44 protein-coding genes and 4 pseudogenes are annotated in these 55,250 nt (G+C 59.7%); 25 read left to right on the top strand and 23 right to left on the bottom strand.

What is annotated here, in order from left to right; genetic code table 11:
• Nucleotides 1-725: 725 nt before the first annotated feature.
• From BQ8482_RS31510 to BQ8482_RS31500, 3 genes are all read right to left on the bottom strand, one after another.
• On the bottom strand, nucleotides 726-1,001 hold the full coding sequence (locus BQ8482_RS31510; protein ID WP_123151130.1) for a DUF5334 family protein: 276 nt from the start codon (nucleotides 999-1,001) through the stop codon (nucleotides 726-728).
• Between the two features lie 11 nt (nucleotides 1,002-1,012).
• Nucleotides 1,013-1,144, bottom strand: coding sequence for a YHYH domain-containing protein (locus BQ8482_RS40430; RefSeq protein ID WP_123151129.1), 132 nt, complete (start codon nucleotides 1,142-1,144; stop codon nucleotides 1,013-1,015).
• Between the two features lie 629 nt (nucleotides 1,145-1,773).
• Entirely contained in the window at nucleotides 1,774-4,020 is a 2,247-nt protein-coding gene (locus tag BQ8482_RS31500; RefSeq protein WP_123151128.1) for a heavy metal translocating P-type ATPase, read from the bottom strand.
• A 70-nt stretch (nucleotides 4,021-4,090) separates the two neighbouring features.
• On the opposite strand from BQ8482_RS31500, the gene BQ8482_RS31495 reads away from it, so the two are divergent.
• A complete protein-coding gene (locus tag BQ8482_RS31495) occupies nucleotides 4,091-4,513 on the top strand; it encodes a MerR family transcriptional regulator (RefSeq protein ID WP_123151127.1) in 423 nt (140 codons plus the stop codon).
• 527 nt (nucleotides 4,514-5,040) lie between these two features.
• Here BQ8482_RS31495 and BQ8482_RS31485 read toward each other — a convergent pair.
• The 4 genes from BQ8482_RS31485 to nifA form a co-directional block, all read right to left on the bottom strand.
• On the bottom strand, nucleotides 5,041-6,156 hold the full coding sequence (locus tag BQ8482_RS31485) for a Fic family protein (RefSeq protein WP_123151126.1): 1,116 nt from the start codon (nucleotides 6,154-6,156) through the stop codon (nucleotides 5,041-5,043).
• A 293-nt stretch (nucleotides 6,157-6,449) separates the two neighbouring features.
• Complete coding sequence (locus BQ8482_RS31480; protein ID WP_123151125.1) at nucleotides 6,450-7,478, bottom strand: LLM class flavin-dependent oxidoreductase; 1,029 nt, start codon at nucleotides 7,476-7,478, stop codon at nucleotides 6,450-6,452.
• A gap of 84 nt (nucleotides 7,479-7,562) precedes the next feature.
• Nucleotides 7,563-8,711: a histidinol-phosphate transaminase gene (gene hisC, locus BQ8482_RS31475; RefSeq protein WP_123151124.1), complete on the bottom strand. Its 1,149-nt coding sequence runs from the start codon at nucleotides 8,709-8,711 to the stop codon at nucleotides 7,563-7,565.
• Between the two features lie 233 nt (nucleotides 8,712-8,944).
• Nucleotides 8,945-10,726, bottom strand: a complete 1,782-nt coding sequence (gene nifA, locus BQ8482_RS31470) for a nif-specific transcriptional activator NifA (RefSeq protein ID WP_123151135.1) — start codon at nucleotides 10,724-10,726, stop codon at nucleotides 8,945-8,947.
• A gap of 1,311 nt (nucleotides 10,727-12,037) precedes the next feature.
• Here nifA and BQ8482_RS31465 point away from each other — a divergent pair.
• The 3 genes and pseudogenes from BQ8482_RS31465 to BQ8482_RS31455 form a co-directional block, all read left to right on the top strand.
• Nucleotides 12,038-13,336, top strand: coding sequence for a dicarboxylate/amino acid:cation symporter (locus BQ8482_RS31465; protein WP_208867902.1), 1,299 nt, complete (start codon nucleotides 12,038-12,040; stop codon nucleotides 13,334-13,336).
• Between the two features lie 287 nt (nucleotides 13,337-13,623).
• Nucleotides 13,624-14,688, top strand: coding sequence for a LacI family DNA-binding transcriptional regulator (locus BQ8482_RS31460; RefSeq protein ID WP_008878216.1), 1,065 nt, complete (start codon nucleotides 13,624-13,626; stop codon nucleotides 14,686-14,688).
• Between the two features lie 161 nt (nucleotides 14,689-14,849).
• Nucleotides 14,850-15,626: pseudogene (locus BQ8482_RS31455) on the top strand (TIM barrel protein); the annotation flags it as partial.
• 76 nt (nucleotides 15,627-15,702) lie between these two features.
• Here BQ8482_RS31455 and BQ8482_RS31450 read toward each other — a convergent pair.
• Entirely contained in the window at nucleotides 15,703-16,620 is a 918-nt protein-coding gene (locus tag BQ8482_RS31450; RefSeq protein ID WP_040594270.1) for a LysR family transcriptional regulator, read from the bottom strand.
• A gap of 158 nt (nucleotides 16,621-16,778) precedes the next feature.
• Between BQ8482_RS31450 and BQ8482_RS31445 the strand changes: the two genes are divergently transcribed.
• From BQ8482_RS31445 to fabG, 4 genes are all read left to right on the top strand, one after another.
• Nucleotides 16,779-17,369 (top strand): NodA family N-acyltransferase, encoded by a 591-nt coding sequence (locus tag BQ8482_RS31445; protein WP_008878221.1) that lies wholly within the window; start codon nucleotides 16,779-16,781, stop codon nucleotides 17,367-17,369.
• A gap of 224 nt (nucleotides 17,370-17,593) precedes the next feature.
• Nucleotides 17,594-17,875, top strand: coding sequence for an acyl carrier protein (locus BQ8482_RS31440; protein ID WP_008878222.1), 282 nt, complete (start codon nucleotides 17,594-17,596; stop codon nucleotides 17,873-17,875).
• A complete protein-coding gene (locus BQ8482_RS31435) occupies nucleotides 17,876-19,084 on the top strand; it encodes a beta-ketoacyl-[acyl-carrier-protein] synthase family protein (RefSeq protein WP_077378864.1) in 1,209 nt (402 codons plus the stop codon).
• Between the two features lie 322 nt (nucleotides 19,085-19,406).
• Nucleotides 19,407-20,144 carry a 3-oxoacyl-[acyl-carrier-protein] reductase gene (fabG, locus tag BQ8482_RS31430; RefSeq protein WP_008878224.1) on the top strand — a complete coding sequence of 246 codons (738 nt, stop codon included), beginning with the start codon at nucleotides 19,407-19,409 and terminating at the stop codon, nucleotides 20,142-20,144.
• Between the two features lie 89 nt (nucleotides 20,145-20,233).
• On the opposite strand, the gene BQ8482_RS39785 is transcribed toward fabG, so the two are convergent.
• Both BQ8482_RS39785 and BQ8482_RS31420 read right to left on the bottom strand, forming a co-directional pair.
• On the bottom strand, nucleotides 20,234-20,578 hold the full coding sequence (locus BQ8482_RS39785) for a hypothetical protein (RefSeq protein ID WP_008878225.1): 345 nt from the start codon (nucleotides 20,576-20,578) through the stop codon (nucleotides 20,234-20,236).
• Nucleotides 20,579-20,876: 298 nt separating this feature from the next.
• Nucleotides 20,877-21,860 (bottom strand): LysR family transcriptional regulator, encoded by a 984-nt coding sequence (locus tag BQ8482_RS31420; RefSeq protein WP_008878226.1) that lies wholly within the window; start codon nucleotides 21,858-21,860, stop codon nucleotides 20,877-20,879.
• 297 nt (nucleotides 21,861-22,157) lie between these two features.
• On the opposite strand from BQ8482_RS31420, the gene BQ8482_RS31415 reads away from it, so the two are divergent.
• From BQ8482_RS31415 to BQ8482_RS31375, 9 genes are all read left to right on the top strand, one after another.
• Nucleotides 22,158-22,748, top strand: a complete 591-nt coding sequence (locus BQ8482_RS31415) for a NodA family N-acyltransferase (RefSeq protein WP_123151122.1) — start codon at nucleotides 22,158-22,160, stop codon at nucleotides 22,746-22,748.
• Nucleotides 22,745-23,386, top strand: coding sequence for a chitooligosaccharide deacetylase NodB (gene nodB, locus BQ8482_RS31410; RefSeq protein ID WP_008878228.1), 642 nt, complete (start codon nucleotides 22,745-22,747; stop codon nucleotides 23,384-23,386). Before BQ8482_RS31415 ends, nodB begins: the two co-directional genes overlap by 4 nt.
• Before the next feature lie 14 nt (nucleotides 23,387-23,400).
• Nucleotides 23,401-24,756, top strand: a complete 1,356-nt coding sequence (gene nodC / locus BQ8482_RS31405) for a chitooligosaccharide synthase NodC (protein WP_123151121.1) — start codon at nucleotides 23,401-23,403, stop codon at nucleotides 24,754-24,756.
• A gap of 231 nt (nucleotides 24,757-24,987) precedes the next feature.
• Nucleotides 24,988-25,902, top strand: coding sequence for a nodulation factor ABC transporter ATP-binding protein NodI (gene nodI / locus BQ8482_RS31400; RefSeq protein ID WP_008878232.1), 915 nt, complete (start codon nucleotides 24,988-24,990; stop codon nucleotides 25,900-25,902).
• Between the two features lie 3 nt (nucleotides 25,903-25,905).
• Nucleotides 25,906-26,694 carry an ABC transporter permease gene (locus tag BQ8482_RS31395; RefSeq protein WP_008878233.1) on the top strand — a complete coding sequence of 263 codons (789 nt, stop codon included), beginning with the start codon at nucleotides 25,906-25,908 and terminating at the stop codon, nucleotides 26,692-26,694.
• Between the two features lie 274 nt (nucleotides 26,695-26,968).
• A complete protein-coding gene (locus BQ8482_RS31390; protein ID WP_123151120.1) occupies nucleotides 26,969-27,706 on the top strand; it encodes a sulfotransferase in 738 nt (245 codons plus the stop codon).
• Between the two features lie 155 nt (nucleotides 27,707-27,861).
• Nucleotides 27,862-29,037, top strand: coding sequence for an efflux RND transporter periplasmic adaptor subunit (locus BQ8482_RS31385; protein ID WP_008878236.1), 1,176 nt, complete (start codon nucleotides 27,862-27,864; stop codon nucleotides 29,035-29,037).
• An 86-nt stretch (nucleotides 29,038-29,123) separates the two neighbouring features.
• Nucleotides 29,124-32,300, top strand: coding sequence for an efflux RND transporter permease subunit (locus BQ8482_RS31380; RefSeq protein ID WP_123151134.1), 3,177 nt, complete (start codon nucleotides 29,124-29,126; stop codon nucleotides 32,298-32,300).
• 113 nt (nucleotides 32,301-32,413) lie between these two features.
• Entirely contained in the window at nucleotides 32,414-32,572 is a 159-nt protein-coding gene (locus BQ8482_RS31375; RefSeq protein WP_077378844.1) for a DUF3309 family protein, read from the top strand.
• A gap of 253 nt (nucleotides 32,573-32,825) precedes the next feature.
• On the opposite strand, the gene BQ8482_RS31365 is transcribed toward BQ8482_RS31375, so the two are convergent.
• A complete protein-coding gene (locus BQ8482_RS31365; RefSeq protein WP_244603066.1) occupies nucleotides 32,826-33,509 on the bottom strand; it encodes a transposase in 684 nt (227 codons plus the stop codon).
• 475 nt (nucleotides 33,510-33,984) lie between these two features.
• Here BQ8482_RS31365 and BQ8482_RS40200 point away from each other — a divergent pair, with 475 nt between their 5' ends.
• Nucleotides 33,985-34,116, top strand: a complete 132-nt coding sequence (locus tag BQ8482_RS40200; protein WP_280113299.1) for a hypothetical protein — start codon at nucleotides 33,985-33,987, stop codon at nucleotides 34,114-34,116.
• Nucleotides 34,117-34,177: 61 nt separating this feature from the next.
• On the opposite strand, the gene BQ8482_RS40800 is transcribed toward BQ8482_RS40200, so the two are convergent.
• The 5 genes from BQ8482_RS40800 to pdxR form a co-directional block, all read right to left on the bottom strand.
• Nucleotides 34,178-34,408: a hypothetical protein gene (locus tag BQ8482_RS40800; RefSeq protein ID WP_425293537.1), complete on the bottom strand. Its 231-nt coding sequence runs from the start codon at nucleotides 34,406-34,408 to the stop codon at nucleotides 34,178-34,180.
• 343 nt (nucleotides 34,409-34,751) lie between these two features.
• Nucleotides 34,752-35,594 (bottom strand): TIM barrel protein, encoded by an 843-nt coding sequence (locus BQ8482_RS31345; RefSeq protein ID WP_051068991.1) that lies wholly within the window; start codon nucleotides 35,592-35,594, stop codon nucleotides 34,752-34,754.
• Nucleotides 35,595-36,146: 552 nt separating this feature from the next.
• Nucleotides 36,147-36,776: an FMN-binding negative transcriptional regulator gene (locus tag BQ8482_RS31335; protein ID WP_008871987.1), complete on the bottom strand. Its 630-nt coding sequence runs from the start codon at nucleotides 36,774-36,776 to the stop codon at nucleotides 36,147-36,149.
• A 721-nt stretch (nucleotides 36,777-37,497) separates the two neighbouring features.
• A complete protein-coding gene (locus tag BQ8482_RS31330) occupies nucleotides 37,498-38,220 on the bottom strand; it encodes a B3/B4 domain-containing protein (RefSeq protein ID WP_008871990.1) in 723 nt (240 codons plus the stop codon).
• Between the two features lie 184 nt (nucleotides 38,221-38,404).
• Nucleotides 38,405-39,943: a MocR-like pyridoxine biosynthesis transcription factor PdxR gene (gene pdxR / locus BQ8482_RS31325; RefSeq protein ID WP_077378828.1), complete on the bottom strand. Its 1,539-nt coding sequence runs from the start codon at nucleotides 39,941-39,943 to the stop codon at nucleotides 38,405-38,407.
• Nucleotides 39,944-40,011: 68 nt separating this feature from the next.
• Here pdxR and BQ8482_RS31320 point away from each other — a divergent pair.
• The 3 genes and pseudogenes from BQ8482_RS31320 to BQ8482_RS31310 form a co-directional block, all read left to right on the top strand.
• A pseudogene (locus BQ8482_RS31320) lies at nucleotides 40,012-40,308 on the top strand (PLP-dependent transferase); the annotation flags it as partial.
• Nucleotides 40,236-40,460: a PLP-dependent transferase gene (locus BQ8482_RS40425; RefSeq protein WP_123151117.1), complete on the top strand. Its 225-nt coding sequence runs from the start codon at nucleotides 40,236-40,238 to the stop codon at nucleotides 40,458-40,460. The pseudogene BQ8482_RS31320 and the gene BQ8482_RS40425, both read left to right, overlap by 73 nt.
• Before the next feature lie 40 nt (nucleotides 40,461-40,500).
• Nucleotides 40,501-41,404, top strand: a pseudogene (locus BQ8482_RS31310) (dihydrodipicolinate synthase family protein).
• A 287-nt stretch (nucleotides 41,405-41,691) separates the two neighbouring features.
• On the opposite strand, the gene BQ8482_RS31305 reads toward BQ8482_RS31310, so the two are convergent.
• Nucleotides 41,692-41,940, bottom strand: a complete 249-nt coding sequence (locus BQ8482_RS31305) for a DUF982 domain-containing protein (protein ID WP_077379103.1) — start codon at nucleotides 41,938-41,940, stop codon at nucleotides 41,692-41,694.
• Nucleotides 41,941-42,563: 623 nt separating this feature from the next.
• On the opposite strand from BQ8482_RS31305, the gene nodU reads away from it, so the two are divergent.
• On the top strand, nucleotides 42,564-44,249 hold the full coding sequence (gene nodU, locus BQ8482_RS31300; RefSeq protein ID WP_123151116.1) for a nodulation protein NodU: 1,686 nt from the start codon (nucleotides 42,564-42,566) through the stop codon (nucleotides 44,247-44,249).
• A gap of 154 nt (nucleotides 44,250-44,403) precedes the next feature.
• Here the strand turns inward: nodU and BQ8482_RS39780 are convergent, their stop codons facing one another.
• The 3 genes from BQ8482_RS39780 to BQ8482_RS38795 all read right to left on the bottom strand — a co-directional run bounded on the left by BQ8482_RS39780 (nucleotide 44,404) and on the right by BQ8482_RS38795 (nucleotide 47,819).
• A complete protein-coding gene (locus BQ8482_RS39780; protein ID WP_244603065.1) occupies nucleotides 44,404-44,835 on the bottom strand; it encodes a hypothetical protein in 432 nt (143 codons plus the stop codon).
• 211 nt (nucleotides 44,836-45,046) lie between these two features.
• Complete coding sequence (locus BQ8482_RS31290; protein WP_174654455.1) at nucleotides 45,047-47,341, bottom strand: ATP-binding protein; 2,295 nt, start codon at nucleotides 47,339-47,341, stop codon at nucleotides 45,047-45,049.
• Nucleotides 47,304-47,819 (bottom strand): hypothetical protein, encoded by a 516-nt coding sequence (locus tag BQ8482_RS38795; protein WP_208867901.1) that lies wholly within the window; start codon nucleotides 47,817-47,819, stop codon nucleotides 47,304-47,306. Before BQ8482_RS38795 ends, BQ8482_RS31290 begins: the two co-directional genes overlap by 38 nt.
• Here BQ8482_RS38795 and BQ8482_RS31285 point away from each other — a divergent pair.
• Together BQ8482_RS31285 and BQ8482_RS39775 are read left to right on the top strand one after the other, a co-directional pair.
• Entirely contained in the window at nucleotides 47,805-48,134 is a 330-nt protein-coding gene (locus BQ8482_RS31285) for an isocitrate lyase/phosphoenolpyruvate mutase family protein (RefSeq protein WP_083918308.1), read from the top strand. The genes BQ8482_RS38795 and BQ8482_RS31285 overlap by 15 nt on opposite strands.
• Before the next feature lie 579 nt (nucleotides 48,135-48,713).
• Nucleotides 48,714-48,962, top strand: a complete 249-nt coding sequence (locus BQ8482_RS39775; RefSeq protein WP_008872004.1) for a DUF6074 family protein — start codon at nucleotides 48,714-48,716, stop codon at nucleotides 48,960-48,962.
• Nucleotides 48,963-49,621: 659 nt separating this feature from the next.
• Here BQ8482_RS39775 and BQ8482_RS31275 read toward each other — a convergent pair.
• The 3 genes and pseudogenes from BQ8482_RS31275 to BQ8482_RS31265 form a co-directional block, all read right to left on the bottom strand.
• Nucleotides 49,622-50,374: an acetoacetate decarboxylase gene (locus BQ8482_RS31275; RefSeq protein ID WP_077378813.1), complete on the bottom strand. Its 753-nt coding sequence runs from the start codon at nucleotides 50,372-50,374 to the stop codon at nucleotides 49,622-49,624.
• Between the two features lie 541 nt (nucleotides 50,375-50,915).
• Nucleotides 50,916-51,179: pseudogene (locus tag BQ8482_RS39770) on the bottom strand (ribbon-helix-helix domain-containing protein); the annotation flags it as partial.
• Between the two features lie 396 nt (nucleotides 51,180-51,575).
• A complete protein-coding gene (locus BQ8482_RS31265) occupies nucleotides 51,576-53,717 on the bottom strand; it encodes a S46 family peptidase (protein WP_244603064.1) in 2,142 nt (713 codons plus the stop codon).
• A gap of 983 nt (nucleotides 53,718-54,700) precedes the next feature.
• Here BQ8482_RS31265 and BQ8482_RS31260 point away from each other — a divergent pair.
• Nucleotides 54,701-55,250: SOS response-associated peptidase (locus tag BQ8482_RS31260; RefSeq protein WP_133254872.1), on the top strand; the 550-nt coding region annotated here is incomplete at its 3' end.

Below are 55,250 nucleotides of genomic sequence, written 5' to 3'. Positions count from 1 at the left end.
CCTTAAATCGCGACACGCTTTAGGCGATATGAGTGGGCGGGTGATTGTTTTGTGAAGCTTCTCGGCATCCGCCAGAAAACGCTCGATGTCGGCTTCTGAAAGCTGCTTGGGGTGTTTGTGCCTGACCATGTTGGCTCTCCCTTTGAGTGGATCGCCGCAACCATCCTAGGGGAACATATTCCTACGCGCACAGCAAGGTGCGACGTGAGAATTTTCCCAAGGCTAGTTCTCTGCCTCAAGCGATTTCCGCGCCAACTGCCATTCATCCCGCACATTCTCAGGATCAATGTCGTCGTAGCCCCGAGCTTCTATGACTGCCCGATAGGCATGCGCGGGCATCGCGATGGACGGAGCCTGATCTCTGATTTGTAGGACTTCTCTTTCCGTTAGGGGCACACCCTTTTCCCGTTCCGCAGGTAAAAGAGTCGCTACCAATGCCGGGACCGGGACAATGAATTATTCTTCGGCCAAATCAGTCATCTGCTGTCGCTCCCGTCGCGCCACGGCCGGAGCTTTAAGTCTTCCCTGCGGCCGATCATCACGAACCTAGACGGGCCGGCCGCTTCTCATCATGGCATGGGCCTTCTTCCATGATTCCAGGCGTCATGACGACTAGCTCGCCGGTGATTGCCGGCGGTGCTTCTATACATCGTTGAACCGATGGCCGGCAACAACTGGCAAGAAGATGTCGCGGCCCGCTGCGCCAGCGCAGTTGATGAGCGAGATCAGTCGTCTTCCATTTCAAGAGTCCGATACTCGCCGCTTTCGTTGTCGTAGACCTCGACTTCAACTGTCGATCCGTGTCGCCGGATACTTTCGACGGTTACGTCTCGATATTCGCCAGCACCACTATCAAATATTTCGATGTCCCTGCCCGTCCTGACAAGATTACCCGTGCCAATCTCAACAGACTCGCCAGTCGTCGTATCCGTCCCATCCCAAGCATATGCATCGGACGCGCCCAAAACGAGTCCGATTGCGAGCGCAAAACATTTGATCATAGTAAGCCGCCCTAATGGCAGTGATATTGGCCAGTTTTATGATTCGTGTGGCAGCCGTTTGAGTCTGTTCCGCCGCCATGGCTGAACGCCGGGGCAACGCTATAGGCGCCAAAAAGAACACTAAGAAAAATCAGACATTTCATTCCGCCCTCCCAAGTAGATGGCTATTCGGCGCTCAATCATTGCGAGAGTCAAGAGAACACGGAAAGGCGGTCTGAGTGGCGGGCTCGTCGGGCGCTTTGCCGGCGGAGCACGTCTTGGCTCTTCTAGATGCTTGGCTCCATTTGCCGCGCGACCCTATAAGTCCTACGTTTGCCGCAGGAACCGGTCCGCCGTTAGAGGCTGATCGACAAGCCGCAAGGTGCTGCAGAGATGACCACGTTACCTAAGCGGCTCGGATATATGGCGGCCGACGACGCAAACAACTTCGTCGGTTCCATGGTGACATTGATAGAGGATCTTCCCTTCCTGGACGAACTGGAAGGAATGTTCGACGACTTCCAAAATCGCAACCGGGTGATGGCGGAGGGAGAGATGAAATATTACGCTTTGTGTCACTTGGCGCGGGTTGCGACGCTGAAAGCCTGCACCGCGATCATGCGCCAACATACTAGCGACGGGTTTTCCTCGAGCCGTCAAGCGACGGATGCAGCATTCTACGCCGTTATGATGTCAATAGGCAGGATGACGGAAGACCAATATTTGAACGACTTCAACATGCGAATGGTTGTTGCTCATCGAGCCGTCCCAAATGACACAGGAAGGCGGCAATCTACACCCCACCTTTCCAGCGCAACAGCCGCATGGCGTTGGCTGTCACCAGCACCGTCGCGCCTGTGTCGGCGAGAATGGCGGGCCACAAGCCGGTGATGCCGACTACGGTCGTCACCAGGAACACCGCCTTCAGCCCCAACGCCATGGTGATGTTCTGCTTGATGTTGGCCATGGTCGCCTGAGACAGTTTTATCATCGCCGCGACATCGCCGACGCGGCCATGCAGCACCGCCGCATCTGCCGTCTCCAGGGCGACATCGGTGCCGCCGCCCATGGCAATGCCGATGTCGGCCGCGGCGAGCGCCGGCGCATCGTTGATGCCGTCGCCGACCTTAGCGACCGTCAGCCCCTGCCCTTTCAACTCGCCGACAATGCGCTGCTTGTCTTCGGGCAGCAGTTCCGAGCGCACCTCGATATCGAGGTGCTTGCCAATTGCTGCCGCCGTGCGCTGGTTGTCGCCAGTCAGCATGACAGTCCTGATGCCAACATCGGTCAGCGCCTTGAGGCCGGCCTGCGCGTCCGGCCGAGGCTCGTCGCGCATGGCGATGAAACCGGCAAGCACATCGTTGATCAGCAGCACCGACACCGACTTGCCCTGGTCATTGAGTTCGGCGATGCGGGCCGCCTGCTCGGCCGGCAGCGCGACCTTCTCGCCTCCAGCGATCGGCGAGCCCAGGAAGACGTTCTTACCGCCAATGCGACCGACGACGCCCTTGCCGCCGAGCGCCTTGGCCTCCGCCGCCGGCGGCACCGGCACGCGATCGGCCTTGGTCTTTCGCAGGATAGCCAGGGCCAGCGGATGGCTCGATCCGGTTTCGAGTGCAGCGGCCAGCGACAGCACCTCTTTTTCGCTGATCCCGATGGCCACGACATCCGTCACCACGGGCTTGCCTTGAGTCAGCGTTCCGGTCTTGTCCAAAGCCACGGCGGTGATCTTGCCCAAGCCTTCCAGCACCGCGCCGCCTTTCATTAAAAGACCACGCCTGGCGCCGGCCGAGAGCGAGGCGGCGATTGCCGCCGGCACCGATATGACGAGGGCGCAGGGGCAGCCGATGAGCAGCAGCGCCAGGCCTTTGTAGATCCATTCGTTCCAGTCGTCGCCGAAGGCCAGCGGCGGGACGACGGCCACCAGAGCCCCCACGGCGACGACGGCGGGCGTATACCAGCGTGAGAAACGGTCGATGAAGCGTTCCGTCGGCGCCTTGCTTTCCTGGGCATCCTCGACCAGCTTGACGATGCGGGCGATGGTGTTGTCGGACGCCGCAGCCGTGACGGTGATGCGCAACACGCCGTCGCCATTGATGGTGCCGGCGAATACGTCCGCGTCGACGCCCTTGCGCACCGGCACGCTTTCCCCCGACACCGGCGATTCATCGATGGCGCTTTCGCCCTCGATGATCTTGCCGTCGGCTGGAATGCGATCGCCCGGCCGCACCAGAATGACGGCGCCAACCCCAAGGGCTTCGGCCGGAACTTCGCGCGTGGCGCCATTCTCCTCCAGGAATGCCGTCTTGGGCACCAGCGTGGTCAGCGCCTGGATGCTGGAGCGCGCCTTGCCGGCGGCCACGCCTTCCAGCAACTCGCCGACAAGGAACAGGAAGACCACGGTGGCGGCTTCCTCGCCGGCACCGATGATGACGGCGCCGATCGCCGCGATGGTCATCAGCATTTCGATGGTGAAGGGAATGCCGGCGAGCACGGCCATCACAGCTCGCCGTGCAATCGGGACCAGTCCGATCAGCATGGCCGCTATGAAAAGCCAGACGCCGGTGGCCGGCCAGAAATAGTGAATCGCAAAAGCTGCGGCCAATGCGGCCCCGCTGGCGATGCTCAGCCGGCCTTTGGCGCTGTTCCACCACGGCCCCTTGGCCGGCGTGTGGTCGTGGCCATGCAAGCTCTCCACGTCGTCGTGGCCATCTTTGGCTGTGCCGGCATGGTCGCGGCCAGCATGATCGTGGCCAGCGTGATCATGGCCGCCTTTGGTGCCGTGCCCGGCCGGCTTGGCATTCTGTCCGGCTTCGCTCGTGAGCTGAGCCACAGAATAGCCGAGGCCCGTTACCTTCTTTTCGATCGCGGCGAGGTCGCTTTCGGCAGCGTGCCTGACGGTCATGGTGCCGGCAGTGACCGAGACGTTCACATCCTGGACGCCATGCATGCGCCGCACCGCGCTATCGATTTTCGTCGCGCAGCCGGCACAATCCATGCCTTCGACGCGATAACGGGTTTGTGCGGCGGTTGCAGCCATCGTCTCACTCCTTGAACCATTCCAGCGGCACGCTACATTCTCTAGCGACTAGAGGAGCAAGCGAAAAATCATGCGCAGTGTCCCGATTGGCGAAGCGGCACGACAGAGCGGCGTGAAAGTGCCGACCATCCGCTACTATGAGTATATCGGCCTGCTGCCCGCGCCGAACCGCACCGAGGGCAATCGACGGCACTATGAGACGAGCGATTTGCGCCGGCTGGCGTTTATTCGCCATTCACGCGAGTTGGGGTTCGACATCGAAGCCATCCGCACCCTGCTGACGTTGCAGGATAATCCCAGCCAGCCCTGCGCCACGGCCGACACCATAGCCCAGGCGCGGCTGGCCGACGTCGTTCAGCGGATACGCAGCCTCACGGCATTGAAGGCCGAACTGGAACTCATGGTCGAAGGCTGCCGGCACGGGAAGGTCGGCGAATGCCGGGTGATTGAGGTGCTGGCCGATCACAGCCAATGCGAACACGCCCGGCACTGACTGGACCCGATCTCGAACGATCTAATCATTCGTGAGCCGGCCTTTCCGCCACCATTCAGGTCATGAGGCGCGACTGCACGGCGAGGTGATGATTTTGACCACGGCTAAGCCACCGAGCTGAAGTGCGGCTTGCACCTCGGCAATTGTCCGGAACGGTAGCGGCGGCCGTCTATTCCTTTGCATCGGCGCGTCACAAGGACGTGATTTGCTTTGCCCATGTAACAAACTAGATGGGCCAGACGAAGGTGATTTTGAGAAAGGCGAAGCCGACGGCACCGCCGATGCGTTGGCCGTTATTGCTTCGGTCGCCCGAAGTGCCATGAATATTGCCGAAACTTGAAGATGAAAACGCGCTGGCACCGCAACCGTCGCCCTGACATTCTCATGGAAATGCAGACGGGCCCGTTTAAGTCGGACTTGGTGCGCTCAGGCTTTGCTCAGCGCGATCCTGAATTCATAGACCTTTTTGCTCAAAACTTCGCACGTGTCGCTGCGCGAGTAAGGTGGCAATAAATCTGTGCTGCGGTTTACCTGCGGTCATCCAGAATGTTCAGGGCGTAACGCGTGTGTCGCCGTTCGCCAGTTCTTATCATCGCGCCCTTGGAAACGAGGTCTTGCAGATCTCTTGTCGCCGTCGCGCGCGATGCTTGAGTGATGGCGATATAATTCTCGGCGCTGAGCCCTCCTTTGAACCCGTCGATGCCTTCGCGGAACATTCGGGCGATGACCTTTTCCTGCCGCTCGTTGAACTGGTTTCGGTAGCGTTCGTAAAACTTGGCTTTAGCTACGGAGAATTCGACGCGGACCAGCGTTACGCGTTGCGCTTCAAGGATCGTGTTGGCAAAGTAGAGCAGCCAATTTGTTACCGCGTTGCTCTTATTGCTGGCCTGCAGGTTGTCGTAGTAGGCCTTGCGGTGGCGTTCGATCGTGTATGCCAAAGCGATGAGACTTGGCTCACCCAGGCTTTGAGCAAGCGCCTTTTCGCAGAGGGCACGTCCTATGCGGCCGTTGCCATCCTCAAATGGGTGGATGCTCTCGAAATAAAGGTGCGCGATACCGGCTCGCGTCAACGCCGGGAGCGGCGTCTTACCTTTAGGCGCGGTATCGTTGAACCAAGCGGTGAAAGCATCCATTTCGGCTTTTACCCGCGCTGAGGGAGGTGCCTCGAAATGCACTTTGGGCTTATCCAGCCGATTGGAAACGATCTGCATGACGTCGGCATGCTGGCGGTAATTGCCAATGGTCTCAATACGCCGTTCCCCCGACATCACCATCTTGTGCCAAGCGTAGAGAGTGCGATGCGAGAGGACATGGCCAAAATGTAAATACACGTCGGCCATCATTTCCGCGATGCCGCGCTCGGCAGGCGGAATGCGCCTGTTCTCGCTGCCCAGCCCAAGTTGCTGGCGCAGGGATGATTGCAGACTCTCGCGGTTGAGGTATTCCCCTTCAATCGCGGACGTCTTCAAGGCCTCTTCACTGATAAGATCGATGCGTATCTGGTCGCGATCGTCAGAACCGACGTGCCGAAAGACACCCAGGAACTCACCCGATCGCAGCAGGAATTCGCTTTCCAGCGGTTCCAATTCTTCCTTATCGTAGGTAAAATGCGGCCAGTCAGCCTGCTCCCAATTCCATACCATGAGTTATAGCGCACCTTTCTATAACTCATAGTGCCTTAAATAATGAGCTATAGCAATCTTCTCTATGCCTCAGAAACCGGAGCTTTGGCCTGATACGCACAAGTTCGCCCTCTCTTGCGAAACGACATCGGGGCGATTTCTTAATCGGCAGGCCGTTCAAATATCTAGGGCCTCCACAAGCGTGCGCGCCCTCCACCCACACACCAAGCACTATATCGGCATCATGCGCGGGACCGGGAAGGTGATGGTGCGCCGGAGAAATTCAACTCCGAACGCGGAACGCGCATTGCACGTCAGGTAACTCGAGCCATGATTTCAGATTGGATCGTCCTTGCGGTGTATAGCGAAGCGTCTAAGGACAGATTCCCAAATGCAAGTTGGCAAAGTAGATAATTAGCACCGGCCTCTTCGAGTTGATCAAGAAGAGCTTGTCGCGCAGAAGATGCCGTTCCCACCACGCACAATTCGCTCTCGATTGCTGCATCCAAGCTCAGCGGCAGATTTGGCGGCGTCTGGAGCGCATTGAGGTCGTAGAGGAACCTGAAGCTCTTGAGCCATCGTTCGTAAGCGGGTGCCGCGAGCGCATATGCTTCTGTTTCCGATCGCGCGATCACGACCATGCGGAGCATTCCAAGAAATGGCCCTCGCTCGTCCGCGTCGGCACTGCGCTCCCGGCAGGCTCGGAACGCATCAGTAATTCTGCGAACAGAAGAGGCAGGTCCCAGGCACGCGATGTTGGCGCCACTTGCAGCGGCCCAGCTGGCCGACTCGGGTCTATTGGTGGCGATCCATGTCGGTGGATGGGGGCGCTGATGAGATCTCAGCGTCAAAGGGACGTCATTCAGCTCAAAATGGCGGCCGCGATAGGACAGCGTGTCGCCCTTCATCGCCTTAATAAGGATTTCGCTGGCTTCCGCATAGTGACCTGGCGCCGCCTCCGCAGCAATCCCGAAGTAACCCAATTCGACTGGGAGAGAGCCGCGCCCTATACCCAGTTCGACCCTGCCACCACTCAACTGGTCCAGCATGCAGATCTCCTCGAACGCACGCAGCGGATGATAAAGGGCAAGGAGCATTACCATCGGGCCGACGCGAAGGTGCCGGGTGCGCTGGACGACACTGGCTAAGAACAGATTCGGCGATGGGCCTCTCCCGTGCGGAGTGCAGTGGTGCTCTGCCAGATGATATGCGTAGAAACCAAGGTGATCGCACGCCTCTGCTAAACTCAGGCGATCGGCGTATTGTCGGGCAATCTCGCAGCCATCCTCGTCCAGGTGGTCGAATATGCCGAAGGTCAGGCCCCGGGGGAAGGCATTCTTCACGAATTTTCTCCAACTCTTTGCAATGGTTCGTGGCTCGCAATGGTGCAAGCAAATTCAAATTATCGGCGCTTAATGGCCGGGGAACTATCGATTGGTTAAGGCAGAAGCAGCGGCCGCTGACGGCCGGCACAGCGGGATAGTTTCCTTCGCCGTTCCAGCTATGTCGCTGGCGGCCTCAAGAAATTCATCCATCTCATCTTTTGTGCCGATGCTAATGCGGATGTAATTTTCCAAACCTGCATCAGGAAAGAAGGCAACGAGTATCTTTTGCCTTTCCAAGGCTGCTTGCCACCATGAGCCTTCCTGCCCCGCTGGCACACGTGCTAGCAGGAAATTTGCGTGGGAAGGTATTACGGAAAATCCGAGTTTTGACAGCGCCATCGTCACTCGCTGTCTTTCATGCTTGATGTGCTTGTGGTTCTCGGCATAGGCGGCGCGGTGCCCAAGGACGCTGATACCAACCGCATGGCCGATCACATTCATGTTGAAGACGTTCTGAAGATTTCGCAGCCTGCCAATGACTTCAGGGTGACCAAGTCCGAAACCGACGCGAATGCCGGCGGTGGCATAGCTTTTCGAGAATGTTCTCAAGACCAGGAGATTCGGATAACAATTGATGAGATGCAGACCATTATCCGGTGCAAAATCGACGTAGGCCTCATCCAAGACAATCATGCGGTCTGATTGTGATACTAGACGTTCGATATCGGCCACCGGAACAAACGTTCCGGTCGGATTGTTCGGATTAGCCAGCAGAATGAATTTGGCATCTTTTGCAGGTGCCAAAAGCAATTGTTCTACGGGCAAGGAATGATCTTGGCCCCATCCGACTTCGACAAATTGAGCACCCTGCAAACTGGCAAGTTTGCGGTTGAACGAAAACCCGGGCGACATCATCGCCACGCTGTCTCCTGGAACCAGGAAAGCTCTGTAAATAAGCCCAAGCAGTTCAGACGATCCGTTTCCGGCGATCACCTGATCCTTGGAGACGCCGTAGGCTTCAGCAGCTGCTTGCCTCAAGCTGACGTTGTCGTCTTCTGGATATAGATACTGCCGTTCGAGAGCCGCCATTGCACTCTGCATTATGACTGTCGGCAGCGGAAACGGGTTCTCGTTCGTATTTAGCTTGACGCAACTCGCATCCGGCGCCGGTTTGTCGGATAGCAGAACATCTAACTGTCTCGCCACTTGCGAGAGAGAGGAAAGCACAGTTCCGAGTTTTGCATCCGACATGATTTTTTCTCCGTTTCAGTCCCAGTGCATCCGGCACGGGCTGGTGATATCGAGACATGGCTTGGACCATCGATGATAGCGCTGCCTTCAAACCCAGGTGCGTCGTGAAGCCGACAGCCGCGGGGTCAGCCGGACTGTGCGATTGGATCGAAAGTTGGCACTGACGTGAGGTCCCCATCACCCGTTTCCAGGGGCACAAGCACGGTCCCCGCTACTCGCTTCGGTCGTTAGCTTCAAAGACGCTTGATCTCGATGCCATATTTCCTCAACATGTAGCCAATCTGGCGGGGCGTCAGTCCAAGCAGGCGTGCCGCCTTTGCCTGCACCCAGCCACATCTTTCCATGGCCTCGATGACACGTTCAGCATCGGTCATTCTTGCACCATTTAACTGGACTGCCCCGGCAGGGCCAAGCGGCGGCTGACTTGTGATCTCAGGCGGGACTGCGACGGCGGCAGCAGCGGGCGGTATGGCCGCAACCGCTGGCAGCGGCACGATCGGCGGGGATTGCAGCGCGATTTTGCCAAATCTGCTCTTGTGCAGCGCCTCGGCGAAGCATTTGCCCTGGCAGCATGCAAAGTCGCCTCTCCCGATTGATGGTCCCGCCGCCAGAACTGCTGTCCGATACACGCAATTTTCGAGCTCGCGAATGTTGCCGGGAAAATCACAGTTTATCAGGACTTCCATCGCACTGGGATCGAAGGTCAGCATCCGGCCGTTCTCACCGTTGAAATTCTTGAGAAACTCAGCGGCGAGTAGCGGAATATCACTGCGCCTTTCGCGTAGCGCTGGCACCAGCAAGGGAACCACATTGATGCGGTAATAGAGGTCGGCACGGAACTCGTTTCTGGCAACCGCCTCTTCCAAGTTCTTGTTCGTGGCGGCAATGATGCGAACATCGACTTTAATGGTCTGGTTGCCGCCGACGCGCTCAAACTCCTGCTCCTGCAGCACGCGCAAGAGCTTTGCCTGGAAAGAGGCCGAAATCTCGCCGATCTCGTCCAGGAACAGCGTCCCCTTGTCGGCGAGCTCAAAGCGCCCCTTGCGTGAGTTGAACGCGCTGGTGAATGCACCCTTCTCATGACCGAACAATTCGGATTCCAGGACTGTCTCGGGCAGCGCCGCGCAATTGAGCTTGATGAAGGGCCGCTTGGCGCGCGGCGACAACTCGTGGATAGCCTTGGCGACCAGCTCCTTGCCGGTACCGGATTCGCCTCGCAACAGAACAGCAATCTTAGCCTTAGCTACGACCGCGACTTTCTCAAGCAGACCGCGCAACGCCAAACTGTCGCCAATCATCCCCTCAACGTGAATCTTGTTACGCTGCCGGGCCGGATGCTTCTGCTTTGGCAGCAAATCCTGCTGTGCCATCGGTTGCTCGGGGTCGCCGTCGAAAGAGCGATGCGACTTGACTGTCTGTCCTACCAGGTTGGCGATTAGGGGAAGCAGACAGAGGTTGTAATCGAGCCAAACTCTTGAGCCATTGTCCAGTACGTGGTCGATGGTCAGCGTGCCCACGACATTCGCATCGACGCGGATGGGAACGCCGACGAAGGACACTGGTATGTTTTCGGAGACCCCGAGCACCTCCATGTCGGCGGCGGTGAAAGCCGAATGAACCGCGATGTTCTCGGTGGCCAGGGGCGTGTCCGTGGCCACAATATGGTCGATTGCCTTCCGCGGCAGATACGTCCGGCAGCGCTCACCGCAGCTCTCGGTCCAGCCGGCGCCTACGGTGATTTCCAGTTCGCCATCACTATCGAAGAGAGAGATGATGCCGTGCCGCATCTGCAGAAACGATCGCAGGAGGTCTACGACCTTGGCCAGCGTGACTTCGAGCCCGGAGGGGGCGGTGAGTGCTTTCACTATTTCCCATATGCCAGCAAGCACGCTCGCGCGCGACGGCAGAATAGCGGATTCTGAGTCATCCCTTTTCCCGTCATGAAGCGACGAGCAGCATGGCGGCGTCTGCCCAGCATTTTCTTCAGGTTGGCCATTATTGTCCCGGTCTAGCATGTCATCCTCGATCTCGGGCCGCGAAAGCAACGCCGCGCCATCTGAACCTGCGACGCCCCCCCGGGCGTAGAGGCCTCGTCAAGTGGCATCGAGGCCCGAGCCACCGATGGCCGGCACCAGCAAGAGTTTCTTCGCCCCGCGGGCCACCGCATGATTGGCGCGCTTGCTCGCTCGTAGGAGCCGCTCATCGAAACGCTTGAGACGTCGATACGGATAGTCTGTGACCCGGCGTCACGGCAGCACGCCGACTTCCGCAGCCGGCATACTGGCTGCCATTGGATCAAAAGTGGGTCACGGTTTTGGGCGTCGGTCAGGCCGTGATGATCGGCAAGAACGAAAAACGCCGGAGGCAATGCTTGAGGCATGGCTTGGCTATCCTTACTGAAGTGGGGCGCGGTTCAGGCTCCTCCCGAGCGCAACCACACGTTGCTCTACAGAGCGGGAACGACGGGGGCTAGTCAATCGAGCTTTCCTTGCATTTGTGAAAGGAAAGTAGGACGACATGACAGAATCCCATCAATTCAGATAGTTGCTCGCAGATCGATGCGAACGGCAGAGATGTTTACCCCGGCGTCTCGGCGGGTGCGCGGCGCGCTGAGCATACCGAGCGCCTGTGCGTGCTTCCAGCGCCCCATCAGGTGGTGCGGAAGCGGTAGCGGCTCACTGAGTGGATCGCAGCAACCATTCATACCCTCGCTATTGATGCCGTTGACAATAGAACACGCTGCGGCGCATGCCATGGCGCAAAGTTGTCTTCGAGCGCGGCTTATGTTCGTGCTACGAAGCATCTCCTGAATCACACCGTTGCGCCCCAGGACTGGCGGAATCACCGGTCTTCTCCACTGCCCCTTCGAGACGCACTCGGCTGCAACGGGAGCGCGGCGAAGCACGGTTGTGTAGGGAATCCTCCACACCGGTGCGCGGTCAGTCGCAAACAAGACAAAGAAAGGAGGGGCACATCGGGACCCCAGAGATACCGACCGGCGGCCGCTCTGCCGGGCAAAAGCAATGGTTGCAACGCGCCCTTGTTGTATCATCCGTGCTCTACCGACCTATTGCTTCAGACACGGACCATTGCCGGAGCCTTAGGTGCGGAATTTCGCCAAGAATGGAGGCAACCAGTGCGGAAACCCGCACAAGCCTCACTGAAGCTGCGTGACCGAGCGGCGGAATACGCATAATTGGGCGCGGGTTTCCACTTGGCACAACGCTTGCGGCTGAGATGGCAGCAGCGTTTGACCGGAGCGCCGCGATGGGAGAAGCGCGGGAAGGGAGGAGCCCCACCCCGTCCGGTCAGGGAGAGAAAAGCTGTTGGTTCCACCAATCCGAAGCGCGGGTCCCACGCCCCGCAAGGCCTTCTACGCCCAGCTCTACGTGCAGGTGCTTACCGCCATCGCCCTCGGTGTCGCAGTGGGCTATTTCTGTCCGGGGACCGGAGAGGCTCTGAAGCCCCTCGGCGATGCTTTCATCAAGCTCGTGAAAATGGTCATCGCACCAGTGATCTTTCTAACCGTCACGACCGGCATTGCCGGCATGAACGACCTCAAAAAGGTTGGCCGGGTCGCCGGCAAGGCGATGATCTATTTCGTCACCTTCTCGAGCCTCGCACTGGTTGTCGGTCTCATAGTCGCAAATGTCGTTCAGCCAGGTGCTGGCCTCAACATTGATCCGGCGTCGCTCGATGTTCAGGCCGTGAAGGGCTATGCCGCCAAGGTCCACGAGCAGTCCGTGACCGGCTTTCTGATGAACATCATCCCGATAACGATCGTTGGTGCCTTCGCCGAAGGCGACATCCTGCAGGTCCTGTTCTTCTCGGTCCTGTTCGGCATCGCTCTGGCGATGGTCGGCGACACGGGCAAGCCCGTGCTTTCTTTGCTTCAGGCGCTCCTTGCGCCGGTGTTCAAGCTGGTCGGCATTCTGATGAGGGCCGCGCCCGTCGGCGCTTTCGGCGCCATGGCCTTCACCATCGGCAAATATGGCATCGGTTCGGTGGCCAACCTCGCGATGCTGGTCGCGACGTTCTATTTCACTGCCTTCTTCTTCGTATTCGGGATTCTCGGCGCGGTCTGCCGATACAACGGCTTCTCGATCTTTTCTCTCGTGCGCTACATCAAGGAAGAGCTGCTGCTGGTCCTGGCAACGTCCTCCTCGGAGGCCGCGCTGCCCTCGCTCATGGAAAAGATGGAGAAGGCCGGCGCCAAGCGTTCTGTCGTGGGTCTCGTTATCCCGACTGGATATTCCTTCAATCTGGACGGCACCAATATCTACATGACGCTTGCCGCCCTCTTCCTCGCCCAGGCGACGAACACGCACTTGTCGATTTCCGACCAGGTCCTCCTATTGCTTGTCGCGATGCTTTCCTCGAAGGGTGCCGCAGGTATAACAGGCGCCGGCTTTATCACCTTGGCCGCTACGCTCTCCGTAATCCCGAGCGTTCCCGTTGCTGGGATGGCTCTGATCCTTGGCGTGGACCGCTTCATGTCCGAATGCCGAGCGCTGACGAATGTAGTCGGCAACGCGGTGGCCTCGCTCGTTGTCGCCCGCTGGGAAGGCGAATTGGACGAAGCGCGCATGAAAGCTGCCTTCTGCGGGAGCTTGCCGAGAGATTAAACCGGCCATCCGCCCCAGCAAGATTGCTGCAGCGCGACTAATCCAGTCGCCGGGCTAACATCCGAACGAAACAATCGGCTCGCTGGCTCTAAACAGTGCTTCGCGGGCCACAGATCAGAAGCGCCAAATGCGGTGAGTACAAGAAATATGGACGCCTTATCGAAACGAACCGTAGATCGACACCCGCGCGGTTGCGCCTGGAGCGCCGTTCATTGGATAGGCTGTCGATCGTGCAGGATGCCGAAATTTTCACTTTGCCGCCCCGAACCGTCGCTGGGATGCGCCGTATGACAGAGAGACAGCCGATCAGAATTGGAGCGACGGCAAAGCGCCCCACAATTGTCGATCTCGCCCGCGAAGCCGGGGTGAGCGTGGCGACTGTCGATCGGGTCCTGAACGCTCGCCTGCCGGTGCGGGAGAAGACCGCGCGGCGGGTTCACGAGGCCGCCCACGCGATCGGCTATCATGCTGCGGGTCTCATCAAACAGCGCTTGCAACGGGATCTGCCGCGCTACCGGCTGGGCTTCATCTTGAGAAAACCGGCCCAGCATTTCTACCAGGAGTTCGCGCGCGAGGTCGAAGCGTCGGTGAGTTCGGCCCAGTCCTTCCACGGCATTCCGCTCATCGAATTCGCGCCATCACATTTGCCCGGGGACCTGACCACCCTCCTTAAGGATCTTGGTAGCCGATGCCACGCGATCGCCATGGTGGCGCCGGACCACCCGAAGATCACGGCAGCAGTCGAGGAGCTCAAGGCGAAAGGCATCCCGGTTTTCTCGCTCCTTTCTGACTTCGCCGCTGGCGTGCGCGAGGGTTACATCGGTCTCAACAACCGCAGGGTCGGGCGGACGGCAGCTTGGATGTTCTCCAAGGCCGCTAAACGGCCTGGCAAGGTGGCGGTGTTTGTCGGCAGCCACCGTTTCCAGGGTCACGAGCTACGGGAAAGCGGCTTTCGTTCTTTTTTCCGTGAGAACGAGCCAGCATTCGAGGTGCTCGATACGCTCGTGAACCTTGAGAAACGACAGATCACTTACGAGGCGCTGCTGGACCTTATGCAGCGGGAACCTGAGCTCGTCGGCTTCTACGTGGCCGGCGGTGGCATGGAGGGCGCTATCTCAGCGCTCCGGGAAGAGGGCAAAGGTCAGGATCTCGTGGCGATCGTGAATGAAATCACGCCGGAGTCACGGGAGGCCCTCGCTGATGACATCATCACGATGGCGGTCGCCACGCCACTGCGCCGACTTTGCCAGGAGCTGATGTTGCTGATGGATCGCGCCATCAAGACCGGCACGGCGGAGACGCCGGGGCAGACATTTCTGCCGTTTGACATCTATCTGCCGGAAAACATCTGAAATGATGTGATCTATCGCCATGGCCGACATTCCTTTCATAAATGCAAGAATCGCTCGATTGACTAGCCTGCTCCAATCAGGTTTGTGCATCGGCCTGCAGTGGGGCGCGCGGAGAAGCCAGACAAGACTGGCGCCGCATTTCTGGAAGGAAAGCTCCGCCCATGCGCCAGGTATCTCCCCGCTTTGCGCTCGAAGACATGGCGGCCCCATCGGTCGACGTCAGTGCAATTTTCGCAGTTGCGCGTGATCAGGGCCTGACCGATGTTCAAATCCGTGACCATCATTTCAGCAATCCTGTTACACACGCCATTTCGGCTGCGCAGGTCCGCTCTGCCGCTACCGAAGCCGGCGTCACGATAACCTCGATGAACGCCTTGCAGCGCTTCGACGACTGGACTCCCACCCGTCGGGCGGAGGCGAACAAGCTGGCCGACTACGCGGCGGCGTGCGGGGCTAAGACGGTCGTGCTGGTGCCGGTCAACCACGGCTCGCGGGCCAGCACTGGCGAGCGCCATGACAGTCTCCGCTTCGCTCTAAACGCGCTCAAGCCGATCCTCCAGTCGCGCGGTCTTGTCGGCCTGATCGAGCCGCTGGGCTTTCGAACCTGCTCGCTTCGATCAAAGAAGGAAGCGGCCGATGCCATTGCGGCGGTTGATGGCCAGTCCGTGTTCCGCCTGATGCACGATACTTTTCACCATACCCTGGCTGGGGAGACGTCCTTGTTTGGCGAGCTTACCGGACTGGTGCACATTTCAGGCGTGAACGACCCGACCTTCTGGATTTACCCGGATTGCTTTCTTGGAGGTTCCGACAATGGCAGTCAGATCCAGGCGCTGCTTGACGATGGCTACGCGGGACCCTTCTCGTTCGAGCTGGTCGAGGAAGTGCGCACGTTGGACGAGCTCGCGGGCGCGCTTGCCGCCAGCATTGATTTCGTCCAGCGCGTGCTGTCGACGCGAAAGCAGTTGGTCGCGGAGGTAGTAAATGGGATGGCGCCTAAAGCCTCCCGTGTTGTCACAGCGGAGCAGCCATGCGAGATGCCTCCTGCATCATTATCTCGCGCATCCAGATGCTTGCCGGATCGGTATTGTGGAGTGCCGGCCACTGGGCGGCTTCGGTGAAAGCGGGAAGCGGCAGCGGAAGTTCCACAATCTGAAGGGGGAAGGTTTTTTCGAAGTGCTTAACCAGCCGGAAGGGCATGGTCGCAATACGAGCTGTGCCGGACACCATGGGTGGGATCATGCTGAAGCCCTGCACGGCCACCTCGACACGTCTTTTAAGACCATGCTCAAGTAAGAACCATTCCTCGACGGACGGCATCAGCGAACGTCCGAACCTGACCGAGACGTGCCTCATCGACAGATATCTCTCGAATGTAAGCTGCCGTGGCAGCTGCCTGTTCGTGGGACAGCCGACGCATACGAGCCTCTCGCCGAACAAGGCCACGCTTGAATGCGCGCTCGACGTGAACAAATCCGGGAGAATTACAAAATCGACGTCGCCGCGCCGGAGAAGCTCATCGGGGCTATCGTTGATAGGCAGCAATTCGAAGCTGACGGCGGGGGCTTCCCGGGCAACACGCTCCACGACTTTCTCAAAAAAAACGAGCGTGGCGAAATCGGAAATAATGATCCTGAAGCGGCGATCGGATCGAGCCGGGTCAAACGGATCCGAAGAAATAATCGTACGTTGGATGTGCAGGAGAGCGTCGCGGACTGCGGGACCAAGTGCAGCCGCACGTGACGTCAGAATACGTTCGCGGCCGCTCATGCTGAACAGTTCATCGCCGAAAAAATCGCGCAGCCGGGCGACGGCCGCACTCATCGCCGGCTGACTGAGATTTATCCGGCGTGCCGCCGCCGAGAGATTGCGCTCGGCCAGCAATGCGTCCAGCACGACGAGAAGGTTGAGATCAAGCCCCTTGAAACGCATTTCTGCGGCTATCCATAGAGTGGATACCTTCCATCGAAACAAACGATTTTATCATTGTGCTGAAATCTCGCATGGACAAACACCTGACGCACCGATCACCCGCTGCCTCTATGCCGCGATGAGCGTCTTAAGGACAACCCGAAAGGAGAAAATCTTCCATGCGCTCTGCCGTGCAGTGGAGGTTATGCTGGGAAAATAACTTGCAAGTGGCCGACCATGTCGAGCTCTCCGATTTTTTCCGAAACATCTATGGACGAAACGGAGCCTTCGGCGCAAAGCCATTCGAAGGTGGCCGCAGTTGGGCCGGCGCAAGACCGGAACTCCGCTTTATTGCCAGCGACCCTCAGGGCGTAGCGGCACACATCGGTATTCTGCGCCGCTTCATCAGGGTTGGCGAGGTCGATGTCCTAGTGGCTGAGTTGGGCCTGTATGGCGTTCGTCAGGATCTTGAGAAGCTCGGAATCAGCTTTGCAATGCGCACGGTGTATCCAGTCCTGCAGCAGATGGGGGTTCCATTCGCTTTCGGCACGGTTCGGCACGCAATGCGCAACCATGTTGAGAGGTACTGCAGAGAGGGCCTAGCCACCATTGTGCCAAGCGTCCGCGTCCGTTCGAGCCGCGCAAATGTGCATCACGACCTGCCGTCCACGCGCCTGGAGGACGTGCTCGTCTTGGTTTCGCCGATTGGACGCTCGATGGACGAGTGGCCTTCCGGCACGCTGATCGACCGTAACGGTCCGGAGCTATGAAACTCCGGGACTACATATCTGTCCCGAGTGGCTAGCAAAATCGGCTCCCGGCGACGTTCTTCGCCATCGCAGCCTGCGCCGCAGACCAGCCGGACTCATCCGGCTGGTATGAGCATTAAGCTTTGTCAGTTGCACAAGTTTAATGGCTAGTTTCCCGGACGCGCGCTGCCCAGGAGTCAAGTCACCCCAACGTAAAAACAAGCTGAAATGGAAAGAAACAAATAATGTCTGATCAACTTACAACGGAAATCGTAGAGATAATCAGGAAGCGCGTCGAATCGGAGAACGCCGAGGGAACGACTGCAGCATCCGTCGGCGAAATAACCACTGCGACGGAAGTGACTGGGCTCGGCATCGATTCACTGGGATTGGCGGACGTGCTCTGGGATCTCGAACAGGCCTACGGCATCAAGATCGAGATGAACTCGGCCGAGGCGTGGTCTGATCTCCAAACTGTCGGCGACATGGTGGAAGCCATCCGCGGCTTGCTCAACAAGGCGGCTTGAATGGATCGGCGGGTCGTTATCACCGGACTGGGCGGGCTGTGCGGACTGGGCACCGATGTCGGCTCCATCTGGAGAGGCATGCGCGAGGGCCGATCGGCCATCGGTCCCATTGTCAATGCACAGCTTCACGGGCTGGAGGGCACGATCGGCGCCGAGATCAAGACGCTGCCTGAGCACGACGTTGACCCCAGGCAGCTGCTCGCCATGGGCCGTTTCAGCCTGCTTGCCGTGCTTGCAGCACGCGAAGCCATGCGACAGGCCGGACTTTCCTGCAATGAAGGCAATGCCCATCGCTTTGGCGCAACAGTGGGCGTCGCCTTCGGCGGCTACGATGCGACCGAAAAAGGCTACCGCGACGTCCTTTTGGGGGGAGCGTCCCGCGTTGATCTGTTCTCCGGAGTAAAGGCGATGCCGAGCGCGGCTGCGTGCCAAGTCAGCATGAGCCTCGGCCTTCGCGGGCCGGTCTTCGGCGTCACCACCGCCTGTGCATCGGGCAATCATGCGATCGCCTCGGCCGTAGACCAGATCAAGTACGGCCGGGCCGACGTGATGCTTGCGGGAGGCAGCGACGCGCCGTTCGTGTTTATGATGGTGAAGGCATGGGAAGCGATGCGCGTGCTCGCTCCGGATACTTGCCGGCCCTTCTCCGCCGACCGGAAGGGACTGGTGCTGGGCGAAGGTGCGGGCATGGCCGTACTGGAAAGCTATGAGCATGCTACCGCCCGGGGTGCAACGATTCTTGCCGAGGTCGCCGGCATCGGCCTGTCTGCCGATGCCTCCCACATCGCCGCGCCGGCAGTTCACGGGCCGGAGCGCGCGATGCGCGCCTGCCTTGCCGATGCGAAACTGAATCCCGAGGACGTCGAGTACCTGAACGCGCACGGCACCGGCACCAAGGCCAACGATCAAATCGAAACGGCGGCGATCAAGCGCGTCTTCGGTGAGCATGCTTATTCGATGTCCGTCTCTTCCACCAAATCCACCCACGCGCACTGTCAAGGTGCAGCGAGTGCGCTTGAGATGATCGCCTGTGTGATGGCGATTCAGGAGGGCGTCGTACCGCCGACCGCCAACTATCGCGAGCCAGACCCCGATTGCGATCTCGACGTCACGCCCAACGTGCCGCGCGAGCGTAAGGTGCGTGTGGCCATGAGCAACGCGTTTGCCATGGGCGGCGTGAATTCAGTTCTAGCCTTCAAACACGTATAGTAAGCCTCCGACATGTTTGCCGCAAAGCCCTTCCGGGCGCCGTCGCTTTGCTGGCAGTCTGAAGGCTCTCCCAGTGCACCACCAGTCAGCTCCAGGTGGTCAGGTCGGTCGAGCCGCGCCTGGTCTCGCAGCCGAGGCCGGCCGCGGCCAATTGCGCGAACTCGCCCAACGCGGTTTGGGCTGCATAGACGATTCTACCTCGCAGCAGGGGTCCTGGCGCGGATCAGGAGCGGCGAGGAAGCCACTCATTGGAGCCGAGACTTCTGGCTCGGCGACACTCAGAGGTGACCGAATTCACCGGCCTGAAGAATGAGGAGAAAAGATGTTTGAATTGACCGGCCGCAAGGCGCTCGTCACCGGCGCATCGGGGGGCATTGGCGAGGCGATCGCCCGTGTGCTGCATGCGCAGGGCGCCATTGTCGGCCTGCACGGCACCCGCGTCGAGAAACTGGAGACCTTGGCTGACGAACTCGGCGATCGGGTAAAACTTTTCCCGGCCAATCTGTCGAACCGCGACGAGGTCAAGGCGCTCGGCCAGAAGGCGGAGGTCGAGCTCGAAGGCGTTGATATCCTAGTCAACAATGCCGGCATTACCAAGGACGGTCTGTTCGTGCGCATGGCGGACGCCGATTGGGATAGCGTGCTTGAGGTCAATCTGACCGCCGTGTTCAGGCTGACCCGCGAACTCACCCATCCGATGATGCGGCGCCGGCATGGCCGCATCATCAACATCACCTCTGTGGTTGGCTTCACCGGCAATCCCGGTCAGACCAATTACTGCGCCTCCAAGGCTGGCATGACCGGCTTTTCCAAGTCGCTGGCGCAGGAGATCGCCACCCGCAACATCACCGTCAACTGCGTCGCCCCGGGTTTCATCGAATCGGCGATGACCGAAAAGCTCAATGACAAGCAGAAAGAGGCGATCATGGCAGCGATCCCGACGCGGCGCATGGGCACCAGCGCTGAAGTCGCGTCCGCCGTCGCCTACCTCGCCTCCGATGAAGCAGCCTACGTCACCGGCCAGACCATCCACGTCAATGGCGGCATGGCCATGATCTGAGCACGGGTGACCGGAGCCTACCTTGTCGTAGGCATCACGCGACAGGTCTCACCGCCGCGTTTGCAGGGCAAGTGGTGCTGCAATGCGGATCAAACCTCCGCGGCGCTTGTCGTAAACGGTTCATCCCGCAGCCGGGCCACGGCTGCACTCATGGCCGGGCGAATGAGTTGATGCACGTGCCGCGGCAGCGCAAAGGGGGAATCAAAGCCAGGCCACAGGCCCTCCCAAGGTCGACATGAAAGATCCTTGCCCTCACCGATGCGCTCGGCACTCGCGTGCTTCGTCCTCCTGTCAGGAGGCCGCTTCGATACGGTGGGTTTCGCCCGCCCATCAAGGGCGTCGCCTTCGGCGATCCGAACGCCGACACGGGGTTCAATAGCAACACCATCATTGCCGATCTGAACGAGCGCGGCGCCAAGATCGTGATCCAGCACGATCCGAGGCGCGCCTTGCCGCCGCCTCTCGATCTGGAAGCGTCATCTGATCGAGAACTTCTTCTGCACCCAAGCGTATGCCAGCTGACAACTCCAACCAGAGCTTCGAAGCGACCATCGACCGCACCCGCGGCATAAACCCACGATGGCCCCAGCAAGCCTAGACCAAGGCCAGCCAAGCTGCGAATCCGGACGCGGTACCCGACCCAGAGACATGCACTTCGAGTTCCGCTCCTCGCCCCGGGAGTCTCACAGTCTGCAAGCGCAACACCTGCCAATCAGCTGACGATCTGTCGCCTCAGGCAACATGAGAGTGGGCGGTAACGGCCGACACAAGTCCAGGAGCGCTGGGGGCCTCTCGTGGATTCGCAGGAGTAGCCAGCCGGGATGCTTCCTGCACCATTATCTCCCGCATCCAGATGCTGGCCGGATCGCTGTTGTGGTTGGCCAGCCATTGGACGGCTTCGGTGAAAACGGGAAGCGGCAGCGGAAGTTCGACGACCTTAAGGGGGAATGTTTTTTCGAAGTGCTTAACCAGCCGGAGGGGCACGGACGAAATACGAGCTGTGCCGGACACCATTGGCGGCACCATGCTGAAGCCCTGCACCTCGACTTCGACACGTCTTTTCAGGCCGTGCTCAAGCAAGAACAGTTCCTCCATGGAGGGCTTGCGCCAACGTCCGAACCTGACGCAGACGTGCCTCATCGACAGGTATCTCTCAAATGTAAGCTGCCGTGGCAGCTGCTTGTTGGCGGCACAGCCCACGCATACCAGCTTCTCATCGAAAAGCGCCACGCTTGGATGCGCGCCCGACATGAACATATCCGGAAGAATTACAAAGTCGATGTCGCCTCGCCGGAGGAGCTCATTTGGGTTGTCATCGAGAGGCAGCAATTCGAACGTGACGGCGGGGGCTTCCCGAGCGACACGCTCCACGACTTTTTCAAAAAACACCAGCGTGGCGAAATCGGAAATAATGATCCTGAAGCGGCGATCGGATCGATTTGGGTCAAACGGATCGGACGAAATAATCGAGGACTGGATGCGCAGGAGAGCGTCGCGGACTGCGGGGCCAAGTGCTACCGCACGTGACGTCAGAATACGTTCGCGACCGTTCATGCTGAACAGTTCATCGCCGAAAAAATCGCGCAGCCGGGCGACGGCCGCACTCATGGCCGGCTGACTCAGGTTTATGCGGTGTGCCGCCGCCGAGAGATTGCGCTCGGCCAGCAATGCGTCCAGCACAACGAGAAGATTGAGATCAAGTCCCTTGAAACGCATGGGCGCGGCTATCCATCGAGTGGATACCTTTCATCGAAACAAACGATTTTACCAGTTTTGCTGAACGTCGCATAGGGACCTTACAAGGATGTAAGCAAGCCCTAAAGGAACTTAATGCTTGCGTGGGTGCCGGACAGCATTTCTGGCGTACGCCTTCCGGTGTCGGCCGGATCGCATGTCCAGTGCGGCTAAAGTTCCTCGGTGATCTGCGAAAGCCATATCGCGTCTGCTCGACGCGACAAGCTCCCCGTCATTAGGCGCTTACCTCAGGAAAACACGAACGAATGAGGTCTTTCCATGCGCTCTGAAGTGCAGTGGAGGTTGTGTTGGGAAAACGAGTTGCAACTGCATGAGCATGTCGAGCTCTCAGACTTCTTGCACAAAACCTATGGAGGGACTGGCACCTTCTCCGCAAGGCGATTCGAAGGCGGCCGCAGTTGGGCCGGCGCGAGGCCAGAGTTCCGCGCAATTGGTAGGGACGCGCACGGTGTAGCGGCACATCTCGGTCTACTGCGCCGGTTCATCAAAGTTGGCGAGATCGACGTGCTGGTGGCCGAACTCGGATTGTACGGGGTGCGTCGGGATCTTGAGGGCCTCGGCATCAGCTTGTCGATGCGCAGTCTGTATCCAGCGCTGGAGCAGATGGGCGTTCCATTCGCTTTCGGCACGGTTCGGCACGAAATGCGAAATCATATTCAGAGGCTCTGCAATGCGGGGCTTGGGAAGATTGTGCCGGACGTTCGCATCCGCTCGACCCTGGCAGACATACATCCCGACCTGCCGGCCACACGCTTGGAGGACGATCTCGTCCTGGTCTCGCCGATCGGGCGCTCGATGGACGAGTGGCCGTCCGGCACCTTCATCGAGCGGAACGGTCCGGAGCTATGAAACATCTGGACTGTATATGTGAAGTGCCCAGTGACTGCGCTGACGGCACCGAAGAGCGCAGCGTCTATCTCACGTTTGACGACGGCCCCGATCCCGTTTGGACACCGGAGGTCCTCGACCTGCTGGCGCAACACCGGACACCGGCGACGTTCTTCGTGATCGGTGACGCGGCTGTAGACCGGCCGGAGCTTATCCGGCGAATGATTGCAGATGGGCATGAAGTGGCCAATCACACGATGACTCATCCGGACCTGTCCAAATGCGCACCCGGCGAAGTTGAACGTGAAATCGTTGAGGCGAACAGCGCCATCATGATGGCGTGCCCCCACGCTGCGGTGCGGTACTTTCGTGCGCCGTATGGGAGCTGGACCGAAGAAGTTCTCACAGCCTCGGCGAGCACTGGATTGGCACCCCTGCATTGGTCAGTAGACCCGCGAGACTGGTCTCGCCCCGGCGCCGACTCGATTGTCGATTCAGTTCTTGCCGGTCTCCGCCCGGGCGCGATTGTGCTCCTGCACGACGGGTGCGAGCGCTCTCAAAGCGATCCACGCGAGCAGACGGTTATGGCGCTGTCCCGCCTGATTCCAGCGCTGCACGACCGCGGATTCACAGTCCGACCCCTTCCTCAACATCATTGAACAAACGAGATCTTATGGACCCGCTTACCACAGCCAGTACCGTCGCCGTTTCGTCTTATGCGCTGCTCTCGACCGTTTATAAAGGTATGCAAGCGGTTTACGCGCAGTCGGGACACGTTGCATCAATCTCGGACGACTTGCTCGCCTCCGACCTTTGGCCGAGCGTGGATGTCGTTATCCCCTGTTACAATGAGGAGCCGCGTACACTTTCGGCCTGTCTGGCTTCGGTTGCCAACCAGGAATACGCCGGAAAGCTGCACGTCTATGTGGTGGATGACGGTTCTGGAAATCGCAAGGCCCTCACGCCGGTGCATCACGCCTACGTAGACGACCCCAGATTCACGTTTATTCAGCTCCCCCACAATGTCGGCAAACGCAAGGCGCAGATCGCAGCGATCCGTGGCTCGTCTGGAGATTTCGTGCTCAGCGTCGACTCTGACACGACTCTCGAGCCCGACGTGATTGCGAAACTTACCGCAAGGATGCGGGATCCAGCGATCGGCGCCGCCATGGGCCAGCTGACGGCATCCAACCGGAGCGACACTTGGTTGACCCGGCTGATTGACATGGAGTACTGGCTCGCCTGCAACGAGGAGCGCGCTGCGCAGGCTCGCTTTGGTGCGGTCATGTGCTGTTGCGGCCCATGTGCAATGTACCGCCGCTCTTCTCTGATGTCGCTGCTAGATCAATACGAGACTCAGCTGTTTAGGGGCAAGCCTAGCGACTTCGGCGAGGACCGCCATCTTACCATCCTGATGCTGAAAGCAGGCTTTCGGACCGAGTACGTTCCGGACGCGATCGCGGCGACAGTCGTTCCGGATAAGCTGGGGCCCTATCTGCGCCAACAACTACGATGGGCACGAAGCACTTTCCGCGACACGCTGCTGGCACTGCGCCTGTTGCCGAGCCTCGATCGCTATCTCACGTTGGACGTAATTGGACAGAATCTCGGCCCATTGTTGCTCGCCGTCGCTGTACTAGCCGGGCTCGCAGAGCTCGCATTGACAGATACGGTGCCTTGGCCAACGGCAGTGATCATTGCCGGCATGACGACCATTCGATGCACCGTGATAGCTTTTCGTGCACGCCAATCTCGGTTTTTCGGCTTTTCTCTGCACACGTTCATCAACATCTTTCTCCTCCTTCCCTTGAAAGCTTATGCGTTGTGTACATTGAGCAACAGTGACTGGCTGTCGCGCAAAAATGCTACCCAGCCCCACGGGAGCAAGAAGCCGATCATCATCGCAAACCCGATCACCAGAGCAAATGGTACAGGCAGCCCGGGAATTGCCGGCTCGAATCGTACGGCGGATCGTTCGCGCGATTCTGCACAGCTGGTTAAGCCTGGGGTTCTTCACAGCTCCGACTGACCGAATAACTTTCGTTGCCAATACGTCGAGAGCTTAGGCATGCATCAACGATCGGAACGGGAACCAGCCGAATGCGATCGTAGGCTTTCGACCCTTTTTTGCACGGGAGCGACACGCGTTTCTCCGCTGTCATTTCCCAAAGGACCAGCACAGATACGGCTGCTCTGGACCAGAACCTCGAACGTAGGCAGCCGGCCGGCCGATTGGCCTGTTTCAGCCTGAGATAGACGCATGTCCAATGTAGCAGTCGACCTTAACGACGTAACCAAGTCATTTGGCAGCAAGCTCGTTGTGAACGGGTTGTCATTCGCCGTGGGTACGGGAGAGTGCTTCGGCCTGCTGGGGCCGAACGGTGCAGGCAAGAGCACGATTGCGCGCATGCTCCTCGGCATGACCCGGCCTGACTCGGGTAAGATCACAGTGCTCGGAGTGCCGGTGCCGGCTCGAAGTCGCTTGGCCCGCAAGGGCATAGGCGTCGTTCCGCAGTTCGACAACCTGGACCTGGAATTCACGGTCCGCGAGAACCTGGTGGTGTTCGGGCGGTACTTCGGCATGAGTACACGGGAGATTCAACGGGTCGTTCCATCTCTCCTCGAGTTTGCCCGCCTTGAGAGCAAGGCGGACGCACGCGTCGGCCAGCTATCAGGCGGCATGAAGCGACGTCTAACGTTGGCACGCGCGCTGATAAACGACCCCCAGCTCCTTATAATGGACGAGCCGACTACCGGCCTCGACCCGCACGCCCGCCACCTGATCTGGGAGCGGCTGCGTTTTCTGCTGGCGAGCGGAAAGACGATTATTTTGACTACCCATTTCATGGAAGAGGCTGAGCGGCTATGCGATCGGCTGTGTGTACTGGAGCGGGGACGCAAGATTGCCGAGGGCAGCCCTCATGCTCTGATAGACGAACATATTGGATGCAATGTGATCGAGATCTTTGGCGGGAATCCGCAGGAGCTGACTTCGCTGATTAAGCCGTACGTTCAGCGCATTGAGGTAAGCGGAGAGACACTCTTTTGCTATGCGCCCGATCCAGAGCAGGTGCGTGTCCAGCTTCGCGGGCGCGCGGGTCTGCGGATTTTGGAGCGCCCACCAAGTCTGGAGGACGTCTTCTTGCGGCTAACCGGACGCGAGATGGAGAAGTGAATGATGCGTGAAGGTCTTGCGGCGGCACTGCCCGCCAACGCGTGGAACTGGATTGCGGTGTGGCGCCGCAACTATCTGGCGTGGAAGAAGGTCGCATTTGCGTCGCTTCTCGGTACTCTTGCCGATCCGATGATTTACCTTTTCGGGCTCGGTACTGGTCTTGGACTAATGGTAGGTCGGGTTGAAGGCGCCTCGTACATTGCCTTCTTGGCAGCCGGGATGGTCGCGACAGGCGCGATGACCGCATCGACCTTCGAAACAATATACGCGGTTTTCAGTCGCATGCGCGACCTGGGCACCTGGGAAGCAATCCTGCATACACAACTTACCCTGGGCGACATCGTTCTCGGTGAATTGGCATGGGCAGCCACCAAGGCCTTTCTGGCCGGCACGGCAATTACCATTGTTGCTGCCACCCTGGGCTATGCGGCGTGGACGTCCGTCCCCTATGTGCTGCCGGTCGTCGCTCTCACCGGCTTCGCCTTTGCCAGCCTGGCAATGGTCGTCATCGCGCTCGCGCCCAGCTACCACTATTTTATATTCTATCAGACGCTCGTCATCACACCCATGCTGTTCCTGTCTGGCGCGGTCTTTCCAGTCGGCCAGCTGCCAGGCGCCTTTCAGCGCCTGGCGGCCTTCTCGCCGCTGGCGAACTCTATCGACCTGATCCGTCCGGTAATGCTTGGCCACGCGGCAGACAACGTCGGGCTGCATATCGGCGCACTTTGTATGTATGCGGTATTGCCGTTTTTCCTCTCTGCTGCGCTGTTTCGTCGACGCTTGATGCGTTGACGCTGCTGACGACGGCCCGAGAAGGAGGCCTCGATGGATCGCGAACTGGTTACCATCAGAGCTGGAGCCAAGCTGCGTGGCACAGCAACACTAAAGCGAAGCCGCCACTTAGCCATTGCCGCAAGCATCCGCCGATGTCGGCCGCGAAAAGTCTAGGAGCGGTCCGGTTGCATGAGGGCGAATCGAGTCCCCGTTCAAGACATAGCAGCCGAGCTTGTTGTGCCCTGGTCTGCCCCAAACCCTCGCGACCACTACTAGCTGGAAACACATAGCAATGACACACCGCACGCCGACACCTCAGCCTTTTGTTATCCTTGCCATGCCAAGGACTGGCACACACTATCTGGAGGAATTGCTAAATGAGCATCCGACCGTACTAAGCAACGGTGAGTTGCTCAATGAGTATGATACCAATTGGCCCGGGAAGGATCGCCTGCTACGCACCGATCGTGAGCTCCTCGAACAAGCCTATTTGCGCTATCCCACGCCAGACTACAGGAACGTGACGCATATCGGCTGCAAGATCAATGAACCCCAATTTCACGATCGCCCAGCTTTTTTTGCTGAACTGACCCGTTGGCCAGCACTCAAGGTCATCCTCGTAACCCGAAACATATTGGAATCGCTACGGTCCTTTGCACAGGCAAGGCAAAGCGGCCAGTGGCTGAAATTCAGTTCGGACGCCGCTCGGCCGCCGCGCGTCAGATTGTCAATCGCTGACTGCGAGGCTTACTTCAAAGCCGCGGACGATTTCCACGCTCGCATCGAGCACTCCTTCACGCCGAGCCACCTGCTTGTAGTCGAATACGAGAGCCTCCTTCACGAACCCGCTGCTTGCCTGGGAAAGGTTTGGGATTTCCTGGGCGCTCCGGCCATTGAGCTATCTGATCGCGCCACCCTTCAGCGCCAGGAAACGCGAGCGCTAGACCAGACGGTGCAGAATTTTGATGAGTTGCAGCTCCACTTCGCGGATGGACCTTACGCCCGCTTCTTTGACGTCGGTGGTCTATGACTGGCGCCGTTCTCGGTTCACGCTCGAAGCCAAGCTTCTGTGCCATCTGATCGTGGTCGCGCAACTGCTGCTTCACCTAGGCTGGCTTCTCCTCTCCGGCATCAACGAGGACCGCTTCCCTCATACAGAGGTGAACCCGCAGTGGAAAAATGACGATGCCTAAAATCAGGTTTCACAAGCTTGCAGCGATTGTTGTGCTTATTGGTTTCGCGGCGTGGATGGTGACAGGCGAATTCTCGTCGGTCGGCAGCGTAGCGGCCAACAAGGCCAAGGCAGCCGAAGTCGAGCAGGGCAAGGCGCCGGACGCGAGCAAGCCGAAGACGGCGCAAGCCGAACCGAAGGCGCCGCTGCGCACGGTCGCGGTGGTGACGCCGCCGCGCAAGACCTATGCGCGCGCCATCCGCATTTCCGGGCTGACCGAGGCCGACAAACGCGCGGTGCTGGCAACCCGGGTCGCCGGCGTCATCGACAGGCTGCCGGTCAGCCAAGGCCAGCACGTCAAGACCGGTGACCTCGTGCTGATGCTTGCCGCCGAAGAAAAGATCTCGATGGTCGACAACGCCAAGCAGCTCGTGGCGCAGCGCACGGCCGAGCTCGATGCCGCCGAGCGGCTCGCCAAGACCGGCAATCTGCCCAAGCTGCAGCTCGACACCGCCCGCTCCAATCTGACCCAGGCGCAATCTCAGCTGGATACCGCGCAGGCCGAACTCGACCGCAACGAAGTCAAGGCGCCGTTCGACGGCGTCATCGACCGGGTGCCGGTGGAACTCGGCAGCTCCGTCATGCAGGGCGGCGAGGTGGCGACCATCATCAAGCTCGATCCGGTGATCGCGCGCGGCGAGATCAGCGAGCGCGACCTCGGCTATCTCAAGATCGGTGACAAGGCCAATGTCCGGCTGGTCAGCGGCCAGACCGTGAAAGGCACCGTGCGCTACATCAGCCGCGACGCGTCGTCGGCGACCCGCACCTTCCGTGTCGAGGTCGCGATCCCCAATGCCGATGGCTCCGTGCCGGCCGGCATGACGGCGGAAATCCAGCTCAGCGCGCTGCCGACCGACGCGGTGCTGCTGCCGCGTTCGGTGGTGACGCTCGGCGACAAGGGCGATCTCGGCATCCGCGCCGTCGGCAAGGACAACAAGGTCGCGTTCTTCCCGATCGACCTTGTCGACGACACGCCGACCGGCCTCGTGCTCGGCGGCATACCGGCCGATGCGCGCATCATCGTCGCCGGCCAGGAACTGGTGAAGGAAGGCGATGAGGTCAAGCCGGTCGAGGCCGACCAGGCGACCATCAACAAGCTGATCGGCGAGGCCACGGCCGGGACGCAGTAGCGCAGGCGTGCCGGCGCCGGGCCTCGCCCGGCGACGTCAGTCCGTTCGCCACTCCCCGACAAGCACAGCAGGCATAAGTCATGGATATGGATATCGTCAGACTCGCAATCAACAATGCCCGCCTGACCATCTCGGTCCTGGTTTTCCTGCTGATTGCAGGCTGGGTCGCCTATCAGTCGACGCCGAAGGAAGCCGAACCCGACGTTCCGATCCCGATGATGTATGTCAGCCTGATCTATCAAGGCATTTCGCCGGAGGATTCCGAGCGCCTTCTGCTGCGGCCGATGGAAAGCAAGCTGAAAAGCCTGAAGGGTCTCAAGGAAATGCGCTCGGCCGCCTTCCAGGGCGGCGGCTATGTGCTGGTCGAGTTCCAGCCGCAGACGAACCTGGCGACGGCGCTGCAGGATACGCGCTCCAAGGTGCAGGACGGCAAGGCCGACCTGCCGCAGGCGGCCGAGGAGCCCGTCGTCACCGAGGTCAACATTTCCGAATTCCCGGTGCTGGTCGTCACCTTGTCCGGCGAATTGCCCGAACGCGTGCTGGCCGCCGCGGCGCGCGAACTGCGAGACCGCATCGAGGAAGTGCCCGGCGTCCTCGAAGGCTCGCTGCAGGGCTCCCGCGACGATCTCGTCGAGGTCGTCATCGATCCGATGAAACTGTCTTCCTATGGCTTGCAGCTCGACCAGCTGATCGGCGCCGTCGGCGCTTCCAACAGCCTGGTCGCCGCCGGCAACATCGAGGGGTCGCAGGGCAAATACGCCGTCAAGGTGCCGTCGCTGATCGAAACGCCGCAGGACGTGGCGGCGCTTCCGATCGTCGCCGGCCCCAATGCCGTGGTGCAGGCCAGGGATATCGCCACCGTCCGCTCCACCTTCAAGGACGCCGAGACGGTGACCCGTCTCGACGGCAAGCCGGCGATCGCCATCGAGGTGAAGAAGCGCATCGGCTCCAACCTGATCGACACGATCGCCCAGGTGAGAGCCGTGTCCGATGCCTTCATAAAGACCATGCCGGAAGGCATGCACGTCACCTACACGCAGGACAAGTCGGTCTTCGTCAACCAGCTGCTCGGCGATCTGCAGAACCACGTGATGATCGCGGTGATCCTGGTGTTCATCGTCATCCTCTACGCGCTGTCCGGCCGCGCCTCGCTGCTCATTGGCCTCGCCATTCCGTCCTCCTTCCTGATCGGCATCCTGCTGCTCGCCATGATGGGTTACACGATCAACATGATCGTGCTGTTCAGCCTCATTCTGGCGGTCGGCATGCTGGTCGACGACGCCATCATCGTCACCGAGTTCGCCGAACGGCGGATGAGCGAGGGCATGCCTAAGCAGGAAGCCTTCGCGCTTGCCGCCAAGCGCATGGCCGGTCCGGTCATCGCGGCGACGATGACGCGCATCGCCGCCTTTTCGCCGCTGCTGTTCTGGCCAGGCATCATCGGCGACTTCATGAAATACATGCCGATCACGCTGATCGTCACGCTCTCGGCCTCGATGCTTTACGCACTGGTTTTTGCACCGGCGCTGGGCGCCTTGTTCGCCAAGGCGCCGCCGCATCACGAGAACGACAACCGCGACGGCTGGTACATGGCTGTCGTCAAGCAAGCGGTGCGCTTCCCCATCACCGTGATGGTGCTGACCGTCGTCCTGCTGGCCGGCATCTTCATGGGCTATTCGAAATATGGCGCCGGCGTCGAGTTCTTCCCGAGCGTCGAACCAGACTACGGCCTGCTTTATGTGCATGCCCGCGGCAACCTTTCGCTGGCCGAAATGGACACGGCCACCAAGATCGCCGAAAACCGGCTGCTTGGCTGGTCGGGCGTGAAGTCGGTCTATACCCGCGTCGGCAAGTCCCAGGGCGGCGGCCAGGATGTGCCCGAAGATGTCGTCGGCGTCATCAACTATGAGTTCATCGACTGGCGCGAGCGCAAATCCGCGAACGATATCCTGAACGATCTGCGCGGCGTCATGGCGGGCATTCCCGGCGTCGATGTCGAGGTTCGCGTGCCCGAGGCCGGCCCGCCCACCGGCAAGCCGATCCAGATCAGGCTTTCGGCCGTCGACCCGAAAGGGCTCGACGACAATGCGCGCGCCGTCGCCGCGCGCATTGCCAAGGTGCCCGGCGTCATCGACATTTCCGACGGCTTGCCGCCGCCCGGCGTCGACTGGGCGCTCGAGGTCGACCGGGCCAAGGCTGCCCAGTACGGCATCAGCCCGACCTCGGTCGGCACCGTGGTGCAGCTTGTCACCAACGGTTTGAAGCTCTCGGAATACAGGCCTGCCGGCGCCGACAAGGCGGTCGACATCCGGCTGCGCTTGCCGGAGGACCGGCGCACGCTGTCGACGCTCGACGAGCTTAGGGTGCAGACTTCGCAAGGGTCGGTGCCGATCTCGAATTTCGTCGTCCGCAAGGCAAAGCCGAGCGTCGGCATCCTCAACCGCATCGACGGCGCGCGCACGGTGGTCGTCCAGGCCAATGTCGCCGCTGGCGCCCAGGTCGCCGCCGTGCAGCAGGAGGTCACCCGGGCCGTCACCGACATGAATCTCGGCAGCGGCATCCGCTGGAAGCTGGCCGGCTCGAACGAGGACAGCGCGGAAGCCAGCGCCTTCCTCAGCAAGGCCTTCGGCGCCGCGATCTTCCTGATCTTCCTGGTGCTGTTAGCGCAGTTCAACAAGTTCACCAGCGTCTGGCTGGTGCTGTCCTGCGTGGTCATGGCGACGATCGGCGTGTTCCTCGGGCTGCTGATAACAGGCGAGACGTTCGGCATCGTCATGTCAGGCATCGGCGTCATCGCGCTTGCCGGCGTGGTGGTGAACAACAACATCGTGCTGATCGACACCTATGACCGGCTGCGCGAAGAGGGTTGGGACAAGATGGACGCCGTGCTGCAGACCTGCCGCGAGCGTGCGCGCCCGGTGGTGCTGACGGCAGTGTCGGCCATCCTTGGCGTGCTGCCGATCGCCTTCGGCCTTGGGCTGGAAATTTTCCATCATGAGACGACGATCAATGCGCCGTCGACGCAATGGTGGATTTCGCTGTCCTCGGCGATCGTCTTCGGCCTGTCGTTCGCTACGGTGCTGACGCTGGTGGTGACGCCGTCGATGCTGATGGTGTTCACTCGTGCCAAGGTCAAGCCGGGCGCACGGCGCGGCTTGATCAGCCGGTTGTTCCGCCGCGGTAAGGGCGAGATCTCGTCGGACACGCCGACAGCGGACACCGGCACCGAGCCGGCAATCGCCTTCCCGAAAGCCGCCGAATAGACAGGTTTGTCGTTTCGACCGGCAAAGGCCGCCTGGAACTACCAGGCGGCCTTTTGCATTGTTTCCCCGGCAATGCGAGGGCATTGCCCTGAAGCAAATGCCGGGAATGTCTCATGCCGATCAGCACCATTATCATCATCATCTTGATCCTTGTCCTCATCGGCGCGGTGCCGGCCTGGCCGCATTCGCGCTCCTGGGGCTACGGACCTTCAGGCATTGTCGGTGTGGTGCTGGTGGTGGTTCTGCTGTTGCTGCTGATGGGGCGGCTCTAAGCTTAGGCGTCCCTTTTCGACGTTGCGTTCAGGCGGCTTTGGAAACGCCGTTCACTGTTGCGATGCCGATATCTTTCAGAGCCTCGGCGACAGCCTGATCGAGCGGCGTATGCGGGACTTCGCCGATGATGCCTTCCAGCCGCGTCGAGACCAGCTGGTGCGGTTCGAAGCGCAGATAGGACGCGTAAACTATGAGCTCTCGGATAGCGCGTCGGACAAGAATTCTGGCGCTCCGATCTGCGATTCAGGGTTACTAAAGCCCGAGCTTCCTCTTCAGTTCCGCGTTCTCCTTGCGCAGGCGATCCGCGAGCAGGCTCTTCAGTCGCTTGTTTTCTTCCTCAAGCGCGACGAGGTCCTTCAGATCGTCACCAACCGGCGCAGGCGGCGAAGCTTTCTTCCATTGATAGTAGGTCTGTTCCGAGATGCCGGCCTGCTTTACGGCGCTCTTGTGGGTGTCGCCGCCACTGATAGACTTTTGGATCAGGGCGAGCATCTGGGCGCGCTCCTTTTCAGAGTAGGTCTTACGTCCGGCCCGGACGGTCGCTGCTGGTGCTTCCTTCGCCTCGGACGCCGCGCTAGGGGCATTCTTCCGAGCAGCCGGCCTGGGCTCAGCCTTCGCCTTCGGCGACCGTTTGGCCTTCTTCTTTTCAAGCGTCTCCAATTTGGCTGCCGGTTGCGTTGCAGTTGTTACTGGTTCTGCGTCCAGGGGATTTGCCATGAGATGCTCCGCTCGCGGTTTGTGCATGTGTTCAGCATCAAGCGCTACGACGCTTGAGTCAACAAGGCGACGATTTGGCAACTCCATCTCCTCGAGTTCCCTTCTTGTTTCGGCCGTTGCTGCGGTGAGATCGACATCGCCCCAGATCGAACGACTCCGTTTTTGAGAACTGCGCTTCTGTCTGATCTCCACCGTGAATGCCCGGGGCTGCCGCCTCATAGGTAGTTCCTTGTTGAACACGAAATTGCGAAGGAAGTCGCGGCAGACGACGATTGAAGGTCCGGCCGCTTCTTCTGTGGTCGAGCTATATGCATCCGACCGCCCGAGCAAGCCCTGCTGGCGGCGCACACCCCCGAACAGACCGGGTGTGAGCCCCTAAGAGCAAGTGGCTATGCCATCTCTCGGGATCGACGAGGTGGTGGATTTCCCGCAGCATGCAAAAAACCATCTCCCGCATCTTCGATGTTACATCGATGGCAGGCATACGAACTGAAAGAAGCCGCTCAAGAGCGCGACCCAATCTGCACTGGCAGTGCTGCGGGTCGCGCCCTGGGACGGGGTGTAGCTCGACGGTGGAGAAGCCGCTCGCGAGCGCGCCCTCAACAGCGCGGTAGCGAGCGAGCGGCGTAGCGGGGGTTATCGATGTTTTTCGGTAGGGTTGGGTTGCTGACAACCTGATTCGAAGGAAGCACCGATGACCAACATGATGGACCTGCGCGGGCTCGTGAAGAAGATCCCGACGCCGATCAATGCGCGAGATGATCGGCTTTGCCGCCGAGCGGCTGATGGAGATGGAAGTGGGCGCGGCGGGATGACTTACAAATGAGAGACGCGAACCCCCAGCTCGGTGCCGAACTCCTGCGCGAACAGCTTCTGTACCATCAATTTTAGCATCCTAAAGGATGGAAGCGTCCGGCTGGAAACAAGCATCTTCTCGAGGGCGGCGTTACAATAGCTTCGGCAGCGTAGAAGGCTACCCGATCGATCTCTTTGAACTGAACCACAGCGGCTGAAAGGCAGTGTTGAATCGCCCCACTTGCGAGCTTGTTGGTGAGCTTGATCCGGTTGAGGCGCTCCTCTTCAACGGTCGCTATTACGTGTCCGTCTCGGACGAGCACCACAGCACCATCGTGCAGAAATGTATTCGCAAACTCGAACGGTTTTCATAGACTTTGTCTAAGAAACGCCAAATTGGCTCGGCGCAAGCCCGCTTCGACTTAGAACGGCTACGTTATGCTTCGCCCCCTGCGATCCCAATCAGACATCGTCAAACTCGAAAGTTCGGATAGCCCGCCGGCCTCAGCATCAGATCCAACCTTCGCCTTGCGGATCCATCGAACTGCCGCGGCCGCCCAAGGCGGTCCAATGGCCAGTCCTGACAATGGTGATCCGGCAAGCACCTGCATGAGCGGGACACAGGAGCGATCTCGAATGACTTCTCCGCTCAATTGCCTACGCGAATTAGACCGGCACTCGCGTGAGTAGCCCGTGTCGGATGAGATCGATGCTGGCGGCAAATGCGCCTGCAGAGTCATTCAACGCGTGGACTTCCTCGACGAGCTCAAGAGAAAAGGGACCGGTATAGCCGCCATCAAGTAGCGCCCGGATCTGGCTGCAATTGTCGGAACCTCCCACGATGCGATCCGGATGAATCCAGAAGGTTGGATCGTTTATGCCTGAAACGTGCACCAGACCGGTCAGATCGCAGAAGAAGGACGTCTCGCCGGCGAGCGTGTGGTGGAATGTATCGTGCACAAGCCGGAAGACGGACTGGCCATCAACCGAGGCTATAGCGTTAGCCGCTTCGTTCTTCGATCGAAGCGAGGAGGTCTGGAAGCCAAGCGGTTCGATGAGCCCAATCAGACCCCGCGACTGAAGTATCGGCTTGAGCGCCTTTAAGGCGACGCGGAGATTGCCTGGGCGCTCGCCATTGGCGGACCACGAACCGTCGTTCACCGGCACCAGCATAAGCGCCTGGGCGCCACAGGCGGCCGCATAATCGGCGAGCTTGCTGGCCTCGGCCTTGCGGGCGGGAGTCCATTCGTTGAATCGCTGCAAGGCGTTGACTGAGATAATCGTGATGCCTGCTTCGGCAGCGGCAGACCGGACATCCGCCGGCGGATTGCCGCGCACAGCAGCCTTACTGCAGGGATTGTTCCGGATTTGCACGTCGGTCAGACCGAGATCGCGTGCGAGCGCGAAGAACGTCCCGACATCAAGCCCGGGCGTCGCCATGTGGTCGAGTGCAAACCGAAGTGTCGCCTGGCGCACGGAGTGGGTTTCCTTCATCAAGGCGGCCGCCATTATCGGGTGACTGGCTTCTGCCGTTTGTTGATTTACGACGCCGAACTGATCGGCATAGGAAGGCGAGCCAATCGAACTGACCCGCTCTTTATTCACACGATTGTCTCTCATTGTGAGCCGACTTTCACGCAACGGATACTACCGCGCCTCTTGAGAACATTGATCTGCCAGGCGAAATGACCGAAGATGGCTGAAGGCTATCCAGCTGCTTCCACACAGTAAGCGCCAGCCCGGAAAGATGCCGCGCCGATCTGGAGGCAAACTGATGTGGCAGGCTGCTTCTTCGTAGCGAGGCCGATGCCCAGCGCGATCATAGCGCCTCCCCGACCTTCCCTCAGGCTCTGGATCCATCCAGGACTCGCCGCCGTGCGGCCTTGAAACAAGCGCAACACGTCGGCGAGCTTGTTGAACGCAATCGGGGCGACCGCCGGCGAGACTGCGGGCGACAACATAGAGTCTCCGCGGACCGGGCGTTATGGCGAGCACGAAGGCCGCGGCAAGGTCTAGGGCGAGTTGGGTTAAATCTGGCATGGTGGTCGATACCGACGAAGTTTATGTTGCTATGGGGATGAGAGAGGCGACCTCACGGTCAGATGCCCGCTCGCTAGAAGAAAGGCCCGCAGCCACTCCGGCGCGGTCGGCCGCGCTCCGATTCTGGCTCATCTTGCGCTTGCCCTCGATCCTCGTGATCGGCATGCGCAGGCCCACAATTCCGCGGAGTTGCGCCTGCACGAAATCCGGCGGCGCGTCCGACACTGCCCAAGGCGAGACGCGCCCACCCTCGTGGTGGTCGGTCAGGCGATGCACGGCGGCCAGCAGCCTACCCGTATCCTCGAAGAACTCGACCGGGCCATAGGCGTGGACGGCGACGTAGTTCCAGGTCGGCACAACCTTCCCGGTTTCCTGTTTGGCCGCATACCACGCCGGGGTCACGTAAGCATCCGGTCCCATGAAGATGGCCAAGCCATCGCATCGCGGCGGAACACGGCACTGCGGATTGGCCTTCGCGAGGTGGCCGTAGATCACGCCGTGCTCGCCCTCGCTTTCATCTAGCAAGAGGGGCAGTGGTGAGGCGAAGAGTCCTTCGGCCGTGGCGGTGACGAAGTTCGCCAGCGGCGCTGCGCGGATGCTCGCTCGCAGGAAATCCATATCATCATCTCGGAAGGCCGGAGGGGTGTACATCGGGGGAACTCCGTGTGTGCGTTGCAGGTTAAATACTGGCAATCTGGCCCTCTGGAAACAGCCAGTTTGTTGCAATTGAAGCCGTCCAGTTGGTGAAGTGGCATCGCGGGACGCGGCGGCTGGCTGTTCCCGGGGCAGCACGCGAGACCGACGCTGCAGATCCATCGGATCGTCGCCGAGACAGCAAAAGCGCCAACACCGTCAAAGGGCCCGGCCGGCACACGCTGCGTCACAGCTTCGCCACCCCTGAAGACGGCGCCTACCTCGGCCTCACCCAGGTCCTGCTGGGGACGCAAGCTCGACACGCGGCGGTCTACGCAAGCTCGCGACCCGCAGATATGCCGCTTGCGGTCCGCTCGAGAAGTTGGCCTTTTCAAGGAGGCGGAGAGTTCGCCCGACGGGTGAGCGTTCGGCATCTCGATCGAGATCGCCGATATTTTCCGTGCTGCCGGCCTGCCTATCAGGTCGCGCATGCAGGCCAGTTCAGCCTCGGCAGTTGAAGTTGATCAAAGCACCAACCCGAAGGGGTGCGCAATGTTTGGACCGTGGCTACGCTGGGTCGATTCGGTTTATGAAGTGGCGCATCTTCCGCTGGCCTGCCGAGTACGAAATGGCGAGAGGCTTTACCTCCTGTCGACCTTCGCAGCCCCAGGAGGCCCGGACCGCAAAGGAACGCACTGGTTGCGAGCGAACCGATCATACATCCGGACGGGCACGTTCCTCAACCGACCCGCATGTCGGAACTGGCGACCGAGGCTTTAGCGGTGGTGATTTCCTGTTTGTAGACCTTACACCCTGGTGCAAGCTCTCTCAGACCGCTCACGAGCATCTTAGCCGCGCCCTCGAGCGCTTCTTCCGGCATCGCTGCCAAGCTTTCCAAAATAAACCACATGCGGCCGCCCACCGTCTCCAACCGGGTGCGCGTGCCCTGCCGCCAGTTCCAGCGGCGACATGTAGCTCCCAGATCGTCGCGCCAGATGACCTCCCCCTTGGAAGGGCTTTCAACGACCGCGTCCCCATTCAAAACAGTGTGGAAGGACTCCGTTCCTACGGCAATCGTCAGCCGCGGTTTGCCGACATATGCATCGAAATTTTCGCCGCCAACGGGTATTGAGAAACGCAGGCTCACTGCATTGTAGAGGTCAACGATAGGAATTATTGATGGGATGCGGCCATCCTTCTCCACCCGTTTTTTCAATGCCTGCGCCGAGCACGGCGTCCGGTTTGGTTTCGCGCCGAACCGGACGTATGCCTCCGCCCAATTGGCCAAGTGCGCTTCTCCCCAGGCGGGTCCCCCCGCTCGGACGAAATCGCAAGCCTCTCCCAACACGTCCCGAGCCATGACGCCTCGCGCGCTGTCCTGTGCATCAACAAGAATGCTGATTGCGCGAAAGTCAGGTGCGATCTCTGCTATTTCTTCGTCGATCAGCGGAAAATCCAACAACGCTTTCTCCTTTAAGCAGGCCGCGACGGCGCCTTGCTTCCACCGGATTTGAGAGTCTCCTCAAGAATTCCCTTGCCCAGGTCCCAGGGTCAGAGTCCTGCCCGGGACCCGGACTGGCCGACAGAGCCAGTCCTGGCAAGTCTTGCTGATCCAGTCTGCGATCAATGCCGGCGCGACTCTGGGGTCACGAGCCAGGTCCGCTCGCTGTCAGGGCGGGTATTGAGCATCTTGCCGGATCCTCGGCAAAACTCTTTACCCGTTGGACAGCGCCAGTAAGGAGCCGAACGCCATTCTCGATCTGCCGAATGGTCAGGGCGGAATAGCCCATCACCAGTCCAATCCGGTCAGCGCGGCCTTCATCTCGGATGTACAGCGATGAGATCGGGTGGATGCCAACCCCGACCTGCCGCGCCTCTTCAACCAGGACGTCCTCCAGCGACCGAGAAAGATCCTTGAACCAAACGACGACATGCAGCCCTGCATCGGCCCCCTCGATGGCGATACTGTCTGCGAACGCGCGTCGAAGGACGGCAAGCAGTGCCTCTCGCCGCTCGCCGTTAAGACGGCGGACGCGGCGCACATGGCTTTCATATGCACCGCTCTCGATGAGTGAGGCCAGGGCCTCCTGTTCCGCAACCGGAGAATGCCTGTCCAGAAGCTGCTTGGCCATCGCAAAGACGTCTTGCAACTCGGCCGGAACCACCAGGTAGCCGATGCGCAGCATCGGCGACAGTGTCTTGGAGATCGTGCCAACATAGATTACGGAACTGCGGTCTTCCAGCTTATGCAGCGGGGGCACCGGTCGAATGTCGTACCGGTACTCGCCATCGTAATCGTCCTCGATAATATAGGCGTCATTGCGCCGAGCCCATTCGAGGAGCTGATACCGCCGCGAAATCGACAAGACGCCGCCGAGCGGGAATTGGTGCGACGGGGTGACATAGGCCAGCCGCGCTGGGATCTCCTGCAGCAGCTCGGTCTTCATGCCCTCGTTGTCGACGGCGACAGCGACGGGCGTGGCTCCTGTGCTGGCAAAGACTTGGCGCGCCATTCTATAGCAGGGATCCTCGATCACGAAGCTGTCGGAAGGATCGAGCAGCAGTCGCGCGCACATGTCGAGGCACTGCTGTGATCCGCTGACGACGAGGATCTGCTCGACCTGGCAGCTAAGGGTTCGGGCACGCCACAAATATCCCTGCAGCGCCTGGCGCAAGCGATGCGAGCCGCGTGGATCGTGGTAGGCCAGCCTTCCGGGGCTTTGTGACATCGCCGCGTTCATCGCGCGCTTCCACGTCAGCGCCGGGAAATCAGATGGCGCGAGGTCGCCATAACGGAAATCGACCTTGAAGCGGTTGGGGAGGTAATCGCGCCGTGGCGGACTGGCGCGCAGTCGCTCGCCGTAAGAGGAAAGGTGGATCGGGCCAGTCCGTTTCGGGACCGCGCTGGTCGCTTTACTGCGGACTAGCGAAGATGAAACGCGAGGTCTTGCGCCTTGAAAGACCTCGATGAAACCCTCGGCGACCAGCTGGTCATATGCCACGGTGACCGTGGTTCGCGACACACCGAGTTCATTTGCAAGGCCGCGGGACGATGGCAGCTGGCTGCCCGTTTCATAGATGCCACCCAGGATCTGCTCGCGAAGAGCTTCGCAGATCTGGCGCGCGCCCAGACCTTGCGAGCGAGCTGTCGACGCGGCAGGAGAAGGCTGGACCATTTCTTTCATCGCCAACTGGACGTTCCCTCCGAGTTAGTGTGACGGCATTGTCCTCGAAATCAAGAGGGCTAAAGCCGATGACCAGCGCCGAAGATCAGCTTGAAGCCGACGCAACAACAACGCCGTCCCGGAACGACGTCGATCTCGCATTCGCCACACGGGCCATCCATCATGGCTACGATCCGGCCGGCTTGTCCAATTCCGTTCAGACGCCTGTGTTTCTTACATCGACCTATGGATTTGAAAGCGTGGCAGCAAACGAAGCCGCCGCAGCGCTTGGCGGAAGACTCTACGCACGCGAATACAACCCGACGACCGAGGTCCTGGAAAAACGGCTCGCCAATCTCGAAGGAGCCGAAGCTGGGCTGGTACTTATCCGGCAAGCCTGACCCGCTCGCGCAAGTCAGTCCGCAAGGATGCGCATTTGCCTGACGGAGTCGGCGACGACCTCATGCGCCTGTCGGTAGGGCTCGAAGACGCCGCCGTTTTGATCGCGGATCTAGAGCAGGCGCTGGACGGGGTCTGATGCCCAACGCTTCACCCAATGTAATAACGGGAGCTTCAGCATGGCTTTCCTGAGCGGCCTTTCGGCCTTCCCAATAACGCCAACCGACAGTGACGGCGTCGTCGATGTCCTGGCGCTTCGAAAGCTGATAGCGCGGCTTTGCGCAGCAAAGGTGGATTCCATCGGCCTGCTCGGTAGCACCGGCACGTATATGTATCTGTCGCGCGCGGAACGCCGCCGGGCGATTTGCGAGGCGCTGGACGAGACGCGTGGACGAGTCCCGCTCGTGGTGGGCGTGGGCGCTTTGCGCACCGATGAAGCGGTACACTATGCAAGTGATGCGAAGGCCCTCGGCGCGGCTGCGGGGTTGCTCGCGGCTGTTTCCTACACCCCGCTCACTGACGACGAAGTTTTCGAGCATTTTTCGACAGTAGCGCGCGAAAGCGCGCCTACCGATCGTGATCTACGACAATCCTGGAAACACGCATTTTCGCTTCACGCCAGCGCTCATCGAGCGTCTGGGACAGCTGCCTGGGATCCTCGCTATTAAAAACTCAGCCGACCGGGGCGATGCAATCAAAGGCCAACTTGCGCACCAGAAAAAAATTGTGCCGAAAGGATTCTCGATCGGCTACAGCGGCGACTGGAACGCCACCGAGGCCCTGATCGCAGGCGCCGATACATGGTACAGCGTCCTCGGTGGCATCTTGCCCGACCCCTGCCTGAGAATGGTCAGAGCCGCTCAGCACGGCGACTACACAGAAGCACATCGGATCGACGCCACCCTGGCCCCGGTGTGGGAGCTTTTTAAGACGTTCTCGAGCCTTCGCGTCGTCTACGCAATCGCCGAGCTCCTCGAAATCTGTTCCGCCGAGCCCCCACGGCCAATCAAGCCGCTTTCCGCTGCCGCGAAGTGCCAACTCGCCGGCGTCCTGGACCGTCTAGGATCAGGTGTCGGATCGTAAGCCGCGCGACTTCATATCGCCGAGGGAAAAATGTACGCACCGACCCTTTCGATGGGATTAGCCGAGATGTTCTCCATAATCTGATCGGAAACAATGCGCGCGGCGTGCTGATCGCCGATGGGTCGACAGGTCTCGACGCCAATCGCATCCTGTTCGATTGGCAGAACGTCTTATCGGCGAGGGAGGTAGGCTGCGTTCCGGGCCGCCAACGCCTACATTTCTCCGGAAGAGTATTCGGGCCAGACGACTTCCACTCGAAGCACCAAAACCTTGATGTGCTACAGCATTCAATCGCTGCGAAGGATCTTTGCTTCAAGCGCGGCTGCCACAAAAGCCCTTCGAGCAGCTGGTGGATGGGCCTCACCACGCAATACCTGCAGACAAGCGTCCATCGCTACCCTCCGTTTCTCGGTCCGATGATGAAGGTCACGGATCAGGATAGCGGCCGCTTGGTTGACATCGAATACGATACGCTCAGAACTGTGGCGGCCAACCTGAACAACGACCGCCCTCTCAAATCTGTGCAAGCCGGTCATCTCTCCGCCCCCAAGGCGATATCCGTCAATAGGACCCCGCTCGTCTTCTTTGCCGAGCCGACCCGGTACCACTGCATCTATGAGCCGAGACAATGCCCGTTTGACCAACCCCGCGCTAGCCTCACACGCGCTTAGCCGCTCTGATCCGCTGCCGATCTGCAGGCGGGATCCGTCGATGTCGGAGGTTGTGCCGCCAACATGACGGCGCGATTCAAAAAGGCGAATTGGGCGCTGCCCTCGCCATCGAAAATCTTGTCGATAGAGACCTAAAGAGTAGCTTGATCAGGGAAGGCTCTAGCGCGACACCTTCGTGCTCAGTACGCGCACGCTCGGTGCCTAGGGAGCGCGGACCTCCTGTGGCGCGGGTGATGCGTGACCGTGCACATCGTTGCCCAGCGGCTTGCGGTGGCCAGCCCTTGTTACTGTGCCGCACAGCGCTGGTGTCAGCCATCTTGTTCTAAATCACGCGGCAGACCTTATCATTCACCGCGCGGATGCCTCACATCCAAACAATCTAATTTACCGGTTCCTCATGATCCTGCATAGCGCAACATCAAAACCCACGGCTATGTTTTCCAGCCGTTTCTGCGGTTGCACCACGGTCACCTCGACAAGGATCTACTATGCGCATTTGCGGTATCAAGCTGACGCACGACGGGGGAATCGCTGTCGTGGAAGACGGCAGATTAGTCTTTTGCATCGAGCAGGAGAAGCTCGACAACAACCCACGATACCAACATATCGAGCGGCTTGAGACGGTCGTCGCCGTTTTGGCGGAAAACGGGCTTGCTCCGCGCGATATCGACCGGTTCGTCATTGACGGATGGGACGGTGAGATCCAGTCGGAATTCCAGGTTCTGAGTAAGGGCTCCCCTATCACTCTCAACGGCGCGCCATATGTGGAGCGGGACGCCGAAAATCCCCTGACAGCCTATCAAGGTTCCGGTCTCATGCTCGACAGGGGGGTATTTTCTTATGAAAGCTACCCGCATGTTCTTGGGCACGTAGCTTCCGCATACTGCACCAGCTCATTCGCCAAAGCAGAGGAACCGGCATTTTGTCTGGTATGGGACGGCTGCATCTTTCCGCGGCTTTACTACGTCGAGCCAAGTGGAGTCCGATTTGTTGGGTGCCTGTTTCCGATGATAGGCCATGCCTATGCCGCCGCGGGCCAACATTTCGGTCCTTACAGGCAAGAACTGCGGACTGGCTGGAATCTCGGTATCGCCGGCAAGTTGATGGCCTATATCGCGCTCGGTGTGGTCCATGAACACATCATGAATGTGTTTCAGGAGCTTTACGACTATCATTTCGCCGGGGATACGGACCTTGCCTTTGGCTACAGGAACAACAGCCACAGTGAAGACGCGTTACTCACGGCTGTGCACGACTTCTTCGATGCAAGCGCGTCGCGGTTAATCGCCGAAACGCCCGAGGACATTCTTGCTTCCTTCCATGCCTTCGTAGAGCGTCTTCTCGTCCGGGGGATGACAAGCACGCTGCGTGGGTACTCGGTTCCCGAAACCCGAAACCTGTGCATAGCCGGCGGATGCGGGCTGAACATCAAATGGAACAGCGCCCTTCGGGCGAGCGGTTTGTTCGACGCAGTCTGGGTGCCGCCGTTTCCAAACGACAGCGGATCGGCGATCGGTGCCGCTTGCTGCGCGCTGGCCGCCGATAATGGTTTCGTACATCTCGACTGGTCAGTCTACAGCGGGCCAAATGTGAGCCATGGCAAGGTTCCGCCTGGTTGGCAATCTTCTGCTTGCAGCCTGAAAGAACTTGCCAGCGTGCTCGCCGACAACAAGCCTGTGGTGTTCCTTGCAGGCCGCGCAGAGCTTGGTCCACGTGCTCTGGGAGGCAGAAGCATCCTGGCGGCCGCAACTTCGCCGGAAATGAAGGACCATCTCAACAAAATCAAAGTTCGAGAGCACTTCCGGCCGGTAGCGCCAATATGCTTGGAGGATCGTGCACCTGACATGTTTGACCCCGGCACGCCGGATCCTTACATGCTGTTCGATCACCGAACCCGTTCGGAGTGGAAAGACAAAATCCCCGCGGTCGTCCATCTCGACGGGACAGCGCGACTTCAGACTGTTTCGAGAACTTCTGAACACCCAATTGCAGAACTTCTGATGGAATATGAGAAACTCACGGGCATTTCGCTGCTCTGCAACACGAGCGCAAATCTCAATGGACGTGGTTTTTTTCCGGATGCAGCTGCCGCCTGTGAGTGGGGATGCGTAGACCACGTTTGGTGCGATGGGTTGCTGTTGACCAAGACAGGTGCAAGTCAATTCGAGGGCTGAGCGATCTGCGCCACGTTCCCGTGGCGAACTGAGTTGCCGCGAGCCGAAGTGTGGAAAGCGTTCGCTGGCAAAGGAAGCCCGCCAGGGCGACAGAGCCAAGGGCGGCGTACGACTGCGGTCGGCAGGAGCGCGCGCTGGTGGGTTTGGCAGGGGGCTATAGGGGACCGACCACGCCTTCCATTAGAAAGGCTCCCAGCGCACTCATCAATGCCTCGGCGGTTTCCTTGTCGAGTTGCAGTTCGACCTCATCATCGTCATCCGTGATGAGCAGCAAGGTGCCTTTCAGCGGGTTGCGCGACGTGACCAGCACATCGTCATCCTGGAACTCGACTTCGCGGGCCATAACTCCGACCTCCGTTGCTCGAGTCAGAATGACGCACCAGCCGCAGTAAAGAAAGCATTGAGCGATCCTGAGGCGCGGCGAATTTCGTCGCATTACCTCGATGGTGAAGGCGATAAGCAGGCGGGCATTATTGAAGATGTGGTTGGCGTCCGCCTCTCCATCGCAACCAAACCATACTCGGTTCGTTGACCTACGCTGGTTGATCCCAGCCCACTCCAGACCCTGGCGCATCTTCATCGACATAAGGTCGAATGGTCTGCGGCGTGTTTGGGTCGAATGCCGACTTTCAGCCTTCGAGTGTCCGAAAAATGTCCACATATTTCGGACCAGCATGGCTCTGGCTAACTTGCTACCAACAATACAAGTAGCTGCCGAGCTCGACGTCGTAATCAAATGTTTGGTAGCGCAAAACGCCCTCATGGACGTAGAGCGGTTACGACACAATCACCCATTGCTATCTAAGTTCGTGAATCGCTACGCTCGGCACGACGGCCTTGGCGATCTCACATAGGTGCTGGTGATGCGTAAGATAGATCACCTGACCGGCACTTGCCATTTCGCCAAACAACCTGAAGACCTCCTCGGAACGGACATGGTCGAAGGTTTCCATGATGTCGTCTGCGATGAAGGGCACGGACGGCCGAAACTGCGCAAACTCGTAGTACCCAGCAAGCCTGAGCGCCAGATAGAGCTGAAAGCGCGCGCCCTTTGATAGCGCGTCGGCGACCTTGGATTGTCCATCGCGTTGCAACGCGATGAGCACTTCCCCACCCTTCACAGGTTGAGTTGTCAGGCCAGAATACTGGCCGCGCGTCATGAGGGCGAATGCGTCTGATGCGCGCTCCATCATCCCGGAGCGGTGACGCTCGCGGTAGAGACGCAGAGCATTTCCAGCCGACATTATTCCCAATTTCAACTCGATATAACGGACGGCCTTTTCCTCGATTTCCAGAAGGACGGTGCGCCGTTCGGCATCTATTCGGGCAACAGCACTGTCGCCGCCAATGGCGTCCAGCTTGTCGGTCGCGCGCGTCTGTCGAATGAGCTGCTGGCGTATCGCCTCGTCAGAAGCGTGAAGCCTTTGTTCGGCCTCAGCCTTCTCGATTGCAAGACTGTCGAGATCGACAGCATCTAATATCGAACGCGCCTGCTCGAACCCTTCCACCGCGAGCTCGGACGAAACCTGTTCCTCAAGTTCGGCCACGGTTGTGCGCAGGCGATCCCTGTCGCGCAGCAGTTCGTCGCGTTGCACGACTTCGGATAGCGTGGCCACGCCAAAGACGCTCAGGACCTCGTTTTTGCGGCGCTCATGTGCCGAAATCTCGGCATCGAGGATCTCACGCCCATCCTGCAGGCGCTGCAGGTCATTGACGAGGCTTGCCTTGGCCTCGCGCGTGCGCTCGGCGCGTTCCAGGCGCTCGGCAAGCCGAATCGCCAGCTGTTCCGGTTCGTTGTCGTCGGCCGCCTCGCCCGCTTCGGCTGCAACGGCGGTAACCTCAACCAGGAAATTGTCCCTGTCGGCTTCCATCTTGTCGATACGGAGTTGCATGGCGTCCCGGTCTTGAAGACATTTGGACAGTTCAGCCAATTGATCGAGGACGCCGCCGACGCCGGGCGCCGAGATGCCGTTCTCGAGCCAGGTGCCCTTGAGCGCTTCGGCAACGCCGGCTAGCCATTCATCCTCACGCCGCTCTGCGACTTCGATGGCTCGGCGCCTGCCGGCCAGATCCTCTTGCCTTGTGCCAACGGTCTTGAGCGCCTCGGTGCGCTCAGCGTCCACTTTGAATTGCCTCTCAAGGAACAGCTCTGCCACCGCCATGACCGTTTCCAGGCTGTCACCAGGATCTGAACCGACGCCGACGCTCGCCAGCGCGCCGCTCAGCTCCAGGCGTATTCGGCCTTCCTCATCAACCGCGCGCTCGGTCTTCTTGCGGGAAAGCTCGATCTCCTCCCATGCCGCGAGCGCATCGACCCGGGCAGCAATGCGATCCTCGATCATTTCGATCAGCTGTTCGGGGGATGTTTCCTGGCGCGGTCCGAGCAGGTCTCTTGCCGCTGCGCGAATTTCCAAGAGCACAGCCTCCCGATCTGAGCCGTTGCGTGCAAGCTGGTCGCGCGCATGCGCGATGGTGGCCGCGGTTTCTGCGATGTTCCGGCTTGTGCTACGGATCTCAACGAGTTCCCGGGCGTTGGCCAGACGGCCTTCCGCGACGCGGTCGTCTTGAGCCAGTGCTGCCGCAAAATCATCCGCCGTATCGCCAGTCAGGTCATCGCGATGCCTTGCCCAGGACTCGTCCCGGGCACGCCGAATGACGTCCGCCGCATCATCGTCGGTGACATCGACCGAGGCACGAAGGGCTTCCAGCCGCGCCGAAAGCAAGTCGTGATTGCCTTGGTGCTCGGCAAGACGTTCGGAAAGGACACCCCTGCTCTTCCCGAGCTCTGCTGCCAGCGCCTTCCATGCGCCAAGCTGTCCAGCATTCGGAATGGCGATCCTGGCCAATGCCTGAGCATCGCCCGACCAGGGATGCAAGCGCGTGATCGCGGCCTCCCATCGAATTGTACCCGCATCCGCGGCCTCGCGTGCCGCCTTGGTCTCCTTCATGTACCCGCTGGCCTTCGCCGTAGACAAAGCCGAAACCAGCCTTGCCCTGGCAGGCTCGGGGACGGCCCGTTCTTCGCCGACCCGCTCGCGTGCCGCCTGAAGCGCATCAGCAGCAGCCGCGGCCTCCTCGCGCGCAACGCGCACGCGTAACGATCCCGGATCGCTGCTCGACCATGGTGCGCACAGCGCCTATGGTTGCCGCAGGCAAGAGCAGTTTGGCAGGGTGTGGCTCGGAGGACCTTCCAAGAGCGGCAAGGCAGGTCGCCACGGCATTGTGCAGGATTTGCAGCTCCGTCCTGCGACTTGGCAGGTCGAGGCCGGCCGAGACGTGGCGCACCTTGCGGTCGGCCAGGGCGCGAACCCGTTCGGAAATCGCAAGGATCACCGCGTCCACGTCGACCGAGGCGATTTTCGTCGTCACCCGTTCGAGCTCTTCCACACTCGAGAACAGCCGCGTTCTCAGACTGGCGTCGACCTCGATCATGTCGGCGACACTGCCGGTCCAGGTCCGTGACGGTGAAGCGATCTCAGGCAACTCGGCCAGTTGGGCTTGCTTGCGCCGGATATCGGCAAGCGCGCAGCAGCCTATGAAGCGGCCGGCGCCGACATGATCCTCATCCACTCGAAACAGAAGGCGCCGGACGAAGTTGAAAGCTTCGTGCGTGCCTGGAGCGGCAAGGCGCCAATCGTGATCGTGCCGACTGCGTATCCGGAGATGAACGAGGAACGTATCAAGGCGCTCGGCAGGATCGCGATCGTGATCTATGGCAACCACGCGATCCGCGCTTCGGTCACGGCGATGAAGGATGTCTTCGCGCGCATCCTCAAGGATCGCGGCATCCACAACGTCAACCGAGACATCGTTTCCGTCGAGGAGGTGTTCCGTTTGCAAAGGATGGATCAGGTCAAAGTCGACGAGGAACGCTTTCTGGAGTAACGGCCGACCGAACATTGTGTCTGACTCTGACCAGTGGATGAGCTATCGCGATGACGAAGCGAGAAATTTGCCGGCTGCGGGAAGTCGTCCAAGCCGACATTGGCGCGATGAGGCCGCACGGCTGATCGCTGTCGAGGTGGAACGCATCCTGCGAGGTGGGAACGTGCCGATGACAAGAGAGAGACATTGGATGTGGCGGAAAGGCTGGCTGGCCACGTACTTGTGGCAGTTTTGTCGCTTCCTTCGGAACACCAGTGCGCAGGCGCGTCGCTGCTTGGTCAAGATAGACGGTGTTCCAATGAACGATGGCGCTGACGAGATTTGAGACCGGAAGCGCGGAATGCCTTGGCTCTAGTGTCCCATTGCACTTAGTCGGTGGATGCCGTTTCAACGACTGACCTTCGCGAACCACCTCCCTTTTGCAACGCTCAGGTTGGCCCTCAGACTGACAGCTCAACCCCGGATTGGGCAGTAGTGGGGCCCTTGTTCCACTGATAGGCACTTTGCAAAATTGCGCTGATAACTAAATCTTTTAACCCGCCAATGCTTATTTGCGAGGCTGAAGGCGTGAGGTGATCGATGGGTGAATCAAATATAATCGCGTTTCCGCTGCATCGTCGGCGGAAATTGGTTGAAGGTATCGCGCGGGTCCTGGAATCCAAGAACGGGGAGGACGCGAACGCGTTCTGGCGCAGCACCGTCAAGACAATTCTCGTCCAACTGTCCGAATCAGGAATTGGACCGGGGCTCGCCGAACAGGAAATTGGAATGCTTCTCCGTTCTGTCTTACGCGACATAGCCACCCGGTCTGCGAAACTGGCACGATAGCATCGGCTCGCGAGGAAGGCTTGCCGTGTGAGAACCCCGGGGCCAGGAAAGACCCTCGACCTAATCCTGTTGCCCGGCACGGCGACGCGAGCGCAGCAAGCCGATGAGTAACTTCGAACATTCGTGGCGATCGGCTCAACGCGGACGAGTCCGTGCTGTTCGGGCAACCTTCCTGCGACCAAGAGCGAAATGGAGCGAAAACGGCCATTATCGCCAGCATCGGGTCGATGCCGCTGAAAAGTCGATTCTGTTTTCTTGATGTTTGTCAGGAGAACGGACGATCATGGCTGGTCGCCGATGCCAAATCGGGGAAGCTCGGTTTCGTTTTCTGCTGCTCGGCAACAGGAACTCTTGAATCCACAGCTTTCACCAACTCCATTTTTACTGACGCGTCGCCCCGCGCTATAGACGCCGCGACATATACAGCGCCCCTCGCAGAGTGGGGCTGTGAGCGCGGGATTCTGTTACGAGATCCGATGACTCCGATCTAGCTTTACGAGGTGGGCTCATCGTCATCGCAACAGTCGTCGCACGGCCACACCGTCCGCGAACGGCACACCGAAAACTTTCCGCAACGGCTTGATGCTGCTTCGTGAGAGCCAACTTTCTTTGTTGCCCGACCTACATGCTGGTCATTTCTGATCACCTTGACTTCGGGTTCACGCCGCCTGCGGTTCGGCCAGATAGTCGTGAACAACTGTCCCGAGGCCGAGTGTCAGATCCGCGATGAAATGGGCGGCTGAAACGACCTCCAGAACCGGCAGTTCTGCAATCGGCGCGAGTGCATGCGACCGTAAGTCCAAGCCTGCGGGAGCACCCCATGCGCCCTTCAATGTCACGTCCTCCATCTTAAGGCGTACCAACTCGCAGACGCGCAGGCTGCCATCGACATGCGGAATAATCTTCAGGAGGAATGTCGGCTGACACAGTGAGGCCAGAACCTCGCTGTGGTCGAGCGCCCAATGTTTAAAGCCCATGGTGCCTGTTGCGATCCGGACCGGGCCGTAGTCGAGGGTGCCGACCAGTGTGTCTCCATAGACCTCTAACGCAGGATGTGCATATTTCTTCGGGAATCCCCACAACTCACGGCCACCCAAAATTGGCGGTCCGTCGTCCAAATACATGGCATGCGAATAGCCGCCGATCACGTCGTTAAACCTAACGGGAATGACCTGGCCGGACTCAATATAGCTCCCGAAACCCGCAGAGTCGGGCATGCGAATGAACTCAAACTTTACCAAGGGATCATCGAATTCGAGTGGCTGAGGGACTACGGCGCGTAGCCGGTCGGGGTCCGTCCGGTAGGTGATGATAAGGTACTCGCGGTCCACGAAGCGATATGGCCCCGTAGGGTAGGCGGGGCTTGTAAGCGGCATCGAATAGGCTTGGGCACGCACATCTTTGGATTTCAAGGCTTCTACCTCCCCGGTGAGCGCTGCATCCCGGATAAGGACGCTTACACTACTAAGATCTGCATGAACCTCGCAAGGAGCATGCCAAGGCGGTAATACTTTGATTGATTGATATTTTTTCAGGTTTGCTACAACGGCCGCTCAGCTATTAGGTCTGATATGTCCTCTTTTGTAAGCATCCTGCCATTGTGGCATCGGCGACACAGGTATCGCCTAGGGCTTGTGTATATGCGCGAGTTTACAGAGGCTTCGAAATAAGCACCGACCGGGTCGGGCACCTCTGGGCACCATTCCTATCCCCCTGCAGATTTATCCCGTTCCACGAGGGGCGCATCAATGCCAGTCGAGCGAATTACAAACGGTTCGACGCAAACAAGCATTCACCGGCGGAGTCACCAGCTAGGGAAAGAGTCTGCCCAGCGTTCCGCTTGATCCAAGGTCTAGCGACCGAGCAAATTCGTGTCCGCGCGCAGGTGCAAATGCTCCACCTGCGCCCTCTCGCCTTCACGCAGCTTCGCTTGAATTTAAGACGCTCGTGTGAGGGCCGGTAACCGCGCAGATAGAGTGCGCAGGTAGTCCTGAGCATAGACGCGAAGTTCGGGATATCTCCGTTGATCTCGAGTGCCTCGTCACAGAGCTTGGAGATAAATTTCGTCGTTGACAGACCCTGGCTCTCGGCAATTTCGTCGAGAAGTGTCCAAAAAGCGGCCTCGAGCCGGATGCTGGTCGAATGGCCGGCAACACGGACCGAACGGTTGGTCTGGCGGTATCCTTCGGGATCCTGTCTCGCGTAAACCTTGCACATCTGTGGCCTCCCGTTCCTGTGGACCGCCGTTGTTCCTGTCCGGCGGTTTTCATTTCGGCATTTTCTCCACAGAAGAGCTGCATCGTCTTGTCTCCATTGCGAGGGAATAGTCGGTTCAACGCGGCTTCAGAACTCGGGTTGCTCGTTTTCGAGTAGACGAACAAGCGTTGCTCGGTGCGACTGCACCGAGTTACGTCATTGGACGGGTATGCCAAGGGGGAAACGGAATTGGCAACTGCTCAGGCGCTGGCGAACCTTCGAATGTTGCGCATGCGTTGGAGCGCCGGCCGATTCGAGCACGATCAACGATCGCTGTGGCAAGGTCACGTCAATGTCCCGATGTGCCGTTCTGGCTGGCTGACGCCGACTCGTTCGCCTACCGCCAGACTACCCCGCTCAGGAGCGCGACGCCGGTAGCACTCCCATCTCCTTGAGCAACCGGCTAGCGCCGTCAATCTTGTCCATGGTCCAGAGCATGAAGCGACCGTCGACATGGATGCTGCGGCTGCGGTCCGCGTTGCGCTCCCAGTCAGAAATTACGCCCTCGAGCGTGCCGTCGAAGGCGAGACCCACGAACTCGCCGCGTCCGTTCAGCGTCGCCGAGCCGCTGTTGCCGTTGGTGATGTCGGCGGTGGACAGGAAGTTGACCGGTAACGTGCCCAGCGCCGGCGCGACATAGGGGCCATAATCCTTGGCTCGGATCGCTGCGATAGCCGCATTTGGAGCGTCGAACTCACCCTTGCCCGTTTCTTTGGCCAGAAGTCCCTCGGCCGTGGTAAAGGGCATCCAGATCTGCCCGTCGCGTGTTCGCCCCGCCACCTTGCCCCAGGTGATGCGCAGCGAGCCATTCGCGTCGGGATACATCGGCCGGCCGATTGCCTGGCGGTAGGCACGCTGGCCGTGCATATAGATGGCGCGAGCCGCCTGGCTGCGTCCAGCGCGGTCCTTCGCAGCGTGCTTCGCAGCTATGTCGCCGGGATAGAGCGCGACCGCCAGCTTGATGAAAGGATCGTCCGACGCCTCGAAGGCAGCAGCGGGCTTGCCGAGCCAGCCGAGCCGCGTTGCCGTGTCTGCGAGTTTGGTGTCTGCATAAAGTCGGTCAAGGCCAATTTGGTCCAAAGTGGTTTCGAACGCAGTATCGCGGTCCTTTGCGTCCAGCCGGCGATATTCATCGAGCGCAGCCTCGAACAGCTTGCGATCGATGACGGGCAGATAACTGCGTTCGATCTGCGTCAGTTGATCCACGGTCTCGTTACGGTCACGATCTTGAAAGCCGCTTTCGCGATCTTCATCGGGCTTCTCGTGCTCCTTCGCCCAGCGATAGAGAGTGCGTGCCGATGAGAGGATTTGCGCGCGGTCCAGCAGCGCCTGGCGCAGCCTCGCCAGCGAAGCCCGGCTATTCTCGCTCACCATCGCGTCCAGTTCGCGGATTGCTGCGTCGAAGCGCGTCTGCCGTACGGGATACTTAGTGACCCAGGCGCGAAAAGCTTTCTCCTCGTTAGCCTTGCGCCCGTCGAGGCCGATCGCGTCGGCGCCGGCAAGATCGCCCGCCAGCTTCTTCTTGTAGTTTTCCACGCCTCGCAGGATGGAGGTGTAGCGGATCTGCGCTTCGCGATTGCCTGCCGTGGCTTGCTTGATCTGGGCCGCATAATCCGACAGCAAATGCTGCAACAGCGGTTCGTAGTGCGCGAAGTTGAACCGGACTTCATCCGCGGTGAGGAACCGATTGGTTGCTCCGGGAAAGCCGGCGACCATCACGAAATCGCCTTCTTGCACGCCTTTAGAGGCGATGCGCAGCCAGTTCTTCGGCCGGTAGGGCACGTTGTCGCGCGCATAAGGCCGGGAGGAACCATCAGGGGCGACATAGGCGCGATAAAAGCCAAAGTCGCCTGTGTGGCGCGGCCACATCCAATTGTCCGTTTCGCCGCCGAAGTTACCTATGCCGAGCCCGGGCGCATAGACGAGGCGCACGTCCTGAATTTCGAGCTTCTGCTGGAGATAGTAGGAGGCGCCGCCATAATAGGACCCTACGTCGCAGCGGCGATTGGGCTGTTCTTCACATGCGGCGATCAGCGCCTTGCGGTTCGTGTCGAGCCGCTCATAGCGGGCAAAGCCGTTCAGCTTGTCCGATACGCCCTTGAGCATGTCGGCGGTCACATCCGGCATATCCTCGATCACATAGATGCGGCTGCCGGGCACCGCGGGTAATTCCTCACCCAGGCTCTTCGCCAGAAAGCCGTTGGTGAGATAGTCTTGGCTCTCCTTGCTGTTGTACTGCATGGATCGGAACACGCAGTGATGATTGGTCGCGACCAGTCCTTGCGGGCTGACGAAGGAGGCGGAGCATCCGCCCAATGATACGATCGCGTTGAGCGGGGCAGCGTCCAGTCGGCTCAGCTGCGCGGGATCGATCTGGAGCCCATCCGCGCGCATGGCCGCGCCCACTTCCGCAGTCTGGGCCGGCATCCACATGCCTTCGTTCGCCGATGCAGCGGTGGCCGTCCAGAGCAAGGCGATGGCGCTTACCCGAGCAACCATTTCACATTCGCAGTTCATACTGGTGTCTCTCCCATTCTGTCTACTGTTCTCCGCCGACTGGATCGATGGGCTATCGGGCTGGCTGGCGTCCGCCAGCGCCTGCGCGGCTGCCACTGGGTGAAGACTGAGTGGACGATCAACGCAAAAATCTGGATGACGCTCCCCTCACATTCTATCGGTTCCGTGCAACGTTTGCGGATCATCCGTTGCACTAATCGTGCCAAAGGAATAAAGCTTTCAATGACCTGAATGGTAAGCTGCCGTCCATGTCCGACCCCCGACATTTGGTTGTAGACTCGACACCCTCGTCCTCGCTAGCGACGAAGCCCGCTGCCGAACGGCCGTCGCTGGCCATTAATTGTGAGAGTGCGTGCTATCGTTTTTGTTAAGCATGCGGTGTTGCGCGAGGGCGAGGGCGCGAGGAATGCCCGGAGTTCCCCTGGCCGAAAATCCGCTCGGCGCTTAGCGACAATCGTGCGCATACCCGGCAGACTATGCCGGAGCAGTGGGTTCGAACCGAGCGGCGTCCCAAGCTCTTCACGCGGCGGGCTCGCTGCTGTTTCCGTGCTGTATCTGGGTCGTGTGCGTGACCGACTGCTACCGGTGAAAGCCTTTCCTGGCAGTTGCAAACGTCTGCGTCTGCGGCACCTAGCCGTAAACGCCGAAGACCAGGGATCTGATGCATTTCCTTGCTGGCGTTCGCCGATCGGGAAGTGGAGCGACCGATCTGCGAACATCTGAATTATTATCGCCGCTGGATAGGCGCCGGGCGGTTCAGGAACTGCTCAGCCCGTTCCACACTGCCTTTTATGCGATTTTTGAGGCACAAACCAGAACACTGCGGCGCAGGGGTATTGATTTCCAATCGCCACTTAGTCGGCTGGGCATGTTCCGAAATGAGCGCATTGGGGCCGATAGGGGACCGGCAGGTTTCGGTTCGATCGCGGTGCAATGCGATCGGACGGAGGACAGACGGAGGACCGATGTGCAATGATTATCGATTGACGGTGGATGTCGCTTCGATCGTGGAGGACTTTGCCGACCTGAAGATCAAGATCCGCTTCGGAGAAGGAGCGCCGAACCTCCAGGCGCGCGAGGACATCAAGATCACGGACGTGGCGCCGATCATCAGGACTATCGAGGGCGTCCGAGGCGAAGGCGACATGGTGCAACGGCGCTGGAGCTGGCCCGGACCGAACAAGCGGCCCGTCTATAATTTCCGTTCAGAGGGCCGGGAGTTCTCGTCGAACCGGTGCCTCATCGTGGCGGACGGCTTCTACGAGTTCACCGATCCGATCGACCCCAAGAAGAAGCGAAAAGACAAGTGGCTCTTCACAAAGAAGGACGAGCCGATCTTCTGCATTGCTGGAATCTGGCGTGACACGCCGGAGGTCGGCGAAGCCTTCACCATGCTGACGATGGAGCCTGGGCCCGATATCGCGCCCTATCATGACAGGCAGATTGTTATCCTCGATCGCAGCGCGTGGGCGGATTGGCTCGACCCTTCGGTGTCGGCGAAGTCGCTGATCAAGG

The organism is Mesorhizobium delmotii (assembly GCF_900149755.1).
GTDB classification, from domain to species: domain Bacteria; phylum Pseudomonadota; class Alphaproteobacteria; order Rhizobiales; family Rhizobiaceae; genus Mesorhizobium; species Mesorhizobium delmotii.
This window is presented reverse-complemented; position numbering and strand designations above follow the sequence as displayed.

Bases quoted from the DNA above. Each gene is read 5' to 3' on its own strand.
- nodU (WP_123151116.1), top strand. From the start codon at position 42,564: ATGCGCATTTGCGGTATCAAGCTGACGCACGACGGGGGAATCGCTGTC.
- BQ8482_RS31375 (WP_077378844.1), top strand. From the start codon at position 32,414: ATGCCGATCAGCACCATTATCATCATCATCTTGATCCTTGTCCTCATC.
- BQ8482_RS31435 (WP_077378864.1), top strand. From the start codon at position 17,876: ATGGATCGGCGGGTCGTTATCACCGGACTGGGCGGGCTGTGCGGACTG.
- BQ8482_RS31380 (WP_123151134.1), top strand. From the start codon at position 29,124: ATGGATATCGTCAGACTCGCAATCAACAATGCCCGCCTGACCATCTCG.
- BQ8482_RS40430 (WP_123151129.1), bottom strand. From the start codon at position 1,144: ATGAAATGTCTGATTTTTCTTAGTGTTCTTTTTGGCGCCTATAGCGTT.
- BQ8482_RS31500 (WP_123151128.1), bottom strand. From the start codon at position 4,020: ATGGCTGCAACCGCCGCACAAACCCGTTATCGCGTCGAAGGCATGGAT.
- BQ8482_RS40200 (WP_280113299.1), top strand. From the start codon at position 33,985: ATGACCAACATGATGGACCTGCGCGGGCTCGTGAAGAAGATCCCGACG.
- BQ8482_RS39775 (WP_008872004.1), top strand. From the start codon at position 48,714: ATGGGTGAATCAAATATAATCGCGTTTCCGCTGCATCGTCGGCGGAAA.
- BQ8482_RS31385 (WP_008878236.1), top strand. From the start codon at position 27,862: ATGCCTAAAATCAGGTTTCACAAGCTTGCAGCGATTGTTGTGCTTATT.
- BQ8482_RS31485 (WP_123151126.1), bottom strand. From the start codon at position 6,156: ATGGTATGGAATTGGGAGCAGGCTGACTGGCCGCATTTTACCTACGAT.
- BQ8482_RS31335 (WP_008871987.1), bottom strand. From the start codon at position 36,776: ATGTACACCCCTCCGGCCTTCCGAGATGATGATATGGATTTCCTGCGA.
- BQ8482_RS31510 (WP_123151130.1), bottom strand. From the start codon at position 1,001: ATGATCAAATGTTTTGCGCTCGCAATCGGACTCGTTTTGGGCGCGTCC.
- BQ8482_RS31460 (WP_008878216.1), top strand. From the start codon at position 13,624: ATGACAGAGAGACAGCCGATCAGAATTGGAGCGACGGCAAAGCGCCCC.
- BQ8482_RS31495 (WP_123151127.1), top strand. From the start codon at position 4,091: ATGCGCAGTGTCCCGATTGGCGAAGCGGCACGACAGAGCGGCGTGAAA.
- BQ8482_RS31390 (WP_123151120.1), top strand. From the start codon at position 26,969: ATGACACACCGCACGCCGACACCTCAGCCTTTTGTTATCCTTGCCATG.
- BQ8482_RS31365 (WP_244603066.1), bottom strand. From the start codon at position 33,509: ATGAGGCGGCAGCCCCGGGCATTCACGGTGGAGATCAGACAGAAGCGC.
- BQ8482_RS39780 (WP_244603065.1), bottom strand. From the start codon at position 44,835: ATGTCGATGAAGATGCGCCAGGGTCTGGAGTGGGCTGGGATCAACCAG.
- BQ8482_RS31305 (WP_077379103.1), bottom strand. From the start codon at position 41,940: ATGACCGGCTTGCACAGATTTGAGAGGGCGGTCGTTGTTCAGGTTGGC.
- fabG (WP_008878224.1), top strand. From the start codon at position 19,407: ATGTTTGAATTGACCGGCCGCAAGGCGCTCGTCACCGGCGCATCGGGG.
- BQ8482_RS31415 (WP_123151122.1), top strand. From the start codon at position 22,158: ATGCGCTCTGAAGTGCAGTGGAGGTTGTGTTGGGAAAACGAGTTGCAA.
- BQ8482_RS31450 (WP_040594270.1), bottom strand. From the start codon at position 16,620: ATGCGTTTCAAGGGGCTTGATCTCAACCTTCTCGTCGTGCTGGACGCA.
- BQ8482_RS31420 (WP_008878226.1), bottom strand. From the start codon at position 21,860: ATGCGTTTCAAGGGACTTGATCTCAATCTTCTCGTTGTGCTGGACGCA.
- pdxR (WP_077378828.1), bottom strand. From the start codon at position 39,943: ATGAAAGAAATGGTCCAGCCTTCTCCTGCCGCGTCGACAGCTCGCTCG.
- nodI (WP_008878232.1), top strand. From the start codon at position 24,988: ATGTCCAATGTAGCAGTCGACCTTAACGACGTAACCAAGTCATTTGGC.
- BQ8482_RS31265 (WP_244603064.1), bottom strand. From the start codon at position 53,717: ATGGTTGCTCGGGTAAGCGCCATCGCCTTGCTCTGGACGGCCACCGCT.
- BQ8482_RS31445 (WP_008878221.1), top strand. From the start codon at position 16,779: ATGCGCTCTGCCGTGCAGTGGAGGTTATGCTGGGAAAATAACTTGCAA.
- BQ8482_RS31395 (WP_008878233.1), top strand. From the start codon at position 25,906: ATGCGTGAAGGTCTTGCGGCGGCACTGCCCGCCAACGCGTGGAACTGG.
- BQ8482_RS31345 (WP_051068991.1), bottom strand. From the start codon at position 35,594: ATGGCGGCCGCCTTGATGAAGGAAACCCACTCCGTGCGCCAGGCGACA.
- nodC (WP_123151121.1), top strand. From the start codon at position 23,401: ATGGACCCGCTTACCACAGCCAGTACCGTCGCCGTTTCGTCTTATGCG.
- hisC (WP_123151124.1), bottom strand. From the start codon at position 8,711: ATGTCGGATGCAAAACTCGGAACTGTGCTTTCCTCTCTCTCGCAAGTG.
- BQ8482_RS31440 (WP_008878222.1), top strand. From the start codon at position 17,594: ATGTCTGATCAACTTACAACGGAAATCGTAGAGATAATCAGGAAGCGC.
- nodB (WP_008878228.1), top strand. From the start codon at position 22,745: ATGAAACATCTGGACTGTATATGTGAAGTGCCCAGTGACTGCGCTGAC.
- nifA (WP_123151135.1), bottom strand. From the start codon at position 10,726: ATGCTAGACCGGGACAATAATGGCCAACCTGAAGAAAATGCTGGGCAG.
- BQ8482_RS31285 (WP_083918308.1), top strand. From the start codon at position 47,805: ATGATCCTCATCCACTCGAAACAGAAGGCGCCGGACGAAGTTGAAAGC.